This window comes from Micromonospora sp. DSM 43699 (assembly GCF_055517075.1).
Genome location: NZ_JBTMMT010000023.1, coordinates 1 through 57671 on the forward strand (window position 1 = coordinate 1; position 57671 = coordinate 57671).

General features: G+C 72.3%; 47 protein-coding genes, 2 tRNA genes and 1 pseudogene (1 of these 50 running past the window's edge). 38 read left to right on the top strand and 12 right to left on the bottom strand.

Features of this window, described 5'->3' with window-relative positions:
• The first annotated feature begins 37 nt into the window (after positions 1-37).
• The 3 genes and pseudogenes from AC0AIB_RS13990 to AC0AIB_RS14000 form a co-directional block, all read left to right on the top strand.
• Positions 38-871 (top strand): siderophore-interacting protein, encoded by an 834-nt coding sequence (locus AC0AIB_RS13990; protein ID WP_328343900.1) that lies wholly within the window; start codon positions 38-40, stop codon positions 869-871.
• 92 nt (positions 872-963) lie between these two features.
• Complete coding sequence (gene dnaG / locus AC0AIB_RS13995) at positions 964-2838, top strand: DNA primase (protein WP_465096797.1); 1875 nt, start codon at positions 964-966, stop codon at positions 2836-2838.
• A 317-nt stretch (positions 2839-3155) separates the two neighbouring features.
• Positions 3156-3608: pseudogene (locus tag AC0AIB_RS14000) on the top strand (hypothetical protein); the annotation flags it as partial.
• Positions 3609-3821: 213 nt separating this feature from the next.
• On the opposite strand, the gene AC0AIB_RS14005 reads toward AC0AIB_RS14000, so the two are convergent.
• Positions 3822-4067, bottom strand: a complete 246-nt coding sequence (locus AC0AIB_RS14005) for a flavin reductase (protein ID WP_091238453.1) — start codon at positions 4065-4067, stop codon at positions 3822-3824.
• A gap of 349 nt (positions 4068-4416) precedes the next feature.
• Between AC0AIB_RS14005 and AC0AIB_RS14010 the strand changes: the two genes are divergently transcribed.
• The 24 genes from AC0AIB_RS14010 (at position 4417) to AC0AIB_RS14125 (ending at position 33384) form a co-directional block, all read left to right on the top strand.
• Positions 4417-5220, top strand: a complete 804-nt coding sequence (locus tag AC0AIB_RS14010; protein WP_465096798.1) for a helix-turn-helix domain-containing protein — start codon at positions 4417-4419, stop codon at positions 5218-5220.
• Positions 5211-5402 carry a DUF397 domain-containing protein gene (locus AC0AIB_RS14015; RefSeq protein WP_465096799.1) on the top strand — a complete coding sequence of 64 codons (192 nt, stop codon included), beginning with the start codon at positions 5211-5213 and terminating at the stop codon, positions 5400-5402. Before AC0AIB_RS14010 ends, AC0AIB_RS14015 begins: the two co-directional genes overlap by 10 nt.
• 94 nt (positions 5403-5496) lie before the next feature.
• Entirely contained in the window at positions 5497-5937 is a 441-nt protein-coding gene (locus AC0AIB_RS14020) for a hypothetical protein (protein WP_328343910.1), read from the top strand.
• A gap of 214 nt (positions 5938-6151) precedes the next feature.
• Entirely contained in the window at positions 6152-7105 is a 954-nt protein-coding gene (locus tag AC0AIB_RS14025; protein ID WP_328343912.1) for a YihY/virulence factor BrkB family protein, read from the top strand.
• A 349-nt stretch (positions 7106-7454) separates the two neighbouring features.
• Complete coding sequence (locus tag AC0AIB_RS14030) at positions 7455-8633, top strand: ROK family transcriptional regulator (RefSeq protein WP_328343914.1); 1179 nt, start codon at positions 7455-7457, stop codon at positions 8631-8633.
• The gene (locus AC0AIB_RS14035) at positions 8630-10216 is read left to right on the top strand and encodes a sugar ABC transporter ATP-binding protein (RefSeq protein WP_328343916.1); all 1587 of its coding nucleotides are present in this window, start codon (positions 8630-8632) and stop codon (positions 10214-10216) included. The genes AC0AIB_RS14030 and AC0AIB_RS14035 overlap by 4 nt, the downstream gene beginning before the upstream one ends.
• 31 nt (positions 10217-10247) lie before the next feature.
• Positions 10248-11366 carry an ABC transporter permease gene (locus AC0AIB_RS14040; protein WP_328343917.1) on the top strand — a complete coding sequence of 373 codons (1119 nt, stop codon included), beginning with the start codon at positions 10248-10250 and terminating at the stop codon, positions 11364-11366.
• 127 nt (positions 11367-11493) lie between these two features.
• Positions 11494-12549: a substrate-binding domain-containing protein gene (locus AC0AIB_RS14045; protein ID WP_328343918.1), complete on the top strand. Its 1056-nt coding sequence runs from the start codon at positions 11494-11496 to the stop codon at positions 12547-12549.
• A 20-nt stretch (positions 12550-12569) separates the two neighbouring features.
• A complete protein-coding gene (locus AC0AIB_RS14050; RefSeq protein ID WP_328343919.1) occupies positions 12570-13778 on the top strand; it encodes a Gfo/Idh/MocA family protein in 1209 nt (402 codons plus the stop codon).
• A gap of 469 nt (positions 13779-14247) precedes the next feature.
• Entirely contained in the window at positions 14248-15417 is a 1170-nt protein-coding gene (locus AC0AIB_RS14055; protein ID WP_328343920.1) for an inositol-3-phosphate synthase, read from the top strand.
• Entirely contained in the window at positions 15414-16385 is a 972-nt protein-coding gene (locus tag AC0AIB_RS14060; RefSeq protein ID WP_465096800.1) for an SCO3242 family prenyltransferase, read from the top strand. The genes AC0AIB_RS14055 and AC0AIB_RS14060 overlap by 4 nt, the downstream gene beginning before the upstream one ends.
• On the top strand, positions 16382-17362 hold the full coding sequence (locus AC0AIB_RS14065) for a sugar phosphate isomerase/epimerase family protein (RefSeq protein ID WP_328343923.1): 981 nt from the start codon (positions 16382-16384) through the stop codon (positions 17360-17362). Before AC0AIB_RS14060 ends, AC0AIB_RS14065 begins: the two co-directional genes overlap by 4 nt.
• A gap of 35 nt (positions 17363-17397) precedes the next feature.
• The gene (locus tag AC0AIB_RS14070; protein WP_328343925.1) at positions 17398-18000 is read left to right on the top strand and encodes an EboA domain-containing protein; all 603 of its coding nucleotides are present in this window, start codon (positions 17398-17400) and stop codon (positions 17998-18000) included.
• Positions 18001-18855 carry a TatD family hydrolase gene (locus tag AC0AIB_RS14075; protein ID WP_328343927.1) on the top strand — a complete coding sequence of 285 codons (855 nt, stop codon included), beginning with the start codon at positions 18001-18003 and terminating at the stop codon, positions 18853-18855.
• Complete coding sequence (eboE, locus tag AC0AIB_RS14080; RefSeq protein WP_465096801.1) at positions 18855-20108, top strand: metabolite traffic protein EboE; 1254 nt, start codon at positions 18855-18857, stop codon at positions 20106-20108. The genes AC0AIB_RS14075 and eboE overlap by 1 nt, the downstream gene beginning before the upstream one ends.
• A gap of 64 nt (positions 20109-20172) precedes the next feature.
• Positions 20173-21711 carry an alkaline phosphatase family protein gene (locus AC0AIB_RS14085; protein ID WP_328343931.1) on the top strand — a complete coding sequence of 513 codons (1539 nt, stop codon included), beginning with the start codon at positions 20173-20175 and terminating at the stop codon, positions 21709-21711.
• The gene (locus tag AC0AIB_RS14090; protein WP_328343933.1) at positions 21708-22775 is read left to right on the top strand and encodes a polyprenyl synthetase family protein; all 1068 of its coding nucleotides are present in this window, start codon (positions 21708-21710) and stop codon (positions 22773-22775) included. Before AC0AIB_RS14085 ends, AC0AIB_RS14090 begins: the two co-directional genes overlap by 4 nt.
• A gap of 672 nt (positions 22776-23447) precedes the next feature.
• Positions 23448-26321, top strand: coding sequence for a carbohydrate-binding protein (locus AC0AIB_RS14095; protein WP_328343935.1), 2874 nt, complete (start codon positions 23448-23450; stop codon positions 26319-26321).
• 59 nt (positions 26322-26380) lie between these two features.
• The gene (locus tag AC0AIB_RS14100) at positions 26381-28093 is read left to right on the top strand and encodes a ThuA domain-containing protein (protein WP_465096802.1); all 1713 of its coding nucleotides are present in this window, start codon (positions 26381-26383) and stop codon (positions 28091-28093) included.
• A 165-nt stretch (positions 28094-28258) separates the two neighbouring features.
• Positions 28259-29485 carry a sensor histidine kinase gene (locus AC0AIB_RS14105; RefSeq protein ID WP_328343939.1) on the top strand — a complete coding sequence of 409 codons (1227 nt, stop codon included), beginning with the start codon at positions 28259-28261 and terminating at the stop codon, positions 29483-29485.
• Positions 29482-30162 carry a response regulator transcription factor gene (locus AC0AIB_RS14110; protein ID WP_328343941.1) on the top strand — a complete coding sequence of 227 codons (681 nt, stop codon included), beginning with the start codon at positions 29482-29484 and terminating at the stop codon, positions 30160-30162. Before AC0AIB_RS14105 ends, AC0AIB_RS14110 begins: the two co-directional genes overlap by 4 nt.
• 123 nt (positions 30163-30285) lie before the next feature.
• Complete coding sequence (locus AC0AIB_RS14115; protein WP_328343943.1) at positions 30286-31227, top strand: ABC transporter ATP-binding protein; 942 nt, start codon at positions 30286-30288, stop codon at positions 31225-31227.
• Positions 31227-32060: an ABC transporter permease gene (locus tag AC0AIB_RS14120; protein WP_465096803.1), complete on the top strand. Its 834-nt coding sequence runs from the start codon at positions 31227-31229 to the stop codon at positions 32058-32060. The genes AC0AIB_RS14115 and AC0AIB_RS14120 overlap by 1 nt, the downstream gene beginning before the upstream one ends.
• Positions 32061-32373: 313 nt before the next feature.
• A complete protein-coding gene (locus AC0AIB_RS14125) occupies positions 32374-33384 on the top strand; it encodes a sugar phosphate isomerase/epimerase family protein (RefSeq protein WP_091238403.1) in 1011 nt (336 codons plus the stop codon).
• A gap of 54 nt (positions 33385-33438) precedes the next feature.
• Here the strand turns inward: AC0AIB_RS14125 and AC0AIB_RS14130 are convergent, their stop codons facing one another.
• Complete coding sequence (locus AC0AIB_RS14130) at positions 33439-33852, bottom strand: hypothetical protein (protein ID WP_465096804.1); 414 nt, start codon at positions 33850-33852, stop codon at positions 33439-33441.
• Positions 33853-34146: 294 nt separating this feature from the next.
• Between AC0AIB_RS14130 and AC0AIB_RS14135 the strand changes: the two genes are divergently transcribed.
• The 5 genes from AC0AIB_RS14135 (at position 34147) to AC0AIB_RS14155 (ending at position 39500) form a co-directional block, all read left to right on the top strand.
• Positions 34147-34219, top strand: a tRNA-Asn gene (locus AC0AIB_RS14135).
• A gap of 995 nt (positions 34220-35214) precedes the next feature.
• Positions 35215-37341 carry an MMPL family transporter gene (locus AC0AIB_RS14140; RefSeq protein WP_465096818.1) on the top strand — a complete coding sequence of 709 codons (2127 nt, stop codon included), beginning with the start codon at positions 35215-35217 and terminating at the stop codon, positions 37339-37341.
• Positions 37331-38572 (top strand): NAD(P)/FAD-dependent oxidoreductase, encoded by a 1242-nt coding sequence (locus tag AC0AIB_RS14145; protein ID WP_328343951.1) that lies wholly within the window; start codon positions 37331-37333, stop codon positions 38570-38572. The genes AC0AIB_RS14140 and AC0AIB_RS14145 overlap by 11 nt, the downstream gene beginning before the upstream one ends.
• 130 nt (positions 38573-38702) lie before the next feature.
• Positions 38703-38779 (top strand) — tRNA-Ile (locus tag AC0AIB_RS14150).
• Positions 38780-39020: 241 nt separating this feature from the next.
• Positions 39021-39500 carry a DUF488 domain-containing protein gene (locus tag AC0AIB_RS14155; RefSeq protein WP_328343953.1) on the top strand — a complete coding sequence of 160 codons (480 nt, stop codon included), beginning with the start codon at positions 39021-39023 and terminating at the stop codon, positions 39498-39500.
• On the opposite strand, the gene AC0AIB_RS14160 is transcribed toward AC0AIB_RS14155, so the two are convergent.
• Positions 39466-40305, bottom strand: coding sequence for a hypothetical protein (locus AC0AIB_RS14160; protein WP_328343955.1), 840 nt, complete (start codon positions 40303-40305; stop codon positions 39466-39468). The two genes, AC0AIB_RS14155 and AC0AIB_RS14160, sit on opposite strands and share 35 nt — an antisense overlap.
• Before the next feature lie 398 nt (positions 40306-40703).
• Here AC0AIB_RS14160 and AC0AIB_RS14165 point away from each other — a divergent pair, with 398 nt between their 5' ends.
• Positions 40704-41093, top strand: coding sequence for a hypothetical protein (locus AC0AIB_RS14165; protein WP_328343957.1), 390 nt, complete (start codon positions 40704-40706; stop codon positions 41091-41093).
• A 197-nt stretch (positions 41094-41290) separates the two neighbouring features.
• Here the strand turns inward: AC0AIB_RS14165 and AC0AIB_RS14170 are convergent, their stop codons facing one another.
• On the bottom strand, positions 41291-41824 hold the full coding sequence (locus AC0AIB_RS14170; protein WP_328343959.1) for an SRPBCC family protein: 534 nt from the start codon (positions 41822-41824) through the stop codon (positions 41291-41293).
• Between the two features lie 256 nt (positions 41825-42080).
• Here AC0AIB_RS14170 and AC0AIB_RS14175 point away from each other — a divergent pair, with 256 nt between their 5' ends.
• Positions 42081-43706, top strand: a complete 1626-nt coding sequence (locus AC0AIB_RS14175; RefSeq protein WP_465096805.1) for a LamG domain-containing protein — start codon at positions 42081-42083, stop codon at positions 43704-43706.
• Between the two features lie 111 nt (positions 43707-43817).
• On the opposite strand, the gene AC0AIB_RS14180 is transcribed toward AC0AIB_RS14175, so the two are convergent.
• Positions 43818-45221 carry an extracellular catalytic domain type 1 short-chain-length polyhydroxyalkanoate depolymerase gene (locus AC0AIB_RS14180; RefSeq protein ID WP_328343963.1) on the bottom strand — a complete coding sequence of 468 codons (1404 nt, stop codon included), beginning with the start codon at positions 45219-45221 and terminating at the stop codon, positions 43818-43820.
• A 301-nt stretch (positions 45222-45522) separates the two neighbouring features.
• Between AC0AIB_RS14180 and AC0AIB_RS14185 the strand changes: the two genes are divergently transcribed.
• Positions 45523-46545 carry a PaaX family transcriptional regulator gene (locus AC0AIB_RS14185; RefSeq protein WP_465096806.1) on the top strand — a complete coding sequence of 341 codons (1023 nt, stop codon included), beginning with the start codon at positions 45523-45525 and terminating at the stop codon, positions 46543-46545.
• 41 nt (positions 46546-46586) lie between these two features.
• Here the strand turns inward: AC0AIB_RS14185 and AC0AIB_RS14190 are convergent, their stop codons facing one another.
• The 6 genes from AC0AIB_RS14190 to AC0AIB_RS14215 all read right to left on the bottom strand — a co-directional run bounded on the left by AC0AIB_RS14190 (position 46587) and on the right by AC0AIB_RS14215 (position 54328).
• Positions 46587-49832 carry an ATP-binding protein gene (locus AC0AIB_RS14190; protein ID WP_465096807.1) on the bottom strand — a complete coding sequence of 1082 codons (3246 nt, stop codon included), beginning with the start codon at positions 49830-49832 and terminating at the stop codon, positions 46587-46589.
• Complete coding sequence (locus AC0AIB_RS14195) at positions 49829-50479, bottom strand: hypothetical protein (RefSeq protein WP_328343968.1); 651 nt, start codon at positions 50477-50479, stop codon at positions 49829-49831. Before AC0AIB_RS14195 ends, AC0AIB_RS14190 begins: the two co-directional genes overlap by 4 nt.
• Entirely contained in the window at positions 50466-51497 is a 1032-nt protein-coding gene (locus AC0AIB_RS14200) for an endonuclease domain-containing protein (protein WP_328343969.1), read from the bottom strand. The genes AC0AIB_RS14195 and AC0AIB_RS14200 overlap by 14 nt, the downstream gene beginning before the upstream one ends.
• A gap of 220 nt (positions 51498-51717) precedes the next feature.
• A complete protein-coding gene (locus AC0AIB_RS14205) occupies positions 51718-52674 on the bottom strand; it encodes a hypothetical protein (RefSeq protein ID WP_465096808.1) in 957 nt (318 codons plus the stop codon).
• On the bottom strand, positions 52671-54026 hold the full coding sequence (locus AC0AIB_RS14210; protein WP_465096809.1) for a hypothetical protein: 1356 nt from the start codon (positions 54024-54026) through the stop codon (positions 52671-52673). Before AC0AIB_RS14210 ends, AC0AIB_RS14205 begins: the two co-directional genes overlap by 4 nt.
• Positions 54023-54328: a DUF6403 family protein gene (locus AC0AIB_RS14215; RefSeq protein ID WP_328343975.1), complete on the bottom strand. Its 306-nt coding sequence runs from the start codon at positions 54326-54328 to the stop codon at positions 54023-54025. The genes AC0AIB_RS14210 and AC0AIB_RS14215 overlap by 4 nt, the downstream gene beginning before the upstream one ends.
• A gap of 343 nt (positions 54329-54671) precedes the next feature.
• Here AC0AIB_RS14215 and AC0AIB_RS14220 point away from each other — a divergent pair, with 343 nt between their 5' ends.
• Together AC0AIB_RS14220 and AC0AIB_RS14225 are read left to right on the top strand one after the other, a co-directional pair.
• Positions 54672-55673, top strand: a complete 1002-nt coding sequence (locus AC0AIB_RS14220; protein ID WP_465096810.1) for a hypothetical protein — start codon at positions 54672-54674, stop codon at positions 55671-55673.
• A 68-nt stretch (positions 55674-55741) separates the two neighbouring features.
• The gene (locus AC0AIB_RS14225) at positions 55742-56671 is read left to right on the top strand and encodes an LLM class F420-dependent oxidoreductase (protein WP_328343978.1); all 930 of its coding nucleotides are present in this window, start codon (positions 55742-55744) and stop codon (positions 56669-56671) included.
• Between the two features lie 74 nt (positions 56672-56745).
• Here AC0AIB_RS14225 and AC0AIB_RS14230 read toward each other — a convergent pair whose 3' ends face one another.
• A complete protein-coding gene (locus tag AC0AIB_RS14230; protein ID WP_328343979.1) occupies positions 56746-57108 on the bottom strand; it encodes a hypothetical protein in 363 nt (120 codons plus the stop codon).
• A gap of 240 nt (positions 57109-57348) precedes the next feature.
• On the opposite strand from AC0AIB_RS14230, the gene AC0AIB_RS14235 reads away from it, so the two are divergent.
• A protein-coding gene (locus AC0AIB_RS14235) for an FAD-binding protein (RefSeq protein WP_328348695.1) crosses the window boundary here: on the top strand, positions 57349-57671 show its beginning. Its footprint extends 916 nt past the window's final position; 323 of the gene's 1239 nt are visible here — the first part of the coding sequence; its start codon is at positions 57349-57351; its stop codon lies beyond the right edge, outside the window.

Genomic DNA, 57671 nt, shown 5'->3' on the forward strand with positions numbered 1-57671 from the left:
GGTGGGGTGGGGTGGGGAGTTAGGGTAGCCTTAGTGCATGGCGGAACGGGTTAGGGCGGTTACTTCGGCGCGGGTGGTGCGGGTGGGGCGGCCCACGCCGCATCTGGTGCGGCTCGTTCTCGGTGGGGAGGAGTTGGCGGGGCTGCCGGTGGGTGAGTTCACCGACCACTACATCAAGATCGTATTTCCGGTCGCCGGGGTCGACTATCCGCGCCCGATGGACTACGCGGCGATCCGTCGTGAGCTGCCACGCGAGCAGTGGCCGAGGCTGCGGGCGTACACCGTGCGGGCCTGGGACGCCTCGGCCGGAGAGTTGACCGTCGACGTGGTGCACCACGGGGACGAGGGGTTGGCCGGTCCGTGGGCGGCCGGGCTGCGGCCCGGCGACGAGGTGCTGTTCACCGGCCCGGGTGGGGCGTACGCGCCGGATCCGACGGCGGACTGGCACCTGCTGGTGGGCGACGAGAGCGCCCTGCCGGCGATCGCCGCCGCGCTGGAGCGGCTGCCCGAGGGTGCCCCGGCGGTCGTCCTGGTCGAGATCGCCGACCGGGCCGAGGAACAGCCGTTGCGCAGCCCCGGCGCGGTGGCGCTGACCTGGCTGCACCGGGGCGACAGGCCGGTCGGGGAGGCGCTGGTCGAGGCGGTGCGTGCGCTGGAGTTCCCGCCCGGTCGGGTGCATGCGTTCGTGCACGGCGAGGCCACCTTCGTCAAGGAACTGCGTCGGCTGCTGCGGGTCGAGCGGTCGGTGCCCCGGGAGGCGCTGTCCATCTCCGGCTACTGGCGGCAGGGCCTGGACGACGAGGGTTGGCGCTCCACCAAGCCGGACTGGAACCGTCAGGTCGAGGCCGAGGAGGCCGCCGCCGTCGGCTGACCTGGCCGCCGGCGGTGTGGGTCACCCGGCGTCCCCCCGGCGGCGGATCGTCGGTGCGGCAGGGCAGGATGTAGCCCGAGGGGGTGGCGTCGGTGGCTGGCCGGATCCGGGACGAGGACATCGCGTTGGTCCGCGAGCGCACCTCCATCGCCGAGGTCATCTCGGACACGGTGACCCTCAAGTCGGCAGGCGGCGGCAACCTCAAGGGCCTCTGCCCGTTCCACGACGAGAAGAGCCCGTCGTTCAACGTCTCGCCGGCCCGCAACGTCTTCTACTGCTTCGGCTGCGGGGTCGGCGGCGACGCGATCAAGTTCCTGATGGACGCCGAGCATCTCACCTTCGTCGAGTCCGTCGAGCGGCTCGCCGACCGGGTGGGCATCCAGCTCCGCTACGTCGAGGGTGACCAGGTCGCCCCCCGGGCCCGCCCGCAGCAGGGGCAGAAGCAGCGGCTGGTGGCCGCGCACGCCGCCGCCGTGGAGTTCTACCAGTCGCAGCTCACCACGGCCGGCGCCCGTCCGGCCCGGGAGTTCCTGGCCCGGCGCGGCTTCGACCGCGCCGCCGCGCAGCGGTACGGCTGCGGCTTCGCCCCGGACGCCTGGGACCTGCTCACCAAGCACCTGCGCCAGCAGGGGTTCAGCCATGACGAGCTGGTCACCGGTGGGTTGTCCCGGCCGTCCCGTTCGGGCACCCTGATCGACCGGTTCCGCCGCCGGCTGATGTGGCCGATCCGGGACATCGCCGGTGACGTGATCGGCTTCGGGGCGCGGAAGCTCTTCGACGACGACGACGGCCCGAAATACCTGAACACCCCCGAGACGCCGATCTACAAGAAGTCGCACGTCCTCTACGGCATCGACCAGGCCAAGCGGGAGATCGCCAAGCAGGGCCGGGTGGTGGTCGTCGAGGGCTACACCGACGTGATGGCGTGCCACCTGGCCGGGGTCCCCACCGCCGTGGCGACCTGCGGCACCGCCTTCGGCGCCGACCACATCTCCGTGCTGCGCCGGCTGCTGCTCGACACCGACGCGGTGGCCGGCGAGGTCATCTTCACCTTCGACGGGGACGCCGCCGGTCAGAAGGCCGCGCTGCGCGCCTTCGAGGACGACCAGCGCTTCGTCGGGCGTACCTTCATCGCGGTCAGCCCGGACAACATGGACCCGTGCGACCTGCGGCTGGCAAAGGGTGACCTGGCGATCCGCGACCTGGTGGCCCGCCGCGAGCCGCTTGTCGACTTCGCCCTCCGGCACGTGATCAACCGCTACGACCTGGACACGGTGGACGGCCGGGTGGAGGCGATGCGCCGGGCCGCCCCGCTGGTCGCCAAGATCAAAGACCTGGAGAAACGCCCCGAGTACGTCCGCAAGCTCGCCGGTGACCTCGGCATGGAGATAGAGCCGGTGCAGCGGGCGGTGCTGGCCGCCGCCCACGCTCCCGGTGAGCGGGAGGCCGCCGCCCCGCCCCGGGGCCGGACCCGCCCGGCCACGCCCGCAGTGGACAGTCCGGAGTCGATGGTCGAGCGGGAGGCGTTGAAGCTCGCCCTGCAGGAGCCGGTCCTCGCCGGGCCGATGTTCGACGCGGTCGAGGCTGTGGAATACCGGCACCCGGTGCACGTCGCCGTCCGTACGGCGATAGCGGCGGCCGGCGGGGTGGCGACGGCGGCCGGCGGCGCGGTGTGGATCGAGGCGGTCCGCGACGCCTGCGAGGACCTGGCCGCCCAGGCGCTCGTCGGTGAGCTGGCCGTGGAGCCCTTGCGGCTCGACGGCGAACCCGACCCGAGGTACGTCTCCAGTACCCTCGCCCAGTTGCAGTGGGGCTCGGTGACCGCCCGGATCCGGGACCTCAAGTCCAAGATCCAGCGGATCAACCCGGTCAACCAGAAAGACGAGTACTTCGCCCTGTTCGGGGAACTGCTCTCGCTGGAACAGCACGCGCGGGCCCTGCGCGAGCAGGCCGCAGGAGGACTCTGATGGGACTGTTCGGCCGCAAACCCAAGCTGCCGCCCGCCGCCCGCCCCGCGCTGGCCGCCGGTGAACGGGTGCTGGCCTGGGCCGCCGCCGGCACACCGACCGCCGCCGGCACACCGACCGCCGCCGGCAGCGCCGGCACACCGACCGGCGCTCCTGCCCGCGCGTCGGCAGGGGGCGACGACGAGGGTACGGCCACCCGTGCCGGCGCGGCGGCAGCTGCCAGCAGCAGCGAGGACGCCCCGGACGCTGTCGACGACGGTGCTTCGGCAGGCGTGGGCGACGGTGCTTCGGCAGGCGTCGACGGCGGGGGGAGCACCTCAGCGCCGGCGGGTGCCGGTGGCGGGGTGCTGGTGGCCACCAACCTCGGGCTCTGGCTGCCCGGCCGGGGAGAGCGGCTGGGCTGGCACGACATCCTCAAGGCCGTCTGGTCCGGGCGGGAGCTGACCGTCACGGTGGCGGAGACGGTCGCCGAGCGGGACGGCTACCAGGTGGTCGCCGACCGTCCCGTCGAGACGTACCTGCTGCTCGATCCGGGGGACCTGCCGCATCAGGTGCGCGCGCGGGTGACCCGCTCGGTGGCGTACACCCAGCAGCACGCGGTGCCCGGCGGCTCAGGCCGGATCGCGGCCCGGCGGGTGGCCGGGGCGGACGGTCTGACCTGGACGGTCCGCTACGACCCCGGCACCCCGGTCGACGCCGACGGGGTACGCGCCGAGACCGACCAACTCGTCGCCGCCGCCCGCGCCGCCACCGCCCCCGCCGACCTCTGACCCGGAACGGGTGTCGCCCCGCGCGGTCGCTGGACGCGTTCGCACCTGCGACGACAGGGCGGGTATCAAAGCGAAGCCGACACCGCTCCACCGACCCCACTGAGTTGATCACGGGGCTGCGAACCCGGACCCGGGTAGATCTTGGTGGCAAACGGCCCCCAGAGGGGCCGAAATCCTCCAAGATCTCAGTCGCTCGGCCTCGAACCGGTCAGGTCATCGGGCTCGCGCCCAGGTGACGATGCGTGCGGTCAGGTCGGGTGGCGTGACGCCGTCGTGCAGGGTGGCGAGGTCGCTCATCGCCTCGCCCAACAGGGTGCCCAGGTAGAACAACAGGGCGGTGCGATCCTCGCGGTACTCCCCGAGCAGCGCCAGTCGGGCCGGCGAGCACGGCCAGGCTGCCCCGCACACCCGGCAACGCCAGGAGGGGCGGGCAGCCACATGCGGGCGGTAGCGGGGCATTGGTGTCTATCCCTTCCGCCGCTGCGCGGTGTGGGGTACCGCGAGAGCCTGCGAATGCCGCCGGGACATGGATCGCCGCTGTGCGGCCGGCGGTACCGCGATGACATGCGGGTGTCGCCGGGGAACGGGTCGCATGGTCGAGCCTCCGTCAACGGTGGAGGGGAGCGCCCGCCGACATCGTCGTCAGCGGACGCTCCCGGCCTGGTTCCGCCCACCGTCCGATCCCGGGAGCGGTTCCGCTGTGTGACAGTCTGTTGATGTTCCGGCTACGGTGGGAGGTCTGACCCGCCGACGGCCGGGGCGTGGTTCGGCCGATTCCGACTGGTACGACGATGTATGGAGGCTGTCCGTGGAAAGCTCGTCCATGCTGGACTACTTCGCGGAGGAGTTGCGGCTGGCTCGGGCCGCCACCGGGATGTCCCAGGCGACGCTGGCCGAGGCGCTGAGCTACTCGGGCGCGCTGGTGGCCAAGGTGGAGACCTGCGAGCGTCGACCGAGCCTGGACTTCGCGCGCCGCTGCGACGCGGTGCTCGCCACCGACGGCCGGTTCGAGCGCATCCAACGCCGAATCAGTCGCGAAACCGTGGTGCCCTGGGCGCGTGATTGGACCGGCATCGAGTACGAGGCAACCGCGCTGCGCTGGTTCGAGCCGATCTGTGTGCCGGGGCTTCTGCAGACCGAGGCATACGCTCACGCATTGTTGTCCGGCGGCGGGTTGTTCGCGTCTGACGAGATCGAGCAGCAGGTGGCGGCGCGGCTGGATCGTCAGGCGGTGCTCCCCCGCGACCGGCCGCCGCTGCTCACCGCCGTCATTGACGAGTACGTGCTGCGTCGCCGGATCGGCGGCTCGGAGGTGATGCACGAACAGTTGCGCCACCTGGTGAAGCTCGGCTCGACGCTGCCCCGGGTCCGAATCCAGGTCGTGCCGCTATCTGCCGGCGCGTACCCTGGGATCAATGGCCCCTTCGTGATCGCCACCTCACCCCAGGGGGAGGACGTCGTCTACCAGGAGGGTCAGCTCCACGGACAGGTGATCGACCGTTCCGACTTTCTGCGGCAGATGGTCGAGGTTTGGGAGTCGATCCGGGGCGAGGCACTATCGCAGCAGCAGTCTCTTGAGTTGATAGCGGAAGTGGCGGAGACATGGATCTGAGTGGTGCCCGGTGGCGCAAGAGCAGCCGCAGCAACGGCCAGGGTGGGGCGTGCGTCGAGGTGGCGGACAACCTACCCGGCGTGGTGGTGGTGCGTGATTCCAAGGACCCGGGCGGGCCGGTGCTGGCTTTCGGCCCGTCGGCCTGGTGCGCGTTCGTCGTCGGGGTCGTCGGGCGCTCGTAGCCTCCGCGCCGGCCCGCCAGGAGGCGGTGCTGCCAGGAAGTGGTGGCCGTGTAGCCCGCTACTTTCACCGCGACCCGTGCTGAGGCTGAATGGCATGCGTTTGCTGAAATTTCTGGACGAGTTGGCGGACCATGTCCGGGCTCAGGTCAATGATGAGACCCAGGTGCGGGTCGTGGGGAGTGGTGTCAGGAGGGCGGTCGAGGTCGCGCCGGGTAATGCGAAGGCTTGTGGCTTCACCGTCTTTCCGCAGGACGCGGATGAGCTGACGATCGAGTTCGGCGAGATGTCCATCCTCGATTTCGTTGACGAGTCGCCCGAGGAGTTGTTCCTTGCCTGTCGAGAAGTGGTAGATGCGATTATTGCCGGCAAGGTGTCGGAGGTGGTCTACCTGAAAGGCGTGGTGCCGGTGCGGGCGGTGGCCCGCCTGGGACTGCCGGATCGAGTGATGACCGCGCATACTTTGCAGGGCTTTTCAGTCTTTTCCCGTAGCGGAAGAACCGTCCAGTACGAGCCGTATCCGGCCGCGACCACATAGCCCCTGGCGAGTCGGGTCAGCCGGTGACGCGGGCATCTCCCTCCGCAGTTGGGTCCGGCTGGTGGTGCTGTGGGTGGCGCTTGTGGCTTCGGCGTACCCGGAGGGTCGTCCCGCCGGTCGTAGTGGATGGGGTCTGCGCTGCCGGTGAGGGGTTAGCCGGCGGCTCCGACGGGGCATGTCGGAGGGCGACATCCGCAGATCAGGAGGAGGGGCGATGGCCTCGGACGGTCCCACCGACCTGCCCCGCGCGGACTGGAAGGCGGCGCTCAAGCGCACCGGACGGGAGTTCCAGGAGGACAGCCTGACCGACTGGGCCGCCGCGCTCACCTACTACGGCGTGCTGTCGATCTTCCCCGGGATGCTGGTGCTGATCTCGATCCTCGGCCTGCTCGGCGAGCGGGCCACCAGCGGGGTCCGGGACACTGTCGGCCAGGTGGTGCCGGAGGAGAGCATCCGCACCATCATCCAGACCGCGATCGACCAGGCCGGCGAGTCCGGCGGGCTGGCGAGCATCGCCGCGGTCGTCGGTCTGGTCGCCGCCTTCTGGTCGGCCTCCGGCTACGTGGGTGCGTTCATGCGCGCCTCGAACAGCATCTACGACGTGCCCGAGGGGCGGCCGGTCTGGAAGACGCTGCCGATCCGGCTCGGGGTGACCGCCCTGGTCGGGGTGCTGCTGCTCGCCGCCGCGGTGATCGTGGTCTTCACCGGCGGGCTCGCCGAGCAGGTCGGCAGCGCCATCGGGCTCGGCTCCACGGCGGTGACGGTGTGGAACATCGCCAAGTGGCCGGTGCTGCTGGTGCTGGTCAGCCTGATGTTCGCCATCCTCTACTGGGCCTCGCCCAACGCCCGGCACGGCGGTTTCCGCTGGGTCAGCCCGGGTGGGGTGCTGGCGGTGCTGCTCTGGCTGCTCGTCTCCGGCCTCTTCGCCGCGTACGTGAGCAACTTCGGGTCCTACAACAAGACCTACGGCGCGCTGGCCGGCGTGATCATCTTCCTGGTCTGGCTCTGGCTGAGCAACATCGCCATCCTCCTCGGTGCCGAGTTCGACGCCGAGCTGGAGCGGGGCCGGGCCATCTCCGCCGGCCACGACCCCGACGAGGAGCCGTACGTCGAGCTGCGCGACGACCGCAAGCTGCGCAAGAAGCGCAACGCCGCCCCCGGCCGCTGACGGCCGGCCGACCTGCCGCCCGCCCGTCTCCATCCCGCCCAGCCCCGCCCCGCCGCGTCTGACGCGGCGGGGCGGCGGCTTGTCACGGCACGCCCTGCTCTGGTAAAGGTTCCGCCGCACGTCACGGGCCTGGTATGCGAGGGTCGCCACCGTGGTGGTAGCAGGTCGTTGCGGATGTTTCTCGGTCTGTCAACCTTTTCTTGATCGACTGGTAGCTTTTGTTCGTTCGGACAAAAGTTGCCATCGGAACGACTGAAGGTATGGACAGGTGCCTCGGAAGTCTCTTACTGTGTCGACCACAACACAACGGCGTGACGTGAATGTGAACCCTGAGGCGGAGGTGAGACCCGTGCGGACGGCAGATCCCCTGCACGTGCAGCTCCTGCGGCTGCTCCGTGACGAGGGGCCCGCGTCCCGGGCCGAGCTGGGTGACCGGTTGCAGATGCCCCGGCCCCGGCTCCTCGCCGAGTTGGAGCGTCTGGTCGGGCTGGGCCTGGTGGCCGAGGCCGGACTGGCCGCCTCCCGTGGCGGACGCCGCTCCACCCTGGTCGAGTTGAACCCCGACCTCCGGTTCGCCGCCGTCGACATGGGCGCCAGCTCGATCGACGTCGAGGTGGTCAACGGCCGGCTGGAGCCGGTCGCCGCGTACGCCGAGGTCGCCGACATCCGCTCCGGCCCGAAGGCCATCCTGCACCGGGTCAACGACCTGCTGCACAAGGCCCGGGTGGACGGGGCGTACGAGCGGCTCAACGGCGTCGGCGTCGGCGTACCCGGGCCGGTGAGCTTCCGCGACGGGCTGCCGGTGTCACCGCCGATCATGCCCGGCTGGGACCGCTACCCGGTGCGCGAACTGCTCAGCCGGGAGCACGGCTGCCCGGCGGTGGTCGACAACGACGTGAACATCATGGCGATCGGCGAGCGGCACGGGGGGGTGGCGCACTCGGTCGACGACTTCCTCTTCATCAAGATCGGCACCGGAATAGGGTGTGGGATCTACCTCAGCGGCGAGGTCTACCGGGGCACCGACGGCTGCGCCGGGGACATCGGGCACATCCAGGTCGACGCCGGTGGTCCCACCTGCTCCTGCGGCAACGCCGGCTGCCTGGAGGCCGTGTTCAGCGGGGCGGCCCTGGCCCGGGAGGCCGGCGTGGCCGCCCGTACCGGCGCGTCGCCGGCGCTGGCCGAGCGGCTCGCCGAGCGGGGCGCGGTCTCGGCCCGCGACGTCGCCGAGGCGGCGATCGAGGGCGACGTGGTCTGCATCCAGCTCATCCGCGACGGGGGCCGCCGGGTCGGGCAGGTGCTGGCCGGCCTGGTCAGCTTCACCAACCCGTCGATGATCGTCATCGGCGGCGGGCTGGCCCACCTCGGGCACATCCTGCTCGCCGAGATCCGCAGCGTGGTCTACCGGCGGTCGCTGCCGCTGGCCACCGGCAACCTGCCGGTCGTCCTGTCCGAGCTGGGACCGCGCGCCGGCGTCGCCGGCGCGGCCGTCCTCGCCAGCGACGTCGCCTTCGGGGAGGCATCATGAGCAACGCACCGACCTCCGCCGCCGGGGACAGCCCGCTGGTCGAGGCACCCGCCGACACCGTCGCCGGTGAGGTGGTGCTCCGGCTGACCGACGTGGTCAAGACCTTCCCCGGGGTACGCGCCCTCGACGGCGTGCAGCTCGAGGTGCGGGCCGGCGAGGTGCACTGCCTGCTCGGGCAGAACGGCGCCGGCAAGTCCACCCTGATCAAGGTGCTCGCCGGGGTGCACCGGCCGGACTCCGGCCAGGTGGAATGGCGCGGCGAACCGGCTCACTTCGCCAACCCGCAGGCCGCCATGCGCGCCGGCATCGCCACCATCTACCAGGAGCTCGACCTGGTCGAGGACCTCTCCGTCGCCGAGAACGCCTTCCTCGGCCACGAGCCGAAGGTCGCCGGGTTCGTCCGGCGCGGGCTGATGGCCCGGCGTACCCGGGAGATCCTGAGCCGGCTCGGCCACGGCGAGATCCCGCCCGGCCGGATGGTCCGGGCGCTGCCGGCCGCCGGCAAGCAGGTGGTCAGCATGGCCCGCGCGCTCTCCCACGAGGCCCGACTGATCATCATGGACGAGCCGAGCGCGGTGCTCGCCCACGACGAGGTGGACAACCTCTTCCGGATCATCAGGGAACTCACCGCCCAGGGCATCGCGGTCATCTACATCTCGCACCGGATGGAGGAGATCCGCGAGATCGGCGACCGGGTCACCGTGCTCAAGGACGGCCGGACCACCGCGGCGAACCTGCCGGCCCGGGAGACCCCGACCCGCGACCTGGTGGCCCGGATGACCGGTCGGAACATCGAGTACGTCTTCCCGGACCGCCCGACCGCGCCGGCCGCCGGCGACGAGCTGCTGCGGGTGGAGGGGCTGAGCCGGACCGGCGAGTTCGCCGACGTCTCGCTCAGCGTCCGTCCCGGCGAGATCGTCGGCATCGCCGGGCTGGTCGGCTCCGGCCGCTCGGAACTGCTGGAGACGATCTACGGCGCCCGCCGCGCCGAGTCCGGCAGCGTCCGGATGGGCGGCCGGGCCCTGCGTCCGGGCAGCGTCGGCGCGGCCGTGCGGGCCGGCATGGGGATGGCCCCGGAGGAGCGCAAGAGCCAGGCGCTGCTGCTCGGCGAGCCGATCCACCGCAACGTCACCCTGGCCACCTTCACCCGGTACGCCCGCCTCGGCTTCACCAACGCCGGGCGCGAGCGGGCCGAGGCGGAACGGATCGCCGACGACCTCCAGCTCCGGCCCAACGACGTGCGCCGGGCGGTACGCACCCTGTCCGGCGGCAACCAGCAGAAGGTGGTGGTCGGGCGCTGGCTGCTCGGCGACACCCGGCTGCTGCTGCTCGACGAGCCGACCCGGGGGGTGGACGTGGGGGCCCGTGCCGAGCTGTACCGGGTGATCCGCGGCCTGGCCGCGCAGGGGGTCGGCGTGCTGCTGGTCTCCAGCGAGGTACCCGAGGTGCTCGGTCTGGCCGACCGGGTGCTGGTGATGCGCGAGGGCCGGATGGTGCGCGAGGCGCCCGCCGGCGAACTGGACGAGAACACCGTGCTCGACCTCGTCATGGCGGGGTCTCTGATGGAAGGCGCGCCGGCATGAGCGAGCGCAGTGCACATAACGAGGTGACAGCATGAGTGAGTCGACCGGGACCGCGACGCCGGACCGGCCGGCGGACCTGCCGGCCCAGTCCCCGCCTGTCGACCCGGCGGTGACGGCGGAGGTCAAGGAGAAGCCCAGGTCGGGCGGGTTGTCCTTCTGGCAGGGCGACGGGGGTGAGGGCGCGAAGCGTAACCTCGGCCTGATCGCCGTGCTGGTGGTGCTCGTCGTGATCGGGGCGGCCACCCGCTGGGACCTCTACTCCAACCCGGACTGGGTGTGGGGCAACACGCTGACCATCCTCAAGCTCGCCTCGGTGGTCGGGGTGGTCACCGTCGGGATGACCTTCGTGATCATCGGCGGCGGCATCGACCTGTCGGTCGGCGCGATCGTCGCCCTCGCCGGGGTGTGGGCGACCACGCTCGCCACCCAGAGCTACGGCGCCGGCGGCATGATCTTCACGGCGATCGTGGTCGGCACGGCGGTCGGCGTGGTCAACGGGATCCTCATCTCCTACGGGCGGTTGGTGGCGTTCATCGCCACGCTGGCCATGATGGTCGCCGCCCGGGGCCTGGCCGCCCAGATCTCCGGCAAGCAGACCCAGGTGTCGAACAACAGCTTCATCAACGGCATCGCCAGCACCGAACTGCTCGGCATCCCGCTGCTCGTCTACATCCTGGCCGCCGTGGTGGCCGCCGGTTGGGTGCTGCTCAACCGGACCACCTTCGGCCGGCGTACGGTCGCCGTGGGTGGCAACCCGGAGGCGGCCCGGCTCGCCGGCATCAACGTCCGGCGGCACACCCTGCTGCTCTACGCGCTCTCCGGCCTCTGCTGCGGCATCGCCGCGATCATGCTGACCGCGCAGGCCAACTCCGCCCAGGCGGCCATGGCCAACCTCTACGAGCTGGACGCGATCGCCGCGGCCATCATCGGCGGCACGCTGCTCAGCGGCGGCCGGGGCACCATCATCGGTTCCCTGCTCGGGGTGCTGATCTTCTCCACCATCACCAACCTCTTCGCCATCAACGGCCTCTCCACCGAGGCGCAGAACATGGTCAAGGGCGGCATCATCGTCGGCGCCGTCCTGATCCAGCAGGTGCAGTTCCGCAGCGTCAGCCAGTTCTTCAGCCGTAACCGGACCACCACCGCCTGACGGACCGCGTCGCCCGACCGGGCGCGGCCCCACCCTTCGCACCATCGCATCGCTCGACGGCCACCGACGGTGGCCGGGATCAGTACGCCCTTTTCACCCCCACCATCCGTCATTTCAGGAGGTCGTCATGACCCACCCCCGTGACCTGTCCCGTCGCCGGTTGCTCTTCGGCGGCGCGGCGGTCGGCGCCGGCGTGCTCCTCGCCGGCTGCACCAGCAACGAGGCCACACCGACCGCGGCCCAGACCAAGGCGGCCGACAACGCCGAGGGCGGCAACAGCGCCCCCGGCAAGAAGGTCACCATCGGCTTCTCCGCCCCGGCCGCCGACCACGGCTGGATCGCCGCCATCACCAACAACGCCAAGGCGCAGGCCGGGGCGTACTCGGACGTGGACTTCAAGACCGTCGAGGCGGGCGCGGACGCGGCTGCCCAGCGGGCCGCGCTGTCCACCCTGGTCGCCCAGAAGCCGGACGTCATCGTGGTGCTGCCGCACGACGGCAAGGAGCTCAACGCCTTCGGCCTGGAGGCGATGAAGGCCGGCATCCCGGTGGTCAACCTGGACCGGGCCTTCCCGGACGCGCTGGCCTACCGGCTGCAGATCATGGGCGACAACTACGGCATGGGCGTGGCCGCCGCGAACTACATCGTGGCGCAGCTCAAGGCCAAGGGCGTCAGCGCCCCGGTCATCGGCGAGATCCCCGGCATCGACTCGCTGGAGCTGACCCAGCAGCGCTCGAAGGGCTTCGCCGAGACCCTCGCCGTGGCCGGCTTCAAGGTGGCCAACCGGCGGCCGGCGGAGTTCACCGCCGACTCCGGCCAGCAGGCCGCGACCGGCCTGTTCCAGGCGCTGCCGAAGATCGACGCGATCTGGAACCACGACGACGACCAGGGCATCGGTGTCCTGGCCGCGGTCAACCAGGCCAACCGCAAGGAGTTCTTCATGGTCGGCGGCGCCGGCTCGAAGAAGGCCATGGAGGACATCCAGGCCGACAACACGGTGCTCAAGGCGACCGTGACCTACAGCCCGTCGATGGCCTCCTCGGCCATCTCCCTGGCCCGCCTGATCGCCCAGGGTAAGGGCATGTCCGACCTGGTGGAACTCCAGGTGCCCAAGGAGATCGTGCTCGCCTCGGAGACGATCACCAAGGAGAACGCGAGCAACTACCTCAAGCTCGGGTTCTGATACACGGGGGGAGACCCACCTTGTCCACTCACCACAGCGAACTCCGGGTCGGCATGATCGGCTACTCGTTCATGGGCGCCGCGCACTCACAGGCGTGGCGCACCGTGAACCGGGTGTACGACCTGCCCGCCCGGGTGCGGATGGCACAGATCTGCGGCCGGGACGCCGCGAAGGTCGCCGAGGCAGCCGACCGGCTGGGCTGGGACACGCACACCACAGACTGGCGTGCCCTGGTCGCCTCGGACGACATCGACGTGGTCGACATCTGCACACCAGGTGACAGCCACGCCGAGATCGCGCTCGCCGCGCTCGCCGCCGGTAAGCACGTGATCTGCGAGAAACCGCTGGCCAACACGGTGGACGAGGCGCGGGAGATGACCGCCGCCGCAGCCACCGCCGGGGCCGCCGGGGTCCGGTCGATGTGCGGGTTCAACTACCGCCGGGTGCCCGCCGTCGCCCTGATGCGACAGCTGGTCGCCGAAGGCCGGCTCGGGACGATCCGCCACGTCCGCGCGACGTACCTGCAGGACTGGATCGTCGATCCGCAGTTCCCGCTGGTCTGGAGGTTGCAGAAGGACAAGGCGGGCTCCGGTGCGCTCGGCGACATCGGGGCGCACATCATCGACCTGACCCAGTACGTGACCGGGCAACTGATCACCGGGGTCAGCGCGGTGACCGAGACGTTCGTCAAGGAGCGTCCCCTGCCGGGTGAGTCGAGCGGCCTGGCCGCGCAGGTCGACGGCAGCGCGACGGCGACCGGCACGGTCACCGTCGACGACGCCGCGATCTTCGTGGCCAGGCTCGACGACGGCGCGCTCGCCACGTACGAGGCGACCCGGTTCGCCACCGGCCGCAAGAACGCCCTCCGGGTGGAGATCAACGGTTCGCTCGGTTCGGTGGTGTTCGACCTGGAACGCCTCAACGAACTGGAGTTCTACGACGCCTCCCGGCCGGCGACCGAGCAGGGATTCGCCCGGATCCTGGTCACCGAGGCGGAGCACCCGTACATGTCGGCGTGGTGGCCGCCGGGCCACATCATCGGCTACGAGCACTCCTTCACCCACGAGATGCGCGACTTCGTCGAGGCGGTCGCCACCGGCGTCGACCCGACCCCGTCGTTCGCCGACGCGTTGCAGGTCCAGTTGGTGCTGGACGCGGTGACCCGCTCGGCGGAACTCGGTTCGCAGTGGACCGACGTCGAGCCGGCCCTGGCCGCGCTCGCCGTCTGACCAGCCACCTCCGCCGCCGACCGGCGAGGGACCGGCCGCGGTTGCGCCCCGCGGCCGGGCCGGGGTCGGTGACGGAGGGCGTGCACCAGGGCCACCCGGCCCGGGACACGCAACCGATGGCCGTCCGGTGCGGCCGGACCGGGATTCCCCGGTCGCACCGGAGGGCCGCCATGATAGATAGATGAAGGTGATTCTGGGTACCACTGTGGAACCCGGGTCGCCACCACCATTCGTCCGGTCGAGGGCGCGCCGCCGCCGTCGGCCGGATGCGGGGAGACAGGGCCGAGACGCCGAACCGGCCCTGCCTGCCGGCCCCGTCCGCACGCCGTACGGGAGCCGGGTACGGCGTCGACGCCGCCGACGTCGACGCCGTACCCGGCACCACCCCGGACGACCGGGCGGGCGGGGCCACCCGTGCCCACCCGTACGACTCGACCGACAGGACGTTCCACCCGACGGAAGGAGCACCATGCGTACGGGTGTCTGGCTGGTGGGAGCGCGCGGTTCCGTCGCGACCACCGGCATCGTCGGGGGGCTCGCCCTACGGGCCGGCCTCACCGGCCCCACGGGCTGCGTCACCGAACTGCCCGACCTGCGTGGGCCGGCCCTGCCCGGCTTCGCCGACCTGGTCTTCGGCGGCCACGACGTGGCCACCACCCCGCTGACCAAGCGGGCCGAGGCGCTCGCCGCCGCCGGGGTCCTGCCCGGGCGACTGGCCACCGCGCTCGCCGCCGACCTGGCCGCCGTCGAGGACGACCTGCGGCCCGCGCCGACCGGCGGCAGTCAGGCCGAACGGGCCGCCGCGATCACCGCCGACCTGACCGCGTTCCGCGAGCGGCACCGGCTGGACCGGGTGGTGGTGGTCAACGTCTCGGCCACCGAACCGGCCCCGCCGCCGCACCCCGGCCACGCCGACCCGGACGCCCTGCGCGCCGCGCTCGCCGGCCCCGACGAGGTGCTGCCGCCCAGCTCGCTGTACGCGTACGCGGCCGTCGAGGCGGGCTGCCCGTACGTCGACTTCACCCCGTCCACCGGGCTGCGCCTGCCGGCGCTCGCGGCGCTTGCCGCCCAGCGCGGCCTGCCGTACGCCGGGCACGACGGCAAGACCGGGGAGACCCTGGTCAAGTCGGTGCTCGCCCCGATGTTCGCGATGCGTCACCTCGCGGTGCGCTCCTGGTCCGGGGTCAACCTGCTCGGCGGCGGCGACGGGGCGACCCTGGCCGAGCCGGGCGCCAACGCCGCCAAGGTGGACAGCAAGCAGCGGGTGCTCGGCGAGACGCTCGGCTACGTGCCGCAGGGCGGCACCCGGATCGAGTACGTCGAGGACCTGGGCGACTTCAAGACCGCCTGGGATCTGATCACCTTCGCCGGGTTCCTCGGCACCGGGATGCGGATGGAGTTCACCTGGCACGGCTGCGACTCCGCGCTGGCCGCCCCACTGGTGCTCGACCTGGCCCGGCTCGCCGCCGCCGCGCACGCCGCCGGGCGCGTCGGACCCCTGCCCGAGCTGGCGTTCTTCTTCAAGGACCCGATCGACTCGCCCACCCACTCGCTGAGCGAGCAGTGGCAGCGGCTCGTCGACTTCACCCGGGAGTTGCACGCCTTCACCCGGGAGCTGCACGCCGGGGGTGCCGGGTGACCAGCCTGGCCGACCTGGCCGAGCTGGTCCGGGCACCGGCCGCGCTCTCCGTACCCGGGGATCTGGTGGCCGGGGCGGCGGCGGCCGGAGTGCTCGGTCCGCGTACCGCCGGGTTGGCCGGGGCGTCGGTGCTGCTCTACTGGGCCGGGATGGCCGCCAACGACTGGGCCGACCGTGGGCTGGACGCCGAGGAACGACCGGAACGACCGATCCCCAGCGGCCGGGTCAGCCCGAGCGCCGCCGCCGGGATCGCCGCCGGGCTCACCGTGGCCGGCCTGGGCCTGGCCGCCGCCGTGGGCGGCCGGCGGGCCACCGCCGTCGCGCTCCCGCTCGCCGCCACCATCTGGGGGTACGACGTGGTGGCCAAGAACACCGCCGCCGGCCCCGCCGTGATGGCCGCCTGCCGAGGGCTGGACGTGCTGCTCGGCGCGTCGCCGGGTCGACCGGTCCGGGCGCTGCCGGCGGCGTTGACAGTCGCCGCGCACACCTGGACGGTCACCGCCCTGTCCCGACGCGAGGTGACCGGCGCCGACGCCGCCCTGCCCCGGCGTACCCTCGCCGGCACCGCGCTCGTCGCGTTGGCCGCCACCACCCTGCCCCGCCCCACCGGTCGACCGTCCCCGGGGGACGACGCGGTGCCGGCGTCGACCGGCGCGGCCGGTGACCCCGGTCGCCGCACCGCACCGGGCGTCCGCGCCGGTGCCGCCGGTGTCGGCCGCTCGCTCGCCGCCGCGCTGCCGGTCGGCCTGGCCGGCTGGTACGTCGCCCGCTACGGCGGCGCGCAGGTCCGGGTGGCCGCAGACCCCACCGCCGGCCGGGTCCGGGCGGCCGTCGGGGCCGGGATCACCGGCCTGCCGTCGTTGCAGGGCGCGCTCACCGCCCGGGCCGGCGCCGGCCTGCTCGGTGCGCTTGTCGCCCTCGCCGCGCCGCTCGGCGGCCGGTTGGCCCGGAAGCTCTCCCCGACATGACCGTCCCGCAGCCCACTGGCCCGGCCGGCAGCTCGCAGCGCGGCCCGACCACGGGCGACGGTGTGCCCGCCGGCGGGGTGGACCGGCTCCGGTTCGGCTACGGCACCAACGGGTTCGCCAACCACCGGCTCGACGACGCCCTGACGGTGCTGGCCGACCTCGGCTACGAGGGGATCGCGCTCACCCTGGACCACGACCACCTCGACCCGTACGCGCCGGGGCTGGCCCGCCGGGTCGACGCGGTGGCGCGGCGGCTGGCCGCGCTCGGCCTCGGCGTGGTGGTCGAGACCGGCGCCCGGTTCCTGCTCGACCCGTGGCGTAAACACGCCCCGACGCTGCTGCACGACGACCCGGCCGGTCGGGTCGACTTCCTGGAACGGGCGGTACGGGTCGGCGCGGACCTCGGCGCGGAGGCGGTCTCCTTCTGGGCCGGGGTCCGGCCCGGCCACGTCACCCCGGAGGTCGCCCGCGACCGGCTGGTCGCCGGGTGCGCCACGGTGGTCGCCGCCGCCGACCGGGCCGGGGTGACCCTGGGCTTCGAGCCGGAGCCCGGGATGCTCGTCGAGGACATCGCCGGCTGGCGGTGGCTGCGCCACGCCCTCGGCGAGCCGGCGTGCTTCGGCATCACCCTCGACATCGGACACTGCCGGTGCCTGGAGTCGGCGACCGTGCCCGACTGCGTGCACCAGGTGGCCGAACACCTGGTCAACGTGCAGATCGACGACATGCGCCGGGGGGTGCACGAGCACCTGGAGTTCGGCACCGGCGAGATCGACTTCCCGCCGGTGCTGCGCGCCCTGGCCGACGGCGGCTACCGGGGGCTGGTCGCCGTGGAACTGCCCCGGCACTCGCACGCCGCGCCCACCGTGGCGGCCCGGTCGCTGGACTTCCTGCGGACCGCCGCCCGGCAGGCCGGCCTCACCCCGGACACGCGACCCGCGCCGGTCGGGGCCGACCGCACCACCGGGGTGGACTGACCACCGCCGACCGCACACCTGGGGAGGGGAGACGGATGACACCGGATCGACTGCGGGCCGCGCTGGAGGGCGTACCCGATCCCGACTGGCTGGAGACCGCGCTGCGCCGCGTCGCGGCCGAGCCCGGCACGGTGGCGCGGTACTTCCCGGCCGCCGCCCGGCGGTGCGGCCGGCACGAGCTGCCTGCCGCACCCGGCTGGACCGCCGACGAGGCGGCCCGGACGCTGCTGCTTGTCGCGCTCCCCGCCGACCTGGCCGCCGGGCAGGCCGAGGAGGTGTACCGGTACGGCGACGCCGCCGAGAAGCGGGCCGTGCTCAAGGCCCTGCCGCTGCTGCCGATCGGGACGGCCGGGGTGTCGCTGCTGCACGACGCGATCCGCACCAACGACACCCGGCTGGTCGCCGCCGCGCTCGGCCCGTACGCCCGGCACCTGGCACCGGAGGCCTGGCGGCAGGCGGTGCTCAAGTGCGTCTTCATCGGGGTGCCGCTGGCCGCCGTCGCCGACCTGGACACCCGCGCCGACGGGGAGCTGGCCGCGATGCTCGCCGCGCTCGCCGCGGAACGGCACGCCGCCGGCCGGCAGCTCCCCGCCGACGCCACCGCACTGCTCGACCGGCTCACCATCAGGGAGGCGTGAATGCGCATCTTCGACCCGCACATCCACATGACGTCGCGGACCACCGACGACTACGAGCGGATGGCCGCCGCCGGGGTCCGCGCCGTGGTCGAGCCGGCCTTCTGGCTGGGGCAGCCGCGCACCAGCGCCGCCTCCTTCGCCGACTACTTCGACTCGCTGATCGGCTGGGAGCCGTTCCGGGCCGCACAGTTCGGGGTCCGGCACCACGCCACCGTGGCGCTGAACCCCAAGGAGTCCAACGACCCGCGCTGCCGCCCGGTGCTCGACCTGCTGCCCCGCTACCTGGAGAAGGACGCCGTGGTCGCGGTCGGCGAGATCGGCTACGACGACATGACGCCGGCCGAGGACGAGGCGTTCGCCACCCAGCTCGCCCTGGCCGTCGACCACGACCTGCCCGCCCTGGTGCACACCCCGCACCGGGACAAGGCGCGCGGCGTCGAGCGCAGCCTCGCGGTGGTCGCCGAGAGCGGCATCGCGCCCGGCCGGGTGGCGTTGGACCACCTCAACGAGGTGACCGTGAAGCTGGCCCGGGACAGCGGCTGCTGGCTGGGCTTCTCGATCTACCCGGACACCAAGATGTCGCCGCCGCGGATGGTGGAGCTGCTGCGCACGTACGGCACCGAGCGGATGCTCGTCAACTCGGCCGCCGACTGGGGCCGCTCCGACCCGCTGCTGACCCGGGCCACCGGCGAGGCGATGCTGGCCGCCGGGTTCACCGACGACGACGTCGACCTGGTGCTCTGGCGCAACCCGGTGGAGTTCTACGGGCAGTCCGGTCGGCTCGACCTGACCGACCTGGACGCCCCGGCCACCGGCACCTTCGAGGGCAACTCCATCCTGCGCGGCGGCGACTGATGCGGCTGCGGCACGCCGACGGCAGCACCGTCCACCTCGGCTACTGCACCAACGTGCACCCCGCCGAGGACACCGCCGGCGTCCTCGCCCAACTCGACACGTACGCGCTGCCGGTGCGCGAGACGCTCGGCTCGGACCTGCTCGGCCTGGGGCTGTGGCTGGCCGCCCCGGTCGCCGCCGAGCTGGCCGCCGACCCGGCCGCCCGGCGTCGGCTGCGCGCCGAGCTGACCCACCGGGGACTGGAGGTGGTCACCCTCAACGGCTTCCCGTACGCGGCCTTCCAGGCCCCGGTGGTCAAGGGCGCGGTCTACCACCCGGACTGGACCACCGGGCAGCGACTGCGATACACCCTCGACCTGGCCCGGGTGCTTGCCGACCTGCTACCCGACGACGCCGCCCGGGGATCGATCTCCACCCTGCCACTGGCCTGGCGGCAGCCCTGGGACGCGGCCCACGCCGACACTGCCCGCCGCCGGCTCGCCGCGCTCACCGCGGGGTTGGCCGAGGTGGAACGGGACACCGGCCGCCCGGTGCGGGTGGGCTTCGAGCCGGAACCGGGCTGCGTGGTGGAGAGCAGCGGGCAGGCCGCCGCGCTGCTGTCCGGTCTGGACCCGGACCGGCTCGGCATCTGTCTCGACCTGGCCCATCTCGCCTGCGCCTGGGAGGAGCCCGTCGAGGCGCTGGCCCGGTTGCGCGCCGCCGGCCTGCCGGTGGTCAAGGTGCAGGTCTCCGCCGCCCTGGAGTCGGCCGACCCGGTCGCCGACGCCGAGGCGCTGGGCCGCTGGGTCGAGCCGCGCTTCCTGCACCAGACCCGGACCGCCGGCTGCGCCCACGCCGTCGACCCGGCTGACCCGGCGTACGCGGCCGACGACCTGGACGCCGCGCTGGCCGCGCGGTTGCCGGGGGCCTGGCGGGTGCACTACCACGTGCCGCTGCACGCCCCGCCCGAGCCGCCGCTGACCTCGACCCTGCCGGTGTTGCGCACCGCGCTGGGCGCGCTGCTCGGCGGCCCGACCGCCGGCTGCGACCACCTGGACGTCGAGACGTACACGTGGGGGGTGCTGCCGGCGGCACGGCGTCCACGCACCGACGCGGAGCTGGCCGTCGGGATCGCCGCCGAGCTGGCCTTCGCCCGCGACGAACTGGTCACCCTCGGCCTTAGCCCGGCCGACCGAGCCACCCCCGACCGGGCGACCAACGGCCTTAGCCCGGTCGACCGAGCCGTCCCGACGATCCTGGGAGCACGACGATGAACGAGCGCCACCGACCCGGCACGACGAGGTGCCACCGCCGCGCCGGGCGCAGCGAGGTGTCGGCGTGAGCCGCCGGCTGGTGGTGCTGGACGTGGTCGGGCTGACCCCCCGGCTGCTGGCCCACATGCCCCGGCTGCGTGCCGTCGCCGAGCAGGGTTTCTCGGCCGAGCTGGGTACAGTGCTGCCGGCGGTGACCTGCTCGGCGCAGGCCACCCTGCTGACCGGCGAGCCGCCGGCCGGGCACGGCATCGTCGGCAACGGCTGGTACTTCCGCGACCTCGGCGAGGTGCTGCTGTGGCGGCAGCACCACGCGCTGGTCGGCGGGGAGAAGGTCTGGCAGGCGGCCCGCCGGGTCGAGCCCGGCTACACGGTGGCCAACGTCTGCTGGTGGTACGCGATGGGCGCGGACGTCGACTGGACCGTCACGCCCCGGCCGATCTACTACGCCGACGGGCGCAAGGAACCGGACTGCTGGACCGATCCGCCGGAGCTGCACGACACGCTCACCGACGCCCTGGGCACCTTCCCCCTGTTCACCTACTGGGGCCCGGGGGCCGGGCTGCCCTCGTCCCGGTGGATCTGCCGGGCGGCCGAGCGGATCCTCGCCGACCAGGCCCCCGACCTGACCCTGGTGTACGTCCCGCACCTCGACTACGACCTGCAACGCTTCGGCCCGTCCTCGCCCCGGGCGGCCGCCGCGGCGGCGGAGCTGGACGCGGTGCTCGCCCCACTGCTGGACGCCGCGCGGGCCGCCGACGCGACAGTGGTGGCGCTATCCGAGTACGGCATCACCGAGGTCTCCCGCCCGGTGGACGTCAACCGGCTGCTACGCGCCGAGGGGCTGCTGCGGGTCTACACCCAGGACGGCATGGAATACCTGGACCCGTGGACGTCCCGGGCGTTCGCCGTCGCCGACCACCAGATCGCCCACGTCTACGTGAAGGACCCGGCGGACGTGGCGGCGGTGGCGAAGCTCTGCGCCGGGCTGCCCGGGGTGGCCGAGGTGCTCGACGCCGAGGGCAAGGCGGCGGCCGGGCTGGACCACGAGCGGGCCGGCGAACTGGTGCTGGTGGCCGAGCCGGACTCCTGGTTCACCTACTACTACTGGCTGGACGACGACCGCGCCCCGGACTTCGCCCGCAACGTCGAGATCCACCGCAAGCCCGGGTACGACCCGGCGGAGCTGTTCTTCGACCCGGCCGCACCGGGGGCGGCGAAACGGCGGGCGGGGATCGCCCTGGCCCGCAAGAAGCTCGGCATGCGGTACCTGATGAGCGTGGTCGGTCTGGACGCGGGGGCGCGGGCGGTCCGTGGCTCGCACGGCCGGTTGCCGGCCGACCCGGCGGACGGGCCGGTGCTGATCTGCTCCGACCCGTCCGCCGCCCGGGACACCTTCGCCGCCACCGAGGTCAAGGCGTTGCTGCTGGACCTGGCCGGTCTGGGCCCGGCCACCGCGCCGACGGCTGCGGCCGGCGCTGGTGCCGTACCGACGGCTGCGGCGGGTGCGGATGCCGTACCGACGGGTGCGGTGCCGGCCGGGGCGGATGCCGGCGCGGTGTCGGCGGACCCGACCGGTCCGCCGGGCACGGGGGAGCGGCGGTGACTGTCACCGCCACCGCGGCCGATGCCAGCGAGCTGCGGACCCGCTTCGACGCCGAACTGGTGGCCTTTCTCGACCGGCAGGGGCCGGACTGGCCGGACGGCGCGCCGCGCGGCATCTTCACCGCGCTGCACCGGTTCGTGCTGGCCGGGGGGAAGCGGTTGCGTCCGCTGTTCTGCTACTGGGGCTGGCGGGGGGCCGGGGGCGCGGACGACCGGCCGATCGTGGTGGCCGCGGCGGCGTTGGAGCTGTTCCACGCGTTCGCGCTGATCCACGACGACATCCTGGACGGCAGCGACCACCGCCGGGGCGCCCCCTCGGTGCACCGGGTCTTCGCCGAGCTGCACACCCGGTCGGCGTGGCGCGGCGACCCGGAGACCTACGGCCGGAACACCGCCCTGCTCTGCGGGGATCTCTGCGCGGCCTGGTCGGATCAGATGTTCCACGAGTGCGGGCTGACCTCCGCGCAGATCTGGCAGGGTTACCGGGTCTTCGCCCGGATGCGGACCGAGGTGATCGCGGGCGAGTACCTGGACCTGGTCTCGGGGGTCGGGGACGGCTCGGTGGCCAGCGCGCTCACCGTGATCCGGATGAAGGCGGCCCGGTACACGGTGACCCGGCCGTTGCAGATCGGTGCGGCGCTGGCCGGGGCCCCGGCGGAGCTGATCGCCGCGCTCGTCGACTTCGGCGACCCGCTGGGGGACGCGTTCCAGCTCCGCGACGACGTGCTCGGGGTCTTCGGCGATCCGGCGGTGACCGGTAAATCCATCCTGGACGACCTGCGGGAGGGCAAGCCGACGGTGATGATGGCACTGGCCCGTGACGCCGCCGACCGGGTGCAGGCCGCCCGGCTGCGCGACCTGTTCGGCAATCCCGAGCTGGACGCGGCGGGTGCCGCCGAGCTGCGGGCGATCATCGAGACCACCGGGGCGCGGGAAAAGATCGAGCGGTTGATCCGGGTCCGCGCGGACGCGGCGCGGGTCGCGCTCGCCCAGGTGCCGCTGGCGGAGCCGGCGCGCACCGCCCTGGCCGGGCTGGCCGACCAGGCCGTGCACCGCCAGCACTGACCCGCGCCGGTCCGGGCCCTTCGTCGCTCCGGGGCGCGGACCTCCGTGCGGTGAGCGGAGGTCCGTGGTGTTCCGACCGGCCGGAGCGTCTGTCCGTCTGGTGCGGGTGGCAGGCTTTCATCAGATGAATGTGGATTCCCGTACGGGCGGGTCGCCCCGGCGTTGCGGGCGAGCGTCCCCGCGTTGCGGGCGAGCCTCGCTCAGGCTGGGGCACGTCCCGGCGTCAGGGGTGAACCGGGGGGGCGTTACTGCTCGGCACCGAGCGGTGACCCGCAGGTGTCCACCAGGCCAGCCGGCCCGCTGCCGCTCGGCGCGGAACCGGGGATGACAGCTGATGCGCATGCTTCATCTGATGAAAACCCACATCGGTGGGCGGAAGGTATGGACATCGATATAGGTCGCCATTAATGTTCGTGGCATCACGAGTGTGTTTCGTCATGGTGAACCGGCGGCGCGGTGACCTATCGACGAGAGTGACCCTACGGCGGCGGCTCCGCGCCCCCGACCGAGGGGAGACCCGGCCGACCGGCACTCGGCCGACTGGCATTCGACCGACTGGCACCCGGTCGACCCTGCCGTGTGTCCACCACCACCCACCACCACCCCCGGCATCCGGCGCGGCGGCGCGGGCTCCGCCCTGGCCGTGATCCGTCAGGAGAGGACAGCCCAGCAATGTCCACAAAGGACCAAAATATCCATCGTCGCCGACGGTGGCTCTCCTCCGCCGCGGTGCTGCTCCTGGCCGCGACGGCCGGCACGGTCACCGCCACCACCGGCCCGACCGCCCTCGGCGGTCCCGCCCCGGCCGCCGCGCACACCATCAACGCCAGCGACTTCCAGCAGGTCGAGTTGGCCCGCGGCGTCGGCGAGATGGGCGAGCCGATGTCGCTCGCCGTGCTGCCGGACCGCTCCGTGCTGCACACCGCCCGCAACGGCACCGTACGTCGCACCGACTCCGCCGGCGTCACCCGTGTGGTCGGCACCATCCCCGTCTACACCCACGACGAGGAGGGGTTGCAGAGCCTCGGGGTCGACCCGAACTTCGCCACCAACCGGTACATCTACCTCTACTACGCGCCGCCGCTGTCCACCCCCGGCGGCGACGCGCCCGCCACCGGCACCAACTGGTCCGCCTGGCAGGGCGTGAACCGGCTGTCCCGCTTCACCCTGAACGCCGACTTCACCCTCAACCAGGCCAGCAAGGTCGACGTGCTGGACGTCGGGACGGACCGGGGTATCTGCTGCCACGTCGGCAGCGACATGGACTTCGACGCCGCCGGGAACCTCTACCTGTCCACCGGCGACGACTCCAACCCCTTCGACTCCGCCGGCTACTCGCCCCTCGACGAACGGACCAACCGCAACCCGGCGTACGACTCCCAGCGCGGTGCCGGCAACACCAACGACCTGCGTGGCAAGCTCCTGCGGATCAAGGTGAACGCCGACGGGTCGTACTCCATCCCGAGTGGGAACCTGTTCCCCCCCGGCACCGCGAAGACCCGCCCCGAGATCTACGCGATGGGCTTCCGCAACCCGTTCCGGATCAGCGTCGACAAGCCCACCGGCATCGTCTACGTCGGCGACTACGGCCCGGACGCCGGCAGCACCAACGCCAACCGGGGGCCCTCCGGCCAGGTCGAGTTCAACCGGGTCACCGGCCCGGGCAACTACGGCTGGCCGTACTGCACCGGCACCAACACCACGTCCGAGACGTACAACGAGTGGAACTTCGCCACCAACTCCACCGGCCCCAAGTACAACTGCACCGGCGGGCCGACAAACAACTCGTTCCGCAACACCGGCCTGGGCACCCTCCCGCCGGCCAAGCCCTCCTGGATCAAGTACGGCGGCGACTCCGGCAGCCCGCCCGCCTTCGGCGGCGGCTCCGAGTCCCCGGCGGCCGGCCCGGTCTACCGGTACGACCCGAACAACCCCTCGGCGACGAAGTTCCCGCAGACCTTCGACGGGCAGTTCTTCGCCACCGAGTTCGGCCGGGGCTGGATCAAGCCGATCCACCTCAACGCCGACGGGTCGCCCGGCACCATCGACAGCTTCCCCTGGGTGGGCAAGCAGGTGATGGACTCCGCGTTCGGCCCCGACGGGGCGTACTACGTGCTGGACTACGGCACCGGCTACTACAACGGTGACGCCAACTCCGCCCTGTACCGCTTCGACTACGTCGGGGTCGGCAACCGGGCGCCGGCCGCCCGGGCGAGCGCCGACCGGACCTCCGGTCCCGCGCCGCTGACCGTGAACTTCTCCTCGGCCGGATCCGCCGACCCCGAGGGTGGGGCGCTTACCTACTCGTGGGCGTTCGGCGACGGCACCACCTCCACGGCGGCCAACCCGACCAAGACGTACACCGCGGACGGCTCGTACACCGCGACGCTCACCGTACGGGACCCGCAGGGGGCGACCGGCACGAACAGCGTGACGGTCAGCGTCGGCAACACCGCCCCGACTGTCACGATCAACAGCCCCGGCGACGGCTCGCTGTTCTCCTTCGGTGACACCGTGCCGTTCAACATCACCGTCACCGACCCCGAGGACGGCACTGTCGACTGCACCAAGGTCAAGATGACCTACGTGCTCGGCCACGACCAGCACGGTCACCAGATCACCTCGGTCAACGGCTGCTCCGGCTCGATCACCATCCCGGTCGACGGCGAGCACGACGACGCGGCGAACATCTTCGCCATCTTCGACGCCGAGTACACCGACGCCGGTGGGCTCACCACGCACACCCAGCACACCCTCCAGCCCCGGCACCGGCAGGCCGAGCACTACAAGACCTCGTCCGGCATCGCCACCTTCGACAAGACCCCCGCCGAGGGTGGGAAGACCGTCGGGAACATCGAGAACGGGGACTGGATCGGGTTCACGCCGTACCGGGTGGGCAACGTCACCTCGTTCACCGCCCGGGTCTCCTCGGCCGGCGCCGGCGGCACCATCCAGCTCCGCGCCGGCTCGGCCACCGGCACCGTCCTCGGGCAGGCCAACGTGCCGGTCACCGGCGGTTGGGACGTCTTCACCACGGTCACCGGCACGGTCTCCGGCGCACCCACCGGCACCACCACGCTCTACGTGACCTTCGCCGGTGGCACCGGGTTGCTCTACGACCTGGACGCGTTCACCCTGAACACCGGCACCGTCACGCCGGGCAACGGCACCGGGCCGATCAAGGGCCTGGCCGGCAAGTGTCTGGACGTGCGCAACGCGGCCACCGCCGACGGCACCCAGGTCCAGATCCTCACCTGCAACGGTGGGGCCGGGCAGACCTGGACGGTGACTCCGAACGGCCCGATCAAGGCGCTCGGCAAGTGCCTGGACGTCAACGGCGGCGGCACCGCCGACGGTACGAAGATCCAGCTCTGGACCTGTACCGGTGGCACCCCGCAGGTCTGGTCGGCGCAGGCCGACGGCACCCTGCGCAACCCCGCCTCCGGCAAGTGCCTCGACGTCTCCGGCAACAGCTCCGCCGACAGCACCGTGGTCCTGCTGTGGACCTGTAGCGGCGCCGCGAACCAGAAGTGGACCCTGCCCTGACCTGACGGGCGCGGGACCGGCCCGTCCGGTCCCGCGCCCCCGGCGTACTGGAGCACTACATGAGACTCTTCCGACCCATCCTCGGCGCGGCCGCAGCCGTCCTCGCCGCTATCGCCTGCACCACCCCGGCCACCCCGGCGTCGGCCGCCGACGCCGCCTACGACGTGCTGGTCTTCTCCAAGACCGCGGGGTTCCGGCACGACTCCATCGCGGTCGGCACGCAGGCCATCCGTGACCTGGGCGCGGCGAACAACTTCACCGTCACCGCCACCGAGGACGGCAACCAGTTCACCACCGCCAACCTCTCCCGGTTCGAGGCGGTGATCTTCCTCAACACCACGGGTGACGTGCTCAACGCCAGCCAGCAGACCGCCTTCGAGTCGTACATCGGCGCCGGTGGCGGGTACGTCGGTGTGCACTCCGCCGCCGACACCGAGTACGACTGGCCGTTCTACGGCAACCTGGTCGGCGCGTGGTTCGCCTCCCACCCGGCGATCCAACAGGCCACCGTACGGGTGGAGGACCGGGCGCACGCGGCCACCGCCCACCTCGGCCCGACCTGGCAGCGCACCGACGAGTGGTACAACTTCCGCACCAACGCCCGCTCCACCGCGCACGTGCTGGCCAACCTCGACGAGTCGTCGTACTCGGGCGGTGGGATGGGGGCCGACCACCCGCACGTCTGGTGCAAGACGTACAGCGGTGGCCGGTCCTTCTACACCGGCGCCGGGCACAACCAGTCGGCGTACTCCGAACCGGCCTTCCGGGCCCACCTGCTCGGCGGCATCCGGTACGCGGCCGGCCGGACGAAGGCCGACTGCCGGCCGGAGACCGGCTACACCGCCCTCTACAACGGCTCGACCAACGGCTGGTCGCAGGCCGGGCCGGGGAGCTTCACCAACTCCAACGCCACCCTCAGCTCGGTCGGCGGGCTGGGCATGCTCTGGTACAGCGCGAAGCAGTTCACCAACTACTCGCTGAAGCTGGACTGGAAGGTGGACGGGGACGACAACTCCGGGGTCCTCATCGGCTTCCCGCCGTCGAGCGACCCGAACTCGGCGATGGACAACGGCTACGAGGTGCAGATCGACGCCACCGACACCGTCGACCGGACCACCGGCTCGGTCTACTCGTTCCAGGCCGCCGACCAGGCGGCCCGGGACGCGGCGCTGAACCCGCCGGGGGAGTGGAACACCTACGAGCTGCTGGTCGAGGGGGAACGGCTCCAGGTCTTCCTCAACGGGTCGAAGATCAACGATTTCACCAACACCAACCCGGTCCGCTCGCTCGCCGGCCACATCGGCATCCAGAACCACGGCACCGGTGACGACGCCTCGTTCCGCAACATCCGGATCAAGGAGTTGGGCGGCACCACGCCGACCAACGGCACCGGCCCGATCAAGGGGCTGGGCGGCAAGTGCCTGGACGTCCGCAACGGCGCCACCGCCGACGGCACCCAGATCCAGATCTTCACCTGCAACGGCAGCGCCCGGCAGACCTGGACGGTGACCCCGAACGGCCCGATCAAGGCGCTCGGCAAGTGCCTCGACGTCTCCGGTGGCGGCACCGCCAACGGCACCAAGATCCAGCTCTGGACCTGCACCGGCGGCACCCCGCAGGTCTGGTCGGCCCAGTCCGACGGCACCCTGCGCAACCCCGCCTCCGGCAAGTGCCTGGACGTGTCCGGCAACAGCTCCGCCGACAGCACCGTGGTCCTCCTCTGGACCTGCAACTCCTCCGCCGCCAACCAGAAATGGACCCTCCCTCAGTAACCCACCCCAACCCCAACCCCACCCGGGCTCCCGCCCGTGGTTCGCATCGGTGATCAAGAGGTTTGCGTCACGACGGTCGGCCCGACATGACGCAAACCTCTTGATCACCGGGGGCAGGGTGGGGGTTGGGCGGTTGGGGGGTGGGGGCTGCCGTACGTTGGCGGGATGGAAGGCATCGTGCGGTGGCGGCGGGCCGTACGGGGACACCCGGCGGTCGCCGACGTGCTGCTGGCGGCGCTGTTGTTCGTGGTCAGCCTGCTGCCGGTGAACCCGCCGGGCGGCGCGTCCCGCGCCCCGCTCGCCGTCGGCACGGTGCTCTTCGCCCTGGCCGGCTGCGGTGCCCTGGCGTTGCGTCGCCGTCGTCCCCTGGCGGTGCTGGGCACGGTCACGGTGCTGGTGGTGGCCGCCCTGCTGCTCGGCTTCGTCCGCGGCCCCTTCATGATCATCGTGGCCATCGCCGCGTACACCGTGGCCTCCCGGACGGATCGGTGGACCGCCTGGGTGACCGGGACCGGTGCCGCACTCGCCATCGGCGCGACCGCGGTGTTCGTCCTGGGTGTCTCCTGGGTCCGGCCGGAGATCGTGGTGCTGCTGCTCTGGTTCGGCTTCGCGGTGGCCGGCGGCGACGCGGTGCGCAGCCGTCGGGCGTACGTGGCGGTGCTGGAGGAACGGGCCCGTCGTGCGGAGCAGACCCGCGAGGAGGAGGCGCTGCGCCGGGTGGCGGAGGAACGGCTGCGCATCGCCCGGGAGCTGCACGACGTGGTCGCCCACCACATCGCCCTGATCAACGTGCAGGCCGGGGTCGCCGGGCACCTGCTGTCCGGGCAGCCCGAAGCGGCCCAGGAGGCGCTCGGGCACGTCCGCGCCGCCAGCCGGACCGTCCTCGACGAGTTGGCGACCCTGCTCGGGGTGCTGCGCGGTGCCGGGGAGAACGACAGCCCCACCGAGCCGGCCCCCAGCCTGAACCGCCTCGACGCGCTGGTCGAGGGCTTCAGCACCGGTCAGCCGGTGCGTTGGACGGTCGCCGGGCAACCCCGGCCGCTGCCCACCGCCGTGGACGTCGCGGCGTACCGGATCGTGCAGGAGTCGTTGACCAACGCCTACCGGCACGCCCCCCGGGCGGCCGTCGCCGTCCGCCTGGGCTACGGACCGGCCGGGGTCACCGTCGAGGTACGCGACGACGGAACCCCCCGGCCGGAGGGTGGGCCGACGGGTGGTGAGCCGGTGACCGGGGCGACCGGACGGTCCCGCGGAGCGGGCACCGGGCTCGGGCTGATCGGGATGCGGGAACGGGCCGAGACCGTCGGTGGCACCTTCTCCGCCGGCCCTCTTCCGGACGGTGGCTGGCAGGTCCGTGCCGAACTGCCCGCCCCCGAGGAGCTGGCCGAGTGACGATCAGGGTCCTCCTGGCCGACGACCAGACGCTGCTGCGGGCCGGATTCCGGGTACTGGTCGAATCCGCTGCGGACCTGAGCGTGGTCGGCGAGGCGGCCTCCGGGCGGGAGGCCGTCGACCTGACCAGGCAGACCCGGCCCGACGTGGTGCTGATGGACATCCGGATGCCCGGACTGGACGGCATCGCCGCCACCCGGGAGATCAGCGGTGACGACGACCTGGTCGGCGTACGGGTGTTGATCCTGACCACCTTCGAAATGGACGAGTACGTCTTCGAGGCGCTCCGCGCCGGGGCGAGCGGGTTCCTCGGCAAGGGGGTGGAGCCCACCGAGTTGCTGGACGCGATCCGGACCGTGGCGGCCGGCGAGGCGCTGCTGTCGCCGCGAGCGACCCGGGGACTGATCGCCCGGTTCCTGTCCCAGCCGCAGCCGGACCCACGGGTCGACCCGGTGCGGCTGCGGGTGCTCACCGAGCGGGAGCGGGAGGTGGTGACCCTGGTCGCCGGTGGGTTGTCCAACGAGCAGATCGCCGCTCACCTGGTGGTGTCGCCGCTGACCGCGAAGACCCACGTCAACCGGGCGATGACGAAGCTGGGCGCGCGGGACCGTGCGCAACTCGTCGTGCTCGCGTACCAGAGTGGTCTGGTGCGGGTCGCGGACCCGCCGACCCGCTGATCCCCCGGCCCGTGGTGCGTCCGCTGCGGTAGCCGGGGCGGCCGGCTACCACCATGGTGGTACGCACAGGTGTCTGCCGACAGCCGACGCCACGAGCGGGGTGCCCGAGCCATCGTTGGTCACATGATCGAAGTGACCGACCTCAGCAAGCGTTACGGCGACAAGGTCGCCGTCGACTCCCTGACCTTCCAGGTCAAGCCGGGGATCGTCACCGGCTTCCTCGGCCCCAACGGTGCCGGTAAGTCCACCACCATGCGGATGATCCTCGGCCTGGACGCCCCGACCACCGGCACGGTCACCGTCAACGGCCGGCGGTACGCCGACCACCCCGCCCCCCTGCGCGAGATCGGCGCGCTGCTGGAGGCGAAGGCGGTGCACACCGGCCGGTCCGCCCGCAACCACCTGCTCGCGATGGGGGCCACCACGGGCATCGGCCGACGCCGGGTCGACGAGGTGATCGACCTGGTGGGCCTGCACGAGGTGGCCGGCAAGCGGGCCGGCGGCTTCTCGCTCGGCATGGGCCAGCGGCTCGGCATCGCCGCTGCGCTGCTCGGCGACCCGAAGGTGGTGATGCTGGACGAGCCGGTCAACGGCCTCGACCCGGAGGGCATCCGGTGGATCCGCGATCTGCTGAAGGGCCTCGCCGCCGAGGGCCGGACGGTCTTCGTCAGCTCGCATCTGATGAGTGAGATGGCCCAGACCGCCGAACATCTGATCGTCGTCGGCCGGGGACGGCTGATCGCCGACATCTCGGTCGAGGAGTTCACCCGGCAGGGCACCCGCAACGCGGTGCGGGTCCGCTCACCGCAGGCCAGCGTGCTGCGTGAGCTGCTCGTCGGCCCGGATGTGACGGTGACCGCAGGCGAGCCCGGACTGCTGGAGGTGACCGGCCTGGGCCGGGAGCAGATCGGCGACCTGGCCGCCACGGCCGGTCTCACCCTGCACGAACTCGCTGCCGTCGAGGCGTCCCTGGAAGAGGCGTTCATGACGATGACCCGGGACGCCGTCGAGTACCCCACCGAACCCGTCGTCGCCGTGCCGGTGGCGGCCGGAAGGAGCAACTGATGACCAGCGCCACGCTCACCCGGGCGTCCGTGCCCACCGACGCCCGGGTCACCTGGTGGCGGGTGGTCCACGCAGAGTGGATCAAGTTCCGTTCGCTCCGGTCGTCCCTGATCATGCTGGCCGCCACCGTGGCCGTCCTGGTGGGTCTGGGCCTGGCGTTCTCCGCTGTGCTGGCGAACAACCCGCCCACCCCGGGCGCCCCGCCTCCGCCCGGGCCGCCGGGGACGTCCCTGCTCGAGCCGCTCGGGGTCAGCCTCGGCGGGGTCAACCTGGCGCAACTGCTCATCGGCACGCTCGGCGTGCTGCTGGTGGCGGGGGAGTACGGCACCGGCATGATCCGGTCGTCACTGGCCGCCGTGCCGAAGCGCTGGCCGGTGCTCGGTGCGAAGGTGGTCGTGCTGGCCGGTGTCTCGCTGGCGGCGCTGGTGCCGGCCGTGCTGCTCACCTTCCTCGGCGGGCAGCACATCCTCGGCACGGACGGGATCTCCCTCGGCGACGACGGGGTGCTGCGTGCGGTCCTCGGCGCGGCCGGCTACCTGGCCGGGGTGGGGGTGCTCGGCGTGGCGCTCGGTGCCCTGCTGCGCAACACCGCCGGTGGGATCACCAGCGTGGTGGCCCTGCTGCTCGTGGTGCCCGGACTCACCTCGCTCCTGCCGGACAGTTGGTCGGACGCCGTCACGCCCTACCTGCCGTCGAACGCCGGGCAGGCGTTGATGTCGATCGGATCGAACCCGGACCTGCTCTCCCCGGGCGCAGGGCTGGCCGTGTTCGTGGGCTGGTTGGCGGTCCTGGCCGGCGCGGCGGCGATCCTGCTGCGGAGGCGGGACGCCTGATCCGACGGCTCGGCTGGACGCCGTCCCGACGGGTTCCCGACGGCGCCGGCCGGGCCGTCGGGCACCCGCCCGCCGAGGCCGCGTTCCGAGCGACGGCCGGACCCGGGCCTCTTCCCTGTCCGGTCCGGCGGCCCTAGAGTGGGTTCGGCGACCGTACGGTGGCCGGTGACCCGACGGGAGGCGCAACCCGTTGGGCCCAGGTGCGCGTGCACCCACCGGTGATCCGGCACGGCCGCCGACGTACCGGCCCGGCCCGGTCCCCTCGCCCCGGTCCCGCCCAGGAATCCCCACCACAACAGGGGAGAGACAGACGATGGCGCGACCGATCACGCTCTTCACCGGCCAGTGGGCCGATCTGCCGTTCGAGGAGGTCTGTCGGCTCGCCTCCGAATGGGGCTACGACGGCCTGGAGATCGCCTGCTGGGGCGACCACTTCGAGGTCGACAAGGCGCTCGCCGACGACTCGTACGTCGAGCGCAAGCGGGAGACGCTGGCCAAGTACAACCTGAAGGTCTTCACGATCTCCAACCACCTGGTGGGCCAGGCCGTCTGCGACCATCCGATCGACGAGCGGCACCAGGACATCCTGCCCGCCCGGATCTGGGGCGACGGCGAAGCCGAGGGGGTACGCCAGCGGGCCGCCGAGGAGATCAAGGACACCGCCCGTGCGGCGGCGAAGCTCGGCGTGGACACCGTGGTCGGCTTCACCGGCTCGTCCATCTGGCACACCCTGGCGATGTTCCCGCCGGTGCCGCCGGCGATGATCGAACGCGGCTACCAGGACTTCGCCGACCGGTGGAACCCGATCCTCGACGTCTTCGACGAGGTGGGGGTGCGGTTCGCCCACGAGGTGCACCCCAGTGAGATCGCGTACGACTACTGGACCACCAAGCGGACCCTGGAGGCGATCGGCCACCGGCCCGCGTTCGGGCTCAACTGGGACCCGTCGCACTTCGTGTGGCAGGAACTGGACCCGGTGAACTTCATCTTCGACTTCGCCGACCGGATCTACCACGTCGACTGCAAGGACGCGAAGGTGCGTACCGGGGACGGGCGGCGGGGTCGGCTCGCCTCCCACCTGCCCTGGGCGGACCTGCGGCGTGGTTGGGACTTCGTCTCCACCGGTCACGGCGACGTGCCGTGGGAGGACTGCTTCCGGGCGTTGAACGCCATCGGGTACACCGGGCCCATCTCCGTGGAGTGGGAGGACGCCGGGATGGACCGGCTGGTCGGTGCGCCCGAGGCGCTGGAGTTCGTCCGTCGGCTGGCCTTCGACGCGCCGACGGCGGCGTTCGACGCGGCGTTCAGCAGCGGCAAGGACTGAGGCACGCGTGGGGCCGGTCGCCACCTGGCGACCGGCCCCACGACGTACGGACGATCAGATCGTGCTGCCGTTGGTGCCGGTACCCGGCGCCTTGGGCTTCGGGGTGGTCGCCGACGAACTGGTCGCCGACGAACTGGTCGCCGACGAGCTGGTCGGGTTGATGCCCGACTTGGCCCCGACCGTGGCCGGGGTGCCCGCGAAGGTGTCGTCCGCCGGGGTCAGCTCCGGCCGGCTGCCGTTGCCCGTGTTGAGCTTCTCGCCGAGCCTGGACTGGCCGAGCTTGTCCTTGCCCTCGCTGTAAAGGCGGGTCGCCTGGGCCTGCGCGACCCCGGCCGCCTCCTGGACGGTCGGGTGGTCGAGCACCTTGCGGCCCCGCACGACCAGCTCCTCGTACTTCTCCCGGCCGGCACGGGCGCCCAGGACGAAGCCCGCAGCCAGCCCGCCAAGAAACATGATCTTTCCGCGCATGGCGGCTCCTTCCGTACCTGACGCTCCCGTCGCTCCCGCCCGGTGGTTTCCGGCCGGGACCGACCATCGTCGCGCCCCACGTCTTCCTCGGTCGACAGCTAACTACCCATCCTGCTCCGCGCTCATGCCTGGTTGTACCAGGATGACGATTTGTCCGCATTATTGGCGTCGGCTGTCCCGATTCGTGGCGGCGCGGTCGAATGCGGCAACCCCCTGGACCGAACCCCCCCGAAGTCCTGTACTCTTGTGCCGTCCCCGAGCGCCGGAGAGATCCGGTACGACGTGACGACGCAGTCCCCCGTAGCTCAATTGGCAGAGCAGCCGGCTGTTAACCGGCAGGTTTTTGGTTCGAGTCCAAACGGGGGAGCTCAGCCTCCACTTCACGCCCGTCGGCAGTGCCGGCGGGCGTTTCCGTATGTCCGGTGCCTCAGTTGCCCGGTGCCCTTACTTGATCATCTCCGCTGCCCGCGCTCCCGCCCACTGCCCGCCCTGCTGCCCGTCGCCTGCTCTGCTGCCCGCCCTGCTGCCCGTCGCCTGCTCTGCTGCCCGCCCTGCTGCCCGTCGCCTGCTCTGCTGCCCGTCGCCTGCTCTGCTGCCCTTGCCTGCCACCTGACCGCTGTCTGGTGCCCGCCGCCTGTCTCCTGCCCGCTGTCTCCTGCGCGCTGTGCTGCCCGCTTTGCTCGTCGTTGCCCGCGCTGTAGCCCGCCGGTTATGGCTCTGCTGCCCGTCGAGCTCTACCGATGTCGATGCTGCTCGTGCCCTTTGTGGAGATCTGTTGCTGCTGAACAGCTGCTACAGCGACAACAGATCTCCACAAAACTTGGGCGCCATGGCGGCGTGCGGCTCGTCGATGCCCCCGGTTGTCCGTTCGCCACTTCCGCGCGATCCGGCCTTGCTCATGGCAGCGAACCGTCTGCGTCATCAGATCGACAGGGTTCGCGACGGGCCTGACCGGTGGTGCCGAGGGCGAAGGGTGGCAGGTGGCGGTGCTGATCAGGGCGAGGGTGGGACGCCTGCCCAGGCCGGGAAGGACGCCTGCCCAGGCCGGGAAGGACGCCTGCCCAGGCCGGGAAGGACGCCCGTCCAAGCCGGGAAGGACGGCGGCGCAGGTAGGTGGCTTGGGCGGCGGTGGCGCGCCGATCGGGTGGGGCAGGACAGGGTGCGGCAGGCAGCAGAGCGGGCGGCGGCGCAGGGGGCAGTCAGACCGGCCAGGGGTGGCGGGGTGGAGATGGCGCAATGGGAGGGATGGGGTGGATGGTCGGTTTCGGCCCCGGATGACGTACCCGGGCGGCAGGATGGCAGATGTCGACTTAGACTCCCGCTGCGTCGATTGGTGCGTCGATTTGAGGGGTGACCGAGAAGATGGTCGGTGGACGGGGCCGGGGTGCGGCCACGCTGATCGCCGTGGCGGTCGTCCTGGCCTGGCTGGTCGTCGGCGGGGTCGCCGGGCCGTACGCCGGCAAGCTGGGCGACGTCGCGACGAACGACAACGCCTCCTTTCTGCCCGCCGACGCCGAGGCGACCCGGGCGCAGGACCTGGCCGCCGGCTTCGTCGCGCAGCCGACCACCCCCGCCCTGGTGGTGTACGCGCGCAGCACCGGCATCACCGCCGCCGACAAGCAGCGGGCCGTCGCCGACAGCGCCCGGTTCGCCCAGCTCAAAGGTGTGCTGGGGCCGCTGCCCCCGCCGATCGCCAGCCAGGACGGGCAGGCCCTCCAGGTGGTGGTGCCGATCGACGACTCCGAAGGGGAGCAGATCGGCCAGGTGGTGGACGAACTCCGCACGATCGCAGGGGGCGACCGGGACGGGCTCACCGTCGACGTCGCCGGCCCGGCCGGGCTGCTCGCCGACCTGATCGAGGTCTTCTCCGCGATCGACGGGCCCCTGCTGCTTGTCACCCTGGTGGTGGTGCTGGTCATCCTGCTGATCGTCTACCGCAGCCCGGTGCTCTGGATCTTCCCGCTGCTGGCGGCGGGGATGTCGTACTCGCTGGCGTCGGTCTTCGTCTACTACCTGGCGAAGAACGACGTGATCAAGCTGAACGGGCAGGCGCAGGGCATCCTCACCGTGCTCGTCTTCGGTGCCGGGACCGACTACGCGCTGCTGCTGATCGCCCGCTACCGGGAGGAGTTGCACCGGCACGAGCGCCCCTGGGATGCCATGCGCACCGCCTGGCGTGGTGCCGCCCCGGCCATCGCCGCCTCCGGTGCCACCGTCATCGTCAGCCTGCTCTGCCTGCTGCTGTCCAGCCTGAACTCCAACCGGGCGCTCGGCCCGGTGGCCGCCATCGGCATCGCCGCCACCCTGCTGGTGATGCTGACCTTCCTGCCCGCCCTGCTGGTGCTCGGCGGCCGGCGGGCGTTCTGGCCGCGTACCCCCAGGGTCGATCTTGCCGATGCGCAGGCCGAACACGGGCTGTGGGCCCGGATCGCCCGCTTCGTCGCCCGCCGGGCCCGGGTGGTCTGGTTGACCACCGCCGGGGTGCTGGCCCTGCTCGTGCTCGGCCTCACCCAGCTCGGCGCCACCACGCTGGGCCAGTCCGAGCTGTTCACCAACCGCACCGACTCGGTCGCCGGGCAGGAGGTGATCGCCCGGCACTACCCGGCCGGCACCGGCAGCCCGGCGACCATCTTCACCCGGGAGCAGACCGCCCAGCAGGTCGCCCGGGTCGCGCAGGGCGTCGCCGGGGTGGCCGCCGTCCGCCCGGTGACCCGGCGGGACCAGGCCGGCCCACCGGATCCGAACGCCCCGCCCCTGGTCGTCGACGGGCGGGCGCAGCTGGAGGCGACCCTTACCGACCCGCCGGACAGCGACGCCGCCGAGCGGACGATCCGTGACCTACGCGAGGCGGTGCACCGGGTGCCGGCCGCCGACGCCGTGGTCGGCGGGTTCACCGCGATCGACGTGGACACCTCCGACGCGTCGACCCGGGACCGCAACGTGATCATCCCGGTCGTCCTGGTGGTGATCGCGGTGATCCTGGCCCTGCTGTTGCGGGCGCTGGTCGCGCCGGTGCTGCTGATCGCGACGGTGGTGCTGTCGTTCCTGGCCACCCTCGGGCTCTGCGCGATGATCTTCACCTACCTGCTGGACTTCCCCGGCGTCGACGCGTCCTTCCCGCTCTTCGCCTTCGTCTTCCTGGTCGCCCTGGGCATCGACTACAACATCTTCCTGATGAGCCGGGTACGCGAGGAGTCGGTCCGCCGGGGCACCCGGGCCGGGGTGCTGGCCGGGCTGACCGTCACCGGCGGCGTGATCACCTCGGCCGGCATCGTGCTCGCCGCCACCTTCTCCGCACTGGCCGTACTCCCGCTGGTGGTGCTCGTGGAGCTGGGCGTGGCGGTCGCGGTCGGCGTACTGCTGGACACCATCGTGGTCCGCTCGCTGCTGGTGCCCGCGCTGTCGTACGACATCGGGCCGAAGGTCTGGTGGCCGAGCCGGTTGTCCCGGTCGGTGCGCGACGACGCGGAGGTGGAACGTGCCCGCTGAGACGGACGTGGTGATCGTCGGCGGTGGCCTGGCCGGGCTGGCGGTCGCCCGCCGGCTGCACCGGGCCGGGGTGCCCTGGCGGCTGCTGGAGGCCGGCGACCGGCTCGGCGGCCGGGTCGCCACCGACGCCGTCGACGGATACCTGCTCGACCGGGGTTTTCAGGTGCTCAACACCGCGTACCCGAGGCTCGGCACCCTGCTCGACCTGGGCACCCTCGACCTCGGGTGGTTCACCTCCGGGGTGCTGGTCCGCCGGGGCGACCGCCTCGACCGGCTGGTCCACCCGGTCCGCGAACCCGGCGGCGCACCGGCCACCGCGCTCGCCGGCATCGGCTCGCTGCTCGACCGGCTGCGCTTCGCCGCCCTCGCCACCGGCTGCGCCACCCTGCCGGCGCACCGGCTGCTCACCGCGCCGGAGACCACGAGCGAGGCGGCCCTGCGCCGGGCCGGGCTCTCCGACACCATCATCGAGGAGCTGATCCGGCCGTTCCTGTCCGGCGTGCTCATCGACCGGGAGCTGGAGACCTCCAGCCATGTGCTGGCGATGATCCTGCGCTCCTTCGCCCGGGGTCGGATCGGGCTGCCCGCCCGGGGGATGGCCGCGCTGCCGCAGGCCGTGGCCGCCCCGCTCCCCGTCGACCTGGTCACCTGCGACACCCCGGTCACCGAGGTCGCGCCCGGCCGGGTCCGCACCCCGGCCGGTGAGATCGAGTGCCGCGCCGTCGTGGTCGCGGTCGACCCGACCGCGGCGAGCACGCTGCTGCCCACCCTGCCGCGGGTACGTACGCACAGCTACACCACCTACTACCACAGCGCCCCCGAAGCGCCGCTCGACGAACCGATCCTGCTCGTCGACGGCGACCGGCGGGAACTCGTAGCCAACACGGTGGTCGTCAGCCGGGCCGCGCCGTCGTACGCCCCACCGGGCCGGCACCTGGTGGCCACCTCCGTGGTCGGCCCCGACGCCCCGCCCGAGCCGACGATCCGGGCCGAACTGGACCGGTTGTACGGACGCTCGACAGCCGACTGGACCCACCTGACCACTGTCTCGATCCCGCACGCGTTGCCCGCCGCGCCACCGCCGCAGGGGCGGCTGCGCAAGCCGGTGGCCCTCGGCGACGGGCTCTTCGTGGCCGGCGACCACCGGGACAGCCCCTCCATCCAGGGGGCCCTCGCCAGCGGGTGGCGGACGGCCGGCGCGGTGCTCGCGGAACTCCGCGCGGCGGGCTGATTCGAGTGCCTCCGGGGTGACTGCTGACTGTTATTCTCGCGTAGCCCATCGTGGCCACCGGTTCGCCGGGCGCACCGGTTCGGTGGTGGCCGGTGGTCCGCCGGGCGGGTTACGATCCGGCGCGGCATCGGGGGCGGTAGCTCAGCCGGTTAGAGCAGGGGACTCATAATCCCTCGGTCGCGGGTTCGAACCCCGCCCGCCCCACCAGCCAAAACGCAGGCCGACTGGTCCTCCCGTTCGGCTGCTCATGGTGCGACGAGCTTGTGTCCTGTCCCCATGGGGACAGTAGGCACGGGCCGGCGGGCGAAATCCAGCAACTGCCCACGGTGTGCGCCACGTCCCACGGTTACCTCGTTGCCTTGTGCCGTCGCTCGCGTTCTGAGCTGTGGGAGGCGCGTCCTTGGCCGTCCCGATGGTCTTGACTCGCAAGACATGAAAGGGTGTTCCGATGAGCGTCACGTTAGCTGTGAGTCACCAGCCCGGCATCCTGGGTGTCGGTTACGAAGGTCGCTCCATCGACGAGTTCGTCAGCGGACTGGTGAGCGCGGGCGTCACGCGACTGGTCGATGTCCGGATGACGCCGATCTCCCGGAAGCGTGGCTTCAGCAAGTCGGCGCTCGGTCACGCGCTCGCCGCGCAGGGGATCACGTACGAGCACCGTCGCGAGCTCGGCAACCCCAAGGAGAATCGCCCCGGGTTCGGTGGCACGCCTGAGGAATTGGAGTTGGCGCGTGCCGTGTACGCCACCCGGCTTAGCCAGGGTGAGTCACTGGCAGCCCTCGACGCGCTCGCTGAGACGGCCCAGCGCGAGCTGATTGCACTGCTCTGCTTCGAGGCGGATGAGAGCCGGTGCCACCGCCAGGTCGTGATGCGTGCGCTCGAAGACCGGACATCTATCGCTGTGGCCAGTACACCCCCAGCACGCTGAAGACGTGGACCCGCTTGGCCTGGTTGCCGACGTAGAAGGCGACGTCACGGTTCGGCGCGCACATCTCTCCGAGAAACTTGGTCTCCAGCGCTTCCCGTAGCGCAGCGTCCGAGTAGCCGACGAGCCGGCGTTGCAGCGCTACCAGTTCCCAGTCGATGACGTGCTGCTTGTGTCCGTTGCATCCATGTTCGTGGCAGCGGTAGTGGTATGCGGCTTTGAAGCGGGGTGCCTGTAGCGGAGATCTGCTCCGGCCGCTGAAGAGGTCCGGTTGGCTTGCGTATGCCTCAATCTTGCGTTGCTCGTCAGGAGTCCAGCCGTCGTGCGGCGTGACCTTGAGCGTGTGAACTTCCTTGGGACGTACCAGGGCCAGTGATTTGGCGTCCGCGTGATCTCGGGCTTCGCGGTTGAGTCGGCACATCGAATCCTCGACGGCCGGGTCAAGCAGCGGCTGTCGCGACCTCCAGCCGTCGAGATGGCGCTCCTTCTGAATCCGGTCCATGATCGGCTTCCAGCTTTCGCGCCGCTGATCCTGCCGTGCCGGCTTGGCATCGACGGAGATGATGTCGTACTTCTTGAACGCCTCGTCGCTGTCGAGGTGCCGGAAATTGATCGGGTAGAGGCGCACCCACGTGGGCTTGAGCACGTCCGTCCGCAGGCCGGCTACGCAGACGGTTTCCCCGTACCTCTCCGACGGGTTCGGTGCCGCCTTCACTGTGATCAGTAGCTGTAGCCGAACGACGCGATCGTCGGCGGGCTTCGGGTCGGGGTCGGCCTCACCACTACCGAAGAGCGACATCTGGGCCACGCGCGCCTCCAGCTTAGATAGCCCTAGGTAGTCGTGCGATCACACGATCATTCAGGTTCTCATGAGATTGACGGATTCGTATAGAGCGTGATGCTGCTCGTGGTCGAAGCGCCTCCGTCCGCCCCCGCCCCATCCTCCGAAAGTGGCGTTTGAACTGCTGTTTCTTGCAGCCCTGGGCAAGGTCCAATGCGCAACGGGGTGCTGGAGCCAGCGGTAGCCGGAGCGCCGGTGGGTGGGCTGATGTCGGTCGGGCACGCTGTTCGTCGCGCGTGCTCGCGGATCCGGGGAGCCTCAGGTGCGGCAGTGTGGCCTACGCTGCCGGGATGAAAGCGGGCACGGGTGCTGGCCGAGTCGACGGCGGGCATCAGGAGGAGGCCGGTACGAGCAGGGGGAGGACCGTGCTTGTGGTCGCCGGCATCCTGGTGACGCTGCTCGTGGGCGGCTTTGCCTGGCGCGCACTGTGGCCGGTTCGCATCGACGCCTTGTGTGGGGTCTTTCAGTCCCGCCAGGGTGGGGTCATCCAGATCACGGCAGAGCGCGCCTTCACGGTGTCTGGGGCCATCTTCGGTGCCAACATGGACGGATCGGACACGGTCTCCGGGAGTGGTCAGCTGCGACCGGGTGACCTGGCAGCGGATGGGCGGCTGGTCCTGAGGATGACGGATGTCAGATCGACCCTGGAATTGAACACTCAGCGCAGTTGGCGGGGCGAGGTGAGCCTGTGGCAGTGGGCCGATGACCCGGATACCGGGGAGCGTGAGACCTTCGTCCGGCAGTCTGCCTGCTGATCGCGTCTACGGTCGGCATCTGGCCACCGATGGCAGGGGTGTGCAAGGTGGAGGCATGGCGCTTCGTGGCCTCTGTCATGACGAGTCTGGCCATGAGCCTCCTCGGTCTTGCGCTGGCGGCCACCTTTCGGGGCGTGTCCGAGTGGCACATGCAGCGATCGATGGCCTCCATGAGCGCAGCAGGGTCGTTCGGGGATTCACCCGTTGCGGCCGGCAGGGCCGGCGTCGGGGTGCGTCGTACCGTCGTGGCTGTGCTGCCCGGCGGCCCGCAGTTCGGCGTGCATCTCCCAGGGTGCCTGCGGCAGCGCGTGTCCGGTTTCGAGCAGTGACTTCAGGTTGGCCATGACCGCGGGCCAGCCGGCGGAGACGGCTTCGAGATCCTCGTCGGACGGCAGGTTCACGTGCGTGACGGTCAGCCGGACGATGTCCTGGTGCGGTTCGATGAGGAAGGTGACAGTGGAGGCGTCCGGCCCCGCTTCGGCGTCGACGTCGCCGAAGGTCATGACCAGGCGGGTCGGCGGGGTCGCTTCGAGGACCGTGCCGCCGCCGTCGGCGATGCCCGAGCCGTCGGTGCGTCGGTGTTCCCATCGGGAGCCGGGTTGCCAGTCGGAGACGTTGCGGTGGCCCCAGTAGGTGCGGGTCAGGTCGGCATCGGTGAGCGCCTCCCAGACCCGTTCCGGGGCGGCGTGGATGTAGGTCACGTACACGAAGGTCGGTCTGGTGACGCTCATCTGCGGCTCCTCTGCCTGTCGGCGGATCGCGTCGAGCACCCGTAGCCGGGGTTCCTCGAACGCGGCGATCCAGCGTTGCGGCAACTCGTGGATGGGGACGGGGTCGAGGTAGTGCCACTTCTCCCGGCCGTGCCGGACGGCCAGGCTGGCTATGGCAGGGGGCAGCGGTCCGCTGGCGATCCTGTGACACTGTCCCCGGATCGGCGGCCGTCATTCCTGTTCGGTCGCGCTGACGAGTTTCACGGGGGAAGGTTCGATGATCGACGACACTGCTGTCTTTCGCTCTGCCTGGAGTTCGACCGGCAGGGCCACCCTGAGCCTGGCCACGATCGTCGCCGCCACGCTGCTGCCCCTCGGCGTGGCGACCGAGGCGGATGCCGGTCCCCGCGTCACCATCCTCGATCGGCCGTCCCCGGCGACGGCGATGTGGGGGCTGGAGGCGCTCCCCGGCGTGACCCGGGAGCAGGCGCTCGCCGACAGGCAGCCTGCGTCGGGCGGCGACAGCCCGCTGACCGGCACCAGCATCAGCTGGCAGGACGACGCCCGGCTGCTCGGCGTTCAGACGGTCGCCTTCGACGGCGCGTCGTCCTCCCTGTCCGCGTCGCCGTCGACTCTGGACACCGCCGGGACGTTCTCCCTCGCCACCTGGGTGCGGCTCACCGACACCTCGGTCAGCCGGGTATTCGCCAGCAAGGCCGGCACCCACGGGGCCACCTTCTCGGTCGGCTACGACAAGGCGAGCAACCGGTGGCAGGTGCGGATGCCGTCGAAGAGCGGCAAGCGCGGCAGGCTGGCGGTCGCCCGGTCGACGTCGACGCCGGCGGTCGGGCTCTGGACCCACCTGGCGGTGGTGCACGACGCCGCTGCGCACACCCTCACCCTTCGGGTGGACGGGGTGGCCGAATCGGTGGCAGGCAACGTGACAGGCGTCAACGACCCGGCCGGGGAGTTCCGGTTGGGCCGTGGCGACACCGCCTGGTGGCAGGGAAACCTGGCCGAGGCCCGGGTGTACGACCGGGCGCTGGTGGGGCAGGACTTCACCGGCTGGTTCGCCGCCGACCCGGCCTCCGGCGGGTTCTCGGAGCCGGGTCTGCTGCGGGCACCGCTGGTCGGGTGGTGGTACTTCGGGGGTGGCACCTCGTGCTACGAGGAGGACCTCGATCCGACCCTCTGCTCCGTGCCGGACAGCAGCGCCTTCGGGCGCCAGCTCGCCCTGACCAAGGGCAGTTTCATCACCGACTCGGCTCGGGGCCCGGCTCTCGATCTCGACGACCGGCACTGGATCGACGACCCGTCCGATCCGCACTTCGGTGAGGCGACCCAGGAGTACGGGCGTACCCAGATCAACCTCGGTGAGCCGCAGAATCCGGTCTGGCAGGACGGGCCGGTGCTCCGCACCGACCAGTCGTTCACGGTCTCGACCTGGGTGCGGCTCGACCCGGCGCGGGGTGCGCAGTCGGTCCTCTCCCAGGACGACGGGGACCGCAGCGTGTTCCGGCTGGCGTACGAACCGGCCGACGGCGGGCGGTGGGTGTTCCGGGTGAGCGCCGGAGCCGATGACTCCGCGACCACCACGGCGACCGCGCCGGCAACCGGGGTCGACCAGTGGCACCAGCTCGTCGCGGTCCTCGATGCCACCCACCGGCAGGTGCGGCTGTACGTCGACGGGACGTCGGCCGGCGCGGTGGGCCTGCATCCCGCCTGGCAGCTCCACCAGGCGACCGGTTCCCTGCTGGTGGGTCGGTCGACCGCCTCGGCGGGACCGGACGGATGGCTGTACGGGCAGCTCAGCGATCTCGGTGTCTACCAGGGCGTGTTCAGTGACGCCGACGTCCAGCGCCACTACGCCGAACAGCAGATCCGGGAGCCGGGCCTGAGCTGATCCGCCCGGAGAGCTCCCCCGCCCGGCACCGGGCGGGGGAGCTCTTGTTCAGCTGGCCGGCCACGGGGTCGGGCCGGATGGCGGTCCACCTCCGGAGGTGGACCGTGTCGGTCAGGCGACCGTGCAGGCAGCGCCGTTGAGGGCGAACGAGGTGGGCTTGGCGGTGTTGCCTGTGTGGTTGGCCTGGAACCCGATGTCGATCGACCCGCCTGCCGGGATGGCGGCGTTGTAGCTGGCGTTGCGGGCCGTCACCTGCCCCGACGAGGGCGAGTAGCTGGCGTTCCAGCCGGAGGTGATGGTCTGCCCGCCGGGCAGGGTGAAGACCAGGGACCAGCCGCTGACGGCACTGACGCCGGTGTTGGTGATGGTCAGGTTCTCGGTCAGGCCGGAGTTCCAGGCGTTGACGGTCGCGGTGACCCGGCAGGCCCCGGAGCTGGGCGGCGTGGTCGGCGGGGGAGTGGTCGGGACGGGCGGGGTGGTCGCCGGCGGGGTGGTAGCGGGCGGAGTGGTGGCCGGCGGGGTGGTCGGCACCGGCGGGGTGGTCACCGGCGGCGTGGTCGGGTTCGGGTTGGTCAGGCCGAAGAACTGCAGGGCGACGGCGGCCATCCCGCCGGAGGGGAGGCTGTGCCCCGCCCCCTGGACGCTGTACGCCTCGACCAGGACGTTACCGCTGGCGTCGGCGTACCGGCGGCGGTTCCAGTTGGTCTGCGGGGTGTCGGTGGAGGTGGGGGTCTGGCTGAGCCCGAACACGTTGGTCCACTGCTCGATGGTCTCCTGGAGCAGCGAGTACGGCACCAGGGTGTCGGCGGTGCCGTGCCACAGCTGCACCTTCGGGCGCGGACCGGAGTAACCGGGGTACGCCTGCTGGCGGACCGCGTCGCCCCACTGCTGCGGGGTGCGGTTCATGTTCCCGCCGGTGCACTGGCTGGCACCGGGCGGGTAGTCGGCAGCGTTGGCGAAGCAGTTGTAGGGCACCCCCATGAACGCGGCCCCGGCGGCGAACACGTCGGGGTAGAGCGCCAGCATGTGGTTGGTCATCATGCCGCCGGACGAGCTGCCGGTGGCGTACACCCGACGGGGGTCGCCGCCGTACTGCCGCTCGGTGTAGTTGATCATCGAGACGATCGACACCGGGTCGCTGCCGCCGCCCCGGCGCTTCGCGGCGTCCGACCAGGTGTCGAAGCAGTTGCCGAAGCCGGCCTGCTGGGTGGCGGACGGGTAGATCACGATGTAGCCGTACCGGTCGGCCAGCGAGGCGAACTCGCTGCTGGAGTAGAAGCCGGGGCCGGTGCCGCCGCAGCCGTGCATGGCCACCACGATCGCCGGGTTGGTCGGGCGGGTGTTCGGCACGTAGATGTGCATCCGCATCCGGCCGGGGTTGTCGCCGAAGCTGGTCACCTCGACCAACGACGCGGCGTACGCCGGTTGGAGCGTCGGTATCACCAGGGCGGCTGCCGCCAGCGTCGCCACCAGTGGCGCCGCCAGGGCGAGCAGCATCTTCCGTCTGATTCTCATGGGTGTGACTCCCTCACAGATCGAGATCGGCCGCGCGTCCGTGCGGCACGGGTGCGCCCGGTTGCCCGTGTCGTCCGCGCCGGCCCACTACTGCTGGTATGCCCTGCTCCGGCCCAGGTGGCATTGCATGGCACTTAGTGTTCTCCTCGGTCAGACAAGTGTCAATCGAATGACCTCGATACAATATGCGGTCGCCGGTTTCGGTCCCGGCCCACACCGGATCCGTGCCCCGGTAGGCGGGCCCGATGCTGCCGTCTACAGTCGATGCCACCGTCACCGAGCCGAGCCCGGAGCGTCCCCTGTGCCACACCCGTTCGACATCGAGGAGATCTTTCCCGACGACGGGGACCACCAGGTTCGGCTGCCCCGGCGGCAGGCCGGCAACTCGCCCCAGGGCGTCGCGGTGACCCTGCTGGCCGACTACACCCTGCGGACCAGGGCGTGGCTGCCGTCCGCCGCCATCGTCGCGCTGCTCGCCGAGTCCGACGTCAGCCCGGCCGGTGCGCGGACCGTGATCAGCCGGCTGGCCCGCCGGGGCGTACTGGAAGGAAGCCGGCAGGGGCGGCGCAGCTCGTACCGGCTCAGCCGGTCCGCCGCCGTCAGCCTCTCCGTCGGCGGCAGCTGGGTCATGGCCGCCACCACCACTACCCAACCGTGGGACGAGTGCTGGACGCTCGTCGCCTTCTCCCTGCCCCAGGAGCGCAGCGCGCAGCGGCGGGCGCTGCGCGGGCGGCTCCGGTGGCTGGGTTACGCGCCGCTGTACGACGGGCTGTGGATCTCGCCGCACGAGTTGACCCCGAAGGCGCGCGCCCAGCTCACCCAGCTCCACCTCGGCGCGGTCACCGTGTTCCGGGGCCGCCGGGTCGACCTCGACGCGGTCGCCGGCCGCGACCCGCTCGACGCCTGGGACGTCGCCGCGGTCGCCGCACAGTACGAGAGCTTCCTGCGGCGGTGGCGGCCGATCCTGCCCCGGATCACCGCCGGTCAGGTCGACGGCGCGGAGGCGGTCCGGGCCCGGACCGAGGTGATGGACACCTTCCGGCGCTTCCCCACCCTCGATCCCCAGCTACCGCTGCGGCTGCTTCCCACCGGTTGGCTGCGCGGCCCCGCCCGGGAGACCTTCGCCGCCGTCTACGACGGGCTCGCCGACACCGCCGAGCGGCACGTCCGGGCCGTCGTGGCGCGGTTCACCGACGGCATGTACGCCGACGTCCGGGCACACACCACCGCCGACCTCCTCGCCGGGGTGTGCCCCACCGAACCCGGAAGCCCCGCCCCACGCGTGGCCGCCACCGACCTGGCGGAGTCGTCCCCCGCGCACTGACCCGACCATCGTCGGTCACCCGGTGCGGACCACGGTCGGGCTCACCGGCGGCGGGCCCGGTCCAGCACCTCCTCGGCGGTGAGCGGGCTGCGTGGATGGTGGCTGAGCGACAGCGGGGTACGGATCTTCACCGGCGCGGCACCCTCGGCGGCGAGGTAGAACTCGCCGGTGGTGAGCCGGGAGATGTCGGCGACGTCGCCGCCCTTGGCCTTCGCCATCTCCCGGGCGGCCTCCATCTGGATCGGGCTGTTCAGCCGGCCGTAGAGCTGGGTCGCCGCGTTGCCCGGGATCCGGTTGTGCAGCCCCTTGGGTGACTGGGTGGCGAAGACCAGGCCCAGGCCGTACTTGCGGGCCTGCGCGGCCAGCGCCAGCGTGCTCTGGGTGCAGGCGGTCATCGCGCCGGACGGGGCGAACGTCTGTGCCTCGTCCATCACGAGCAGCCCGAGCAGCGGCCGGTCGTTCGCCGGGTGCTTCTTGATCCAGGCGAAGAGCGCCATCTGCAACTGGTTGACGAAGCCCTGCCGGGCCTCGTCGGACGGCAGCCCGACCAGGCTGATGACGGAGATCCTGGCCCGCCGGCCCGGCTCGGGGGTGAGCAGCAGCCCCGGGTCCACCGGGCTGCCCTCGCCGCCGAACAGCGGATCGTTGACCATAGCCGCCGCCAACGACTGCGCGAGCCCGACGCCGATCTTGTCCGCCCCGTCGATGTCCAGCAACCCGTCCGGCAGGTCGGCGAGGGTGTCGATCAGCCCCTGCACCCGGGTGCCGCCCCGCCGGCCGTAGTGCTCGACGGCCTTGCGCAACACGGCGAGACCGAGGTGGACCTTGCTGGTACGACCGGTGAGCTGGGCGCGGGGCGCGAGCGACGCGACAGCGGCCTCCACGGCCTCGTGGAACTCGTCCGGGTCGTCGAGCACGCTGCGGAAATCCGGCAGCGGCTGGAAGCTCAGCGGGCGTCCCGACGACCGGCGCGGCGTCCACACCCGGATGTCGGTCCCGGCGAGGTACTCCCGGGCCTTCTCCGCGTCCCCGGCCCGCCAGTCCGGCGGCGGCTCCGGCCACTCGTCACCGAGCCGGGCCAGGTCGTTGTTGGGATCGAGGACGATGGCGGAGACCCCGGCGAGGGCACACTCCTCCAGGATCCGCCGGATCAGCACGGTCTTGCCGGAGCCGGAGCCGGCGAAGATGGTGGTGTGCTTGCGGAGGGCTTCCAGGGAGAGCGGCACGGGCTCACCAGTGCGGTGGTCGTACCCCACGGTGAGCTGCGGACCGGCCTCCCGACCGTCGGCCGGCTGCGGCCCGACCCGCCCCGCGCCGGGCCGTCCGCCGGGTGACCCGACGTCGACCGGGTCCGTCTCGGGGTCTGCCTCCACCGGTCCTGCACTGACCGGTCCGGCCCGGTCCGGCCGTGCCGTCGCACCGGCCTGGGCATCGCCGGGAGCATCGGGGAGCCAGTCGGCGACGGAGGCGAGGGCCTGCCGCAACACGGCGATGTCCCGGGTCGGCCGGCGGACGGTCAGCCAGCCCCTGATGTCGCCGGGTGACTCCGCGAGCATGATCCGGAGGGCACCGAGGATACGCAGATCCTCGTGCCCCAGGGGGAGGACCGTCCCGCCGGCCTGGGTGAAGGCGGCGATCGCCTGCCGGGTCTTGGCCCCGCCGGACCAGGCGCCGTTGCGGAGCAGGAAGAGCTTGCGTCGGGGCACCCGGGCGTCGAGCCCCGCCACCGTGCAGGCCTTGCGGAGCCGGGCGAGGGCGGCGATCGCGTGGTGTTCCTCGCTGACCGCCCGGAAACACCAGTGGACCTGGTCCTCGGTGGCCTCGTCGAGGGTGAGTCGGAGCCGGGCGTGCAGCGGCGGCTGGGCGCTCGGGGGCGGGTCCACGCTGAACGCTCCGCCGTCCTCGCCACGCTCCATCACCCAGGCGGTGAGACCTGCGGCGAGCACCCCGGGGGCCAGGCTGTCCTCGCTGTCCCGGCGCAGTGCGCCGGAGACGTCGACCTCGCTCTTGAGCTGGGCGAACCTCGTGTCGAAGCGCCCCAGATCTGCGCCGGGAGCGGCGCGCGGGCCGGGGGGCTGCGGCTCCGCCGGGTCACCGAGCCGGGTCAGCTCCCGTACCTCGCCGGCCGCGAGACAGGCCCGGATGTGCCGGTCGATGTCGATCAGCAACTGCCGGGGGGTCATCCCCTCGGCCTGCGCGAAGGCGTCGGGCCGCACCGGCCACGAGGGATGCGGGGGTACGAAGCCGACGTCGGCGAACCGGGCGGCGAGCCGGCGCTCGACGATCTCCCGGGCCAGGGTGGCGTCGTGGATGGTGGTGAGCCGGGGAGGGGTGCGGAACCGGTCGCTCACCGTCCCCACCGTCCGGCTCCTGATGATCGTCCACGAGGTCGGCAGGCAGGCCACCAGGGTGAGCGTGCGGCGGGTCAGCTGGCGTAGCGACATCAGGCCGTCGGCGATCCGGGCGTGCACGGCGGCCTGCTCCGGGTCGTCCGGTGCTCCCGGCCGGGCGTGCAGGACGTCACCGGTGGCCACGGACTGCGCGATGAGGGTGTCGATCTGGTCGACGGCGACCACGGCAGGGCCGGTGAGCGCCAGCAGCCAGGAGAGTTCCTGGACGATCTGCTGCGCGCTGCGCGGTGCCCGCCGCATGCCCCAGGCGCTGCGTTCCCCCGGTTCCCCCTCCTCGCCGGAGGCGAAGTAGTTCTCCGCGATGTCCCGGTGCGTGACGTCCTCCGAGGCGCTCAGCGCGAGCGCCCGGGCGGTTTCCCGGCAGGCGCGGGCCACGTGCGGCTCGTGCCCGACCAGCCCCTCGACGAACGCGTCCAGGGCCGCCCGGGTCAGCTCGGTGTCACCCATCACCGCCCGCCGGGCCGATCGGGGCGCCCCGACCAGCGAGGAGAGCCGCCGCAGCAGCAGCCGGAGCTGGCTCTCGCTGCCGGGCGCCGGCCGGGCCAGCCCGTCGAGCATCGAGGCGAGCACACTGTCCCAGAAGCCGTGCGCGTCGAGCAGGCCCACCAGGAAGAAGTAGCCGCCCTGCCGCTGGACCTGCTGTCGGACCCAGCCCAGCAGGTGGGTCTTGCCCGAGCCGCGCTGCCCCTGCAACACCAACCCGATCGGGCTGCTGTCGGCGCTGTCCCGGGCGTCGGCGACACCAAGGAGGATGTCGCGGACCACTGTGGTGTGCAGGCCCTCCACGTGGAACGGCGAGGGCCGCCAGACGTCGTCGGGCACCGGTGCCCAGTCGAACCTGAGCGCCGCCAGGGCAGCGTGCTCCGCCTCGGTCATCCCACCCCGATCGCCAGCAGGTGCTTGTCCTGACCGCCGAGCCGCAGGGCCGCCGCGACGTCCTGCGGGGTCAGCTGCTTCTGGTTCTCCTCCGGGACGATGTCCACGTCCGGCTCGCGTTCCAGTTCCCGGAGCGCCTCGTCGAGGTCGGCGGTGCCGACGTCGCCGAAGAAGGGCCGCAGCCGGGTGAGGCTGACCCAGGCCCCCGGCTCGGCGGCCAACGCGGCGTACGCCTGCCGGATCCGGGTACGCAGGACGCCACGCCGGTCCGACCGGGGTGCGGCGGCCCGCACGTCGGTCAGCGCGAACATCTCACCGAACGACTGGTAGTCGCTGCGCCCCATGACCCGGTCGCGCAGGTTCACCTGCAACGCCGTCAGCGCCCCGCCGAGGATCCGGCCGACCGACGACTGGAAGTTCAGATCCGCCTGCACCCGGATCCAGCCCTTGTCGCCGAGCTGGTGCAGGAAGGTGTTGCCCTCCCGGCGGCTGTCCAGGTAGCCGAGCCGGTTGAGCTTGTCCCGGTACGACTTGCGGACGTCGACGCCGTACCGCTTCTTCAGGTCGGTGTTGGGCACCTCCCGCGCCTCTGCCATCAACACGATCAGGATCGCGGCCTCGGAGGGGGTGAGGTCATCGCCGGGCATGGAGTGTTCCTTCCGCCATGGCACGTCGCCGGGCACGGATCAGGGTGCCGATCTGGTGCACCACCGCGCCGACGTCGTGGTTGATTCGGGCATTGGTGAAGCGCAGGACGGCGTACCCGTCCAGCTGCAACTGCACGTCGCGCTGCCGGTCCGCCTCGAACCGCGCCGGCCGGCAGTGCTCCGGCCCGTCGATCTCGACGACACACCGTACGTCGGGCCATAGCAGGTCGAGGCAGACCGGGGGCGCGAGGGGATGTGACTGGTGGTACTGGTTCCAGACCCGGCCCGCCGCCCAGCTCTCGGCGGCCAGGGCGGCCTCCAGCGCCGCCTCTGTCGCACTGCCGGGGTGCGGTCGCCCCACCACCTGCGGTGGCGTGCCCGGTGTCGGTGTCGGTGCCGGTGGGGCGTCCGCCGCCGGGGTGAGCCGGACGCAGAGCACCCGGTCCTCGTGCCGCAGCACCGTGCCGACCAGCCACACCCCGACCCGACCGTGGTGGCACAGCCATTCCGCGCCCGCCACGACGGCCCGTTCCCCGTCCGCGTCGAGGCCGGCGGGCACCTCGATCAACAGGTTCGCCCGGGGACGACCGAATCCCTCCGCCACCACCCGGGTCAGCCCGGGGCAGCGGATCTCCAGGGCGAACGGGTCGACCGGCGGCCGCCGGCCGGACAGTGCCACGGTGGCGAGGTGTGCCAGGAACGGGGCGAAGTGCGCCGAACCCTGCGCCCGGCCGACCGCGGCGGCCCGGACGGCGGCCAGGCCGAACGGGTCGGCGCGGGGGATCTCCGCAGCCTCGGGAAGCCACCCGGGCAGCAGCGCGACCGCCACCCGCTCCAGTTCGCCCAGGACGGCGTGGACGAAGGAACCGGGCGTACGGGCCCGACCAGGGCACAGTACGACGGCAGCCGGGCCGGCCGGATCGCCGGTGGCGGTCGCCGCGATCGTGTCGGCGGGCACCCCTGCGAGTTGGACGACGCGATCCGCCGGCAGCGCGGCGAGTTGGCGGACGAGGCTCATGGCAGGTCACCGGCGCGGACCGCGACCGCCTTGGCCAGAGGGAGATCGGATCGGGCGCAGCTCAGCGGTCTTCATCCTCCCGGGTGGCCAACGGACGAACCCGAACACACTACGAAGCGGTTCGCCACCGACGCCATAGCCGTCCTCCGCCAGTCGTGCTTCGGACACCTGACGACGCTGGGAGAACATGGCGACCGCCCGGTTCGCCGTCGTCCGGCGGTTACGAGGAGTCCGGGTCCGGTCGGCCGTCGGCGAGCGCCTGCGCCCGCCGGCTCAGCGACTCGACCCGCCCGGTCAGCGCCCGCACCGCCGCCCCGTCGGTGTCGTCCAGCACCGCCAACCGGTCGAGCAGCGCCGCATGGTCCGAGGTCAACTGCCGGTAGCGCCGGCCGAAGCCGCTGTCGCCGCCCCGACGGCCACTCAGCAGGGCGTACATCGGGTCGAGGTCGATGATCTGCTGGGCCAGGCCGGCGGTGGCGGCGCCGAGCGCGCTGCGGCTGTCGGTCAGCTCGTCGCGGCGGACCCGCCGGGCCGCCGCGAGCCGGCCCGCCCGCCGGCCGCCGAGGTAGAGCGCCGTCGCGGCGGCGACGACGCCCGCCACGGCGGCGACGGCGAGCAGGAAGCGGGGCAGCGACGGGCTGATCGTCCGGGCGCCGTCGGGTACGGTGCCCGCCCTGACCAGCCGGTCGTAGTTGACGGCGATGACCTTCACGGCCTCCAGTGGACGGTCGGCGAAGGTGTCGATGCCCCGACCGATGACCATCTCGGCGGCGGCGGCCTTGCCCAGGTTCTTCTTGTCGTATCCGGGCACCAGGGCGCAGCCGTAGGTGTCGTAGTCGTCCCCGTCCCGGCTGAGCACCAGCACGACCGTCCCGTCGGCGGCCTGTCTCACCTGCTTGCAGGTGCCTCGCAGGTCGGCGTCGGGGGAGCGCAGCACCACCACCAGCCGGCGGTTGCCGATGATCCGTTCCGCCGCCGCCCGGTCCACGTCGAGCCCCGGGTCGGCGTAGAACGACGAGGTGCGCACCTGCCTGGCGATCGGGCCGTCCAGTGCCCCACCGCTCAACGCCGCCCAGCCGGCCAGCACCAGGCAGGCCAGCACGGCGAGGCCGAAGGGGGTGCCGAGCAGGCCGGTGACGCGCTGCCGCCGGGAGCGCCGGGATCCGGAAGGGGTCATGACAGTCTGCCCCGCAGGTAGTTGTCCGGGCGGTAACTGGCGATGCCCACCTGGCGCGCGGTGTCGTCCAGCTCGGCCGTCGCCTCGTCGAGCAGCGTGCGCACGTGCCGGGCGGGCAGCTTCTCCTCCCAGGCCGACCGGGCCGCCCGGAGCTTGACGATGCCCCGGGTCAGCGCCGGGTTGCTGCGGGCGTCGGTCAGCAGGGACACCTCGACGGCCAGCGCGGTCAACCCGGCCAGCCGGACCGGGGCGGCGTCCCGCCGACGGCCCGGCCCCCGGTCGGGGCGGCGCAGCGACCGGGCCGACAGGATCAGGAACGCCGCCACGCAGCCCGCGAAGAGCCACGGCAGCGCCGGCAGCGCCACCCGCAGCGGATCGACCGGCCGGTACGGCAGAGGCCGCTCGAACAGCCCGGCGTACCGGATGTCGGTGACCCGGTTGAGGTAGACGCCCAGCACGTTGCGCTGCGGGTAGTCGGCGCGGCTGAGCACGCCGGCGAACTGGCCGTAGAAGCTCGCCCCGGCCAGCTCGGCGAAATCCGCCGCGCCCGGGCCGTGGTATTCGATCCACAGGCCGTACATCACCACGATCGGCTGGTCGGGGAAACGCGCGTGCAGGGTCGGTCCGTACCGGGGCAGCGGGTCGCCGAACCGCTGCGGGGGCAGCGCGACGTACCACGCGCCGTCCGGGAAGGCGTTGCGCGCGGCCGTCTCGGGTACGTCGGTCAGGGTCGCGCCGGGGGCCACGTGCCGCCCGGTCGCCCGCAGGTCGGTCAGCACGGCGGTCAGCTCCGGCCCGCTCGGCTCGCGCCAGCGCAACTCGTCCCGGTCGGCCGGGGCGGGCTCCTTGCGCAGCCCGGTGATCAGTGTGAGCAGCAGGTCGGTCACGTCCCCGGTGGCGAACTGGGCCCGCCAGCCGGGCAGCGTGTCGGCGCTGGCCTGGTAGAGGCCGCCGGAGACCTCGGTGCCGATCACCCGGATCGTCGCGTTCTCCACGTCCCGGACCCGGGCGCGTTCGTCGGAGTCCAGTCCGGGCGGGGCGACCAGGATCCGGGTGTCGCCGGCCACCTCCCGGACCCGCTGCTCGTTCCAGTACGCCACCGAGCCCGGCAGGCGTACCACCGGTGCGGCGGCGACCAGCGCGGTCATCTCGTCCACCGACGGCACGGTGGCCCGGTCGACGCTGCCGGCGGTGTCCGCGTCGACCCCCGCCGACGACGACGGCGATCGTCCGTAGCTGACGTCGACGCTCTGCCGCTGGGCGAGCAGGAACACCACCAGGACGAGCACGGCGACCCCGAGCAGCGTCCAGCGCAACGGCTCCGACCAGCGACGGTACCCACGGGCGATCACCGGTGCCCCCGCCACAGCCGATCGGCCCGCCGGGCGTGCTCCGCCGCCGCCCGGGCCGCGTCCGTCCCGCCGCGCCCGCCCGCGAGCGACTCGGCGCGGGCGAACAACCGCTCCGCCTCGGGTACCGGAACCGGGGCCGCGTCCCGGCTGACGGCCGCGCTGTCGATCGCCGCCCGGGCAGCCGACCAGGCGGTACGTCGCTGCTCGGCCCGGACCCGTCGCCGGGGCAGCAGGGTGGTGGCGATACCCGCACCCACCAGCAACACCGCGCCGACCAGCCAGAGCAGGTAGGGGTGTGCCATGGGCTCCCACCGTCCGAGGGGTCCCCGGGAGCAGCCCCGGGGCGGTCCCGACCGAGTCTCGCTGATCGGGTCAACCCGGCTCGCACCGGCCCCGACCAGGGCGGTTGCAGCCCGCACCGGCAGATAGCCGACAGGACGCCGAGAGGTGGCAGGGAGCATTGTTTATGCAGGTGGATGGGGGGTGTGGCCGACGAGTGAGGCGCACCCTTCCGGCCGGTCGGACGACAATCGCGTCCGCGTCGGCCGCCATCGCCTCGACCCGACGACGACGTCACCACCTCCGGCCGGAGTACGTCGTGACCGTCGTGCGTCCGGCCGGGCGAGCAGGAGAGGAGGGGCCGGGATGGCCTCTCCCACCACGGTCGTGGACCACACCGTCGCCCCGCCGGTACGGGGTGGCTACTACCTCGCCGGCAACGCCGACCCGACGGCGGACCTGGTGGGCGGGAACTTCCGCTCGCTGACCCAGTACCGCAGCCTCGCCGACGGTTACGTCTTTCCCGGCTACGACAAGGCCTGGCTGCTCAAGCTCGGGCGGGCCGGGATCGCGCTGAACATGGTGCTGGAGCTGAAGCACTACGGCACCACCAACCCCGGTGCGCAGACGTTCACCGTCGACGGGGTGACCTGGTCAGTGCCCGCGCCGTCGATGACCATCCAGCAACGTCCCGGCACCACCTGGCCCCGGGCGTACGGGTACGGCCAGGTGCTCGCCGGCCAGTGCGACGGGCTGCTCGCCCGTGCCCTGTCGCAGTACCGGACGATGGGCTTCGGGGTGAACATCCAGCTCGCCTCCGAACTCGACACCGATCACGAGTTCGGCACCACCGAGTCCGGGGTGTCGTACCCCTGGGCCGGGTCGGACGCCCGCGCGGTGCAGGCCCTGACCTACGTGGTGAACTGGTTCCGGTCCCGTGGCCTGCCGGCCGGCACCACCTTCTCGGTCGGTGCGGGCGGTTTCGACCGGGCCTGCTACCGGCGTACCCACCCGGAGGCGCTGATGTCCCGGCTGGATTTCCTCCAGTGGAACGTCTACGCGACCGACCCCGGCCACACCGCGCTGGGCCGGTTCCGCCGGACGAAGGACTGGGCGGTGGCCGACCTCGGGCCGGTGGCGCTGTCCCGACCGGTGCTCGTCGCGGAGTGGGGGGTGCAGGTCGCCGCCTTCCCCGACCAGGCGGCCTGGATCGCCACCGTGCCCCCGGCCCTGGCCCAGCTCAACGCGGAACGGGGGCCCCGGATCGTCCGGGCGAACTACTTCAACTCCGGTTGGGGCACCCTGTCGCCGAAGCCGGCGGGGCTGGCCGCCCTGCGCGCCGCGTACGCGACCAGGCCGTTCGGGTGACCCGCCGGCCCGGGTCCGGCCGGGCCCAGGTCCGAGCGGGTGGCCGACCGGCTCCCTATGCTCGGGGAATGGAACTGCGGATCTTCACCGAGCCCCAGCAGGGTGCCACCTACGACCAGCTGCTCACCGTGGCCCGCGCCGCCGAGGATGCCGGCTACGGGGCGTTCTTCCGGTCCGACCACTACCTGGCGATGGGATCGTCGAGCGGTGAACCCGGCCCCACCGACGCCTGGACCACCCTGGCCGGGCTGGCCCGGGACACCTCCCGGATCCGGCTCGGCACGCTGGTGACGGCGGCAACCTTCCGGCTGCCCGGCCCGCTCGCGATCACCGTCGCCCAGGTCGACCAGATGAGCGGCGGCCGGGTCGAGCTGGGCATCGGTGCCGGCTGGTACGCCGACGAGCACACCGCCTACGGCATCCCGTTCCCGTCGCTGGGGGAGCGCTTCGACCGGTTGGAGGAGCAGCTCGCCGTCATCACTGGACTGTGGGCGACCCCGGCCGGCGGGACGTTCGACTTCGCCGGGAAGTACTACCCGGTCGGCAACTCCCCGGCGCTGCCCAAGCCGGTGCAGCAGCCCCGCCCGCCGATCCTGCTCGGCGGCAAGGGACCCCGGCGCACCCCACGCCTGGCCGCCCGGTACGCCGACGAGTTCAACCTGCCCTTCGTCTCGCTCGACGAGACGGTGGCCCAGTTCGGCCGGGTCCGCGCGGCCTGCGCCGAGGTGGGCCGCGACCCGGGCACCCTGCGCTGGTCCAACGCGCTGGTGCTCTGCTGCGGCCGGGACGACGCCGAGGTGGCCCGCCGGGCCGCGGTGCTCGGTCGGGAACCGGCCGAGCTGCGGGAGAACGGCCTCGCCGGCACCCCCGCCGAGGTGGTCGACAAGATCGGCCGGTACGCCGAGGCCGGCAGCGAGCGGATCTACCTCCAGGTGCTCGACCTGGCCGACCTGGACCAGGTGGAGCTGGTCGCCGCCGAGGTGATGCCGCAGCTGTGACCCCGGCCGGGGCGCGCCCGGCCGGGGGTGGGCACGTGCTCGGGCGCGGCCGGGAGGTCGGCCCGCCGGCGCGGTCAGCGGGGGCGGGTCATCCCGCCGGGCTCGCGCAGCACCGTGTCCAGCCGGCCGTCCCGGTCGCTGTCCAGGTAGGTGATGTCCGGCACGCCGTCGCCGTCCAGGTCGAACTGGACCACGTCGGCGATCCCGTCCCCGTCCAGGTCGGTCACCACCTGCGTCGACCCGTCCAGGTGGTGGGTGACGATCGAGTGCGCCCCGGACTCCGCCACCCGGGGTGCCGGCGCGGGCTCCGGCGCGGTCCGGTCCGGGTACGCCGCCGGCGGGGCGCTCGCCGGATCCAGGCCGACCCCGGTCGGGTCGATCTCCTCCTCCGACGGGTAGACGTCACCGTGCAGGATGGGGTCGCGGTAGCTGCTCATCGGGTCCTGATTCCCCGTGGGCGCCACCGACAACCGTGCCGACCCTGGTCGGGACGGTCCGTCCGTCGGCGGGCGGTCCGCTCCAGGCTTCACCGTCGGTCGGCGCGGGTACAGTTCCGACGTGATCGACAGACTGGTGGGACGCGCCCTGGCGGCGCTCGACCCGGACGACCCGGCGCGGCGGCGGGTCGCCGGGTGCCGAGACGTCACCCGGCTCGTGGGCGGTTCGTCGTGAGCGGGGTGGCGCGGCGCAACTGGGCCGGCAACGTCCACTACGCCGCCCGTGCCTTCCACGAGCCGACCTCGCTGGACGAGCTGCGTCGACTGGTCGCCGGCAGCGACCGGCTCCGGGCGGTCGGCAGCGGTCACTCCTTCAACCGGATCGGCGACACCACAGGTGACCTGGTCTCGCTGGCCGGGCTGCCGCCCACCGTCGAGATCGACAGGGAGCGCGGCACGGTCACCGTCGCCGCCGGGCTGCGCTACGGGGACGTGGCGACCCGGCTGCACGAGCGGGGGCTGGCCCTGGCCAACCTCGCCTCGCTGCCGCACATCTCGGTGGC

Excerpts from the sequence above, each read along its gene's own strand:
- AC0AIB_RS13990 (WP_328343900.1), top strand. The coding sequence starts at position 38 with ATGGCGGAACGGGTTAGGGCGGTTACTTCGGCGCGGGTGGTGCGGGTG.
- AC0AIB_RS14100 (WP_465096802.1), top strand. The coding sequence starts at position 26,381 with ATGAGACTCTTCCGACCCATCCTCGGCGCGGCCGCAGCCGTCCTCGCC.
- AC0AIB_RS14230 (WP_328343979.1), bottom strand. The coding sequence starts at position 57,108 with ATGAGCAGCTACCGCGACCCCATCCTGCACGGTGACGTCTACCCGTCG.
- AC0AIB_RS14175 (WP_465096805.1), top strand. The coding sequence starts at position 42,081 with ATGATCGACGACACTGCTGTCTTTCGCTCTGCCTGGAGTTCGACCGGC.
- AC0AIB_RS14070 (WP_328343925.1), top strand. The coding sequence starts at position 17,398 with ATGACACCGGATCGACTGCGGGCCGCGCTGGAGGGCGTACCCGATCCC.
- AC0AIB_RS14035 (WP_328343916.1), top strand. The coding sequence starts at position 8,630 with ATGAGCAACGCACCGACCTCCGCCGCCGGGGACAGCCCGCTGGTCGAG.
- AC0AIB_RS14140 (WP_465096818.1), top strand. The coding sequence starts at position 35,215 with ATGGTCGGTGGACGGGGCCGGGGTGCGGCCACGCTGATCGCCGTGGCG.
- AC0AIB_RS14205 (WP_465096808.1), bottom strand. The coding sequence starts at position 52,674 with ATGACCCCTTCCGGATCCCGGCGCTCCCGGCGGCAGCGCGTCACCGGC.
- AC0AIB_RS14015 (WP_465096799.1), top strand. The coding sequence starts at position 5,211 with ATGGATCTGAGTGGTGCCCGGTGGCGCAAGAGCAGCCGCAGCAACGGC.
- AC0AIB_RS14065 (WP_328343923.1), top strand. The coding sequence starts at position 16,382 with ATGACCGTCCCGCAGCCCACTGGCCCGGCCGGCAGCTCGCAGCGCGGC.
- AC0AIB_RS14215 (WP_328343975.1), bottom strand. The coding sequence starts at position 54,328 with ATGGCACACCCCTACCTGCTCTGGCTGGTCGGCGCGGTGTTGCTGGTG.
- AC0AIB_RS14075 (WP_328343927.1), top strand. The coding sequence starts at position 18,001 with ATGCGCATCTTCGACCCGCACATCCACATGACGTCGCGGACCACCGAC.
- AC0AIB_RS14120 (WP_465096803.1), top strand. The coding sequence starts at position 31,227 with ATGACCAGCGCCACGCTCACCCGGGCGTCCGTGCCCACCGACGCCCGG.
- AC0AIB_RS14025 (WP_328343912.1), top strand. The coding sequence starts at position 6,152 with ATGGCCTCGGACGGTCCCACCGACCTGCCCCGCGCGGACTGGAAGGCG.
- AC0AIB_RS14155 (WP_328343953.1), top strand. The coding sequence starts at position 39,021 with ATGAGCGTCACGTTAGCTGTGAGTCACCAGCCCGGCATCCTGGGTGTC.
- AC0AIB_RS14095 (WP_328343935.1), top strand. The coding sequence starts at position 23,448 with ATGTCCACAAAGGACCAAAATATCCATCGTCGCCGACGGTGGCTCTCC.
- AC0AIB_RS14225 (WP_328343978.1), top strand. The coding sequence starts at position 55,742 with ATGGAACTGCGGATCTTCACCGAGCCCCAGCAGGGTGCCACCTACGAC.
- AC0AIB_RS14195 (WP_328343968.1), bottom strand. The coding sequence starts at position 50,479 with ATGCCCGGCGATGACCTCACCCCCTCCGAGGCCGCGATCCTGATCGTG.
- AC0AIB_RS14040 (WP_328343917.1), top strand. The coding sequence starts at position 10,248 with ATGAGTGAGTCGACCGGGACCGCGACGCCGGACCGGCCGGCGGACCTG.
- eboE (WP_465096801.1), top strand. The coding sequence starts at position 18,855 with ATGCGGCTGCGGCACGCCGACGGCAGCACCGTCCACCTCGGCTACTGC.
- AC0AIB_RS14180 (WP_328343963.1), bottom strand. The coding sequence starts at position 45,221 with ATGAGAATCAGACGGAAGATGCTGCTCGCCCTGGCGGCGCCACTGGTG.
- AC0AIB_RS14200 (WP_328343969.1), bottom strand. The coding sequence starts at position 51,497 with ATGAGCCTCGTCCGCCAACTCGCCGCGCTGCCGGCGGATCGCGTCGTC.
- AC0AIB_RS14220 (WP_465096810.1), top strand. The coding sequence starts at position 54,672 with ATGGCCTCTCCCACCACGGTCGTGGACCACACCGTCGCCCCGCCGGTA.
- AC0AIB_RS14105 (WP_328343939.1), top strand. The coding sequence starts at position 28,259 with ATGGAAGGCATCGTGCGGTGGCGGCGGGCCGTACGGGGACACCCGGCG.
- AC0AIB_RS14045 (WP_328343918.1), top strand. The coding sequence starts at position 11,494 with ATGACCCACCCCCGTGACCTGTCCCGTCGCCGGTTGCTCTTCGGCGGC.
- AC0AIB_RS14130 (WP_465096804.1), bottom strand. The coding sequence starts at position 33,852 with ATGCGCGGAAAGATCATGTTTCTTGGCGGGCTGGCTGCGGGCTTCGTC.
- AC0AIB_RS14055 (WP_328343920.1), top strand. The coding sequence starts at position 14,248 with ATGCGTACGGGTGTCTGGCTGGTGGGAGCGCGCGGTTCCGTCGCGACC.
- AC0AIB_RS14115 (WP_328343943.1), top strand. The coding sequence starts at position 30,286 with ATGATCGAAGTGACCGACCTCAGCAAGCGTTACGGCGACAAGGTCGCC.
- AC0AIB_RS14190 (WP_465096807.1), bottom strand. The coding sequence starts at position 49,832 with ATGACCGAGGCGGAGCACGCTGCCCTGGCGGCGCTCAGGTTCGACTGG.
- AC0AIB_RS14020 (WP_328343910.1), top strand. The coding sequence starts at position 5,497 with ATGCGTTTGCTGAAATTTCTGGACGAGTTGGCGGACCATGTCCGGGCT.
- AC0AIB_RS14005 (WP_091238453.1), bottom strand. The coding sequence starts at position 4,067 with ATGCCCCGCTACCGCCCGCATGTGGCTGCCCGCCCCTCCTGGCGTTGC.
- AC0AIB_RS14170 (WP_328343959.1), bottom strand. The coding sequence starts at position 41,824 with ATGAGCGTCACCAGACCGACCTTCGTGTACGTGACCTACATCCACGCC.
- AC0AIB_RS14125 (WP_091238403.1), top strand. The coding sequence starts at position 32,374 with ATGGCGCGACCGATCACGCTCTTCACCGGCCAGTGGGCCGATCTGCCG.